The following is a 57,671-nucleotide window of genomic DNA, read 5'->3' as shown; positions in this document are numbered from 1 at the left end:
TCTACTGCAAATTTATGTGGTTTGGCAGCTGCTAGATATCGTATATTAGAAAGACAAAACTGGAATATCAATAAAAAAGGATTACAAAATTCTCCAAAAATTAGAATAGTAATAGGTAAGCACGCACATTCCACCGTTTTAAAAGCTATAGGCATACTTGGTTTGGGGCAAGAAAATATAGAGTGGGTTGATGTAGATAATCAAGGCAGAATGGTGCCTGAGTTAATTCCTGAATTAGATGACAGTACCATTTTAATCCTACAAGCAGGTAATGTAAATAGTGGTGCTTTTGATGATTTTAAGACTATTTGCAATAAAGCTAAAAAAGCAAATACCTGGGTGCATATTGATGGAGCTTTTGGTCTATGGGCACAAGCTGTTAATGATTTAAAACATTTAACCAAAGGAATAGAAAATGCTTCTTCTTGGGCTGTTGACGGGCATAAAACGCTCAATACGCCCTATGATTGTGGCATTATAATGTGTGCTGATAAAGAGGCAATGATTGCTGCACTTCATATGTCTGGTAGTTATATTATAGAAAGTAAAGAAAGAGATGGTATGTTTTATACACCAGAAATGTCACGAAGAGCACGCGTTATAGAACTATGGGCTATTATGAAATATTTAGGGAAGAGTGGTATTGATGAAATGATTTTAACCATGCATTTAAGAGCCCAACAATTTGCCAATGAAATAAAAAAAATTGAAGGATTTTATGTAGAAAATGAGGTTGTGTTTAATCAGGTGGTTGTACGATGTGATACAGATACTATAACTGAAGAAGTATTACGTACAATTCAAAATTTGAGAGAATGCTGGTTAGGAGGATCTGTATGGTTTAACAAAAAAGTGATGCGAGTTAGTATCTGTTCTTGGGCTACAACTGAAAAAGATATATCACGTTCAGTAAAGTCGTTTGTAAAAGCTTTAACCATGGTTAAGACTAATAATGTGCTATGAAAAAGATTGGATTAATTGGAGGAATGACTTGGGAATCTACTTTGGTTTATTATAAACTAATTAATAAAGGAGTTAAAGAATCTTTAGGTGGCTTACATTCTTCCAAATGTATTTTAGAATCTGTTAATTTTGCTGAAATACAAGAATTACTGGACTTAGAAGATTATAAAAAGTTGAATAAACTAATGACTAAATATGCTGAAAATTTAGAGAAATCTGGAGCAGAAGCTATTATTCTTTGTTGTAATACCATGCACATCTGTGCAGAGAGTATCATAAAAAACAGTAATATTCCTTTTCTTCACATAGCTGAAGTTACGGGTAAAGAAATTAAAAGAAGTAATATTAGAAAAGTTTTACTTTTAGGAACAAAGTCTACAATGGAAAAAGACTTTTATAAAAATATTTTAAAAGAAAAATTTAAAATCGAAGTTGTCATACCCTCTAAAAATGATAGAGAAGCTATTCACAATGTAATTTATAAAGAATTAGTTTATGGAATAACAACATCAGAATCAAAAAATAAATTTATAGAAATTATAAAGAAATCTATTAATGAAGGAGTTGAAGGTGTTATTTTAGGTTGTACAGAAATCTCTCTATTAATAAAGGAAAATGATATTGACATTCCAATGTTTGATACTACTAAAATTCATGCAGAAAGTGCTATAGAATTTGCAATTAATTAAAGGAAATCTTATACAACAACAAGGTTATTAAATAAAAACGCATAATTCATTCTTAAAAGAAAGAGAATTAATTTAAGAAAAATTAACTATCATGAAGCAACTATTATCATTCCTAAATAAACTAGAAAAGAAAAATATCCATTACAGCTTACATCATTTTAGAGAAGAGTATATAATGGTTTTAGTTTCCATACCAGGAGAAAGATGGGAGGTTGAATTTTCTAAAACTGGAGTAGTTGAAATTGAAATCTTCAAAAATTCTGAAGGTGTTTTGTCTGATAAAAATTTGTTAGAAGAAATTTTTACCATACATGATGGTGTTGGTTTTAATCTTAAAATAGTTTTAAAACCATCAATTAATGAAGAAAACTTTATTGATGATTTTGTTAGAAATGTTGTTGAAAAATTAAAGCTTGCCATTGGTGGAAATCCGTTAAATACTGATGGAGCTTTTCTAACCATGTATCAAAGAGGGCATGTACAAGAAAAAACAATTGAAGAGTTAGAAAAATTCTTAAAAACGGATAAAAGAATAAATTCTTATAAAATAGGAAGTTTAAGACATTAATCTAAAAAAATCCTCGAAATTCTAGCTCTAGACTTCCTCTTAAATTTTTATTTCTGTAAAAGTTTAATTTATTTTTCTGATGTAAAAAGAAAATTGTATCGAGAACTTTAAATCCAGATTGCTTTATTACATTCGCAAACATGAAGTTTTAAATATCAATTTTGAAAACCTACAACCAAACCAACTTTTTTAAACATACTTTTTGTGAATTCCAACAAGTTGATAATTTTCATTTTCCAGAAAACACCAACTATAAAAGTAAATCAGAAAGTGTTTATTTTTATACTGAAGAAGGAGTTTATAGAAAATCGAATCATTGGGGAAGAGTTGCCAATTGTAGATGGAAATTAATTTCAGGTGAGAATTACAAGAATCAAAAGGTAGTTATTGGTTTTGCAAAATGGAGTGGCTTCTACCCTATCTATTCAAATGAAAAACTATTTTTTATTGAAGTGAATTTTGAAGCAAAAACAACAAAACTTCAACCAAAAAAAAAAACCACAAAAGCGCATTTATTTACATTTTCTGAAGCTCAAAAAAGAATCAAACAAATAAATAATTTATGTAAAGATGATAAATGGACAAGGTATTTTAATTTAGAAATCAACCAATTAAAGTTTAAAATTATATCAGAATTTATCAATACAAACAAAACTTTACAAGAGATTAAATTGGGCTATAAATAAAGAATTTACTTATTTATTTTGTAAATTTGTAATAGATTTAAACTCATAAAATCTACATGAACATTCCACAAACTAGTTTTCCAAGAGTTGTAATTATTGGTGGCGGATTTGCAGGTTTAGCAGCTGCAAAAGGTTTAGAAAAACAAGAACTACAAGTTGTTTTAATAGACAAACACAATTATCATACTTTCCAACCTTTATTATATCAAGTAGCAACTGGTGGATTAGAGCCAGATTCTATTGCTTTTCCATTAAGAAAACGTTTTAATGATGTAGATAATTTCTATTTTAGGTTGGCAGAAGTCTCTAAAATTAATCCAGAAAAAAACACTGTAGAAACTTCTATTGGAAATTTAGAATATGACGAATTAATCATTGCAACTGGTTCTACAACCAACTTTTTTGGAAATACCAATATTCAGAAATATGCAATGGAAATGAAATCTGTTCCACAATCTTTGAATATCAGAAGCTTAATTTTAGAGAATTTTGAAGAAGCTTTATTAACTTCTAATATTGAGGAAAGAAATGCATTAATGAATTTTGTAATTGTGGGTGGTGGTCCTACAGGAGTAGAATTGGCTGGAGCTTTAGCAGAAATGAAAAAAGGAATTTTGCCTAAAGATTATCCAGATTTAGATATCCGTCAAATGCAAATAAATTTGATACAAAGTTCTGGAGAAATCTTAAAAGGGATGAGTGCAAAAGCATCAGAAAAAGCAGAAGATTTTTTAATAAAACTTGGCGTAAATGTTTGGAAAAACTTGCGGGTTTTAGATTATGATGGCAAAATAGTTACCACAAATGGTTTAGATCATTTTAAAGCTGCAACAGTTATTTGGGCTGCAGGTGTAAAAGGACAAACAATTGATGGTTTAAAAGTAGAATGTGTTATAGAAAGAGCTGCCAGAATTAAAGTAGACGCATATAACAAAGTTTTAAACTACAAAAATATTTACGCAATTGGTGATGTAGCCTGTATGACATCCAAAGAAAATCCTTATGGACATCCAATGATGGCACAACCTGCCATACAACAAGGAAGATTAGTTGCAAAAAATATACTAGCAAAACTATTTCATAAAAAACAAAAGGCTTTTGTGTATAATGACAAAGGATCTATGGCTACAATAGGAAGAAATAAAGCTGTTGTAGATTTACCTAAATGGAAATTTCAAGGAGTTTTTGCTTGGTTTGTTTGGATGTTTGTACATCTTTTTTCATTAATTGGCTTTAGAAATAGAGCAATCGTTTTTTTAAACTGGGTATATAATTACATTCGTTTTGATAGAGAAACACGTTTAATTATTAGACCTTATAAAAAGAAAAACAAGCAAATAAACTTTTAATGGAAAACAGAACAATTAAATGTACAAATTGCGGGATTTTCAATAAAAATAGAGATTATTGTAAAGTTTGTAACACCTTAATTTCTCATCAAAAGAAAAGGGAAATAAAAATAGCTGCAGAAAAACAAAAGCAAATTGAAGCAGCTATTTACGAAAAAGAAAACCCCAATTTTGCAGAAAGATTAAAAAAACATCCTTTTTTTCTATATAGATTTTTCGGTTGGGTTTTATACTCAGTAATTGCTGTAGTTAGTGCAATTGGTGCTGGTTTAGCTTGGTTTATTGCAATGGTTGCAGCTGGTTAACATGAAAAAATTACTTTTATATTTTTTCTACTGCTGTTTAATTATAGGCACAACTGTATACTTTTTACAATATTTTTCTGTTTCACTTCCCAATTTTATCAACAATTATTTAAATGATTTTTTAATCATTCCTATTGTTCTTTTTATTTGTTTACAAGTTTTAAAATGGTCTAGAAATAACCCAAATTATAAAATACCTTTTCCAATAATTTTATATGTCTGTTTTTTATACAGTTTGCTTTTTGAATTTGTTTTCCCCCAATATTTAGCAAGATATACCAAAGACTATATAGATATTCTTTTATATTTTGCAGGCGGAATCGTATTCTACCAACTTCAAAAAAAAGAAAATTGAAAACTAATAAAATTGCAGAAGAAAATATTGCTCGTTTAAATACTGCTATTCAATTTATAGAAGAGAATTTAGAGGCAAAACTTACTTTAGATATTATTGCAGAAAAAGCGCATTTTTCTCCTTTTCATTTTCATCGTTTATTTTCTATGGTTGTTAAAGAAACTCCAAATAATTTTATCATCAGAAAAAGAATTGAAAGTGCTGCTTCTTCTTTACTAAACCAAAAAGAAAAAACAATTACAGCAATAGCAGAAGCTGTTGGTTTTAGTAACTTATCTTCATTTTCCAAAGCTTTTAAAAAATTTTATGGCATTTCTCCTAATCAATTTAAAGAAAAAAGTCCAGAAAAATATAGCAAGATTTGCAAAACAGAAAGCAAAAATGGACAAGTAAAAGTTACTTTCGAGCAATATATTTGTAATGTTAATAATGCTTTAAACTGGTTACAAATGAATGCAAAAACAACAATTAAAACTATTCCAAGATTAGATTTAGGCTACATTTCTTACAAAGGAAAAATGGAAGGAATTGGAAGTGTTTACAATAGATTAGTAAAATGGGCAACTCCTAAAGGATTGATGAATGAGCAAACAAGAATGCTTACCATTTATCATGATAGCCCTAAAATTACAGACCCTAACAATTTAAGAATGAGTGCTTGCATTGTTTTAAATAATCCTGTAGAAATTGATGGAGAAGTGAGTTTAAAAGTTTTATCTCCTACCAAATGTATTGTTTCTCGTTTCGAAATTACGCCTTTACAATTTCAACAAGCTTGGGAAGCTTCATTTGCTTTTATGTTAGAAAATGGCTATAAAAAATCAGAAGTGGCTCCCTTTGAAATTTATTACAATAATGCTGAAGAACATCCAGAAAATAAGTTTACAGTAGATTTATGTATTCCTATTTTGTAGACTTACAACTCATCATTCAAAAATTACAACTCGGTATTTCTTTTTATTTATCAACAACAAACTATTTCATCTTTGTATCATCAAAAAAACCAAAACGATGAAACGTATTTTATTTTTACTATGTACAATTTGCCAATTTTCTTTAATTGCACAAACTACCATTTCAGGAAAAGTTACAGATTCTAAAAACAAACCAATTTTAGGAGCAAGTGTTTATTTAGATGGCACTTACGATGGTTCTTCAACAAACGAAAAAGGAGAATTTTCTTTTAAAACCGAAGAAAAAGGAGCACAAACCTTAGTCATTTCGTACGTTTCTTATGAAACCTATATAAAAACTGCAGATGTTTCATCATTCAAAAATTTAAAAATAAAATTAAGAGATGATGTCAATTCTTTAGACGCAGTTGTTATTAATGCAGGTACTTTTGAAGCTGGAGACAATGCAAAAGTAACTGCTTTAAAACCTTTAGATGTTGTAACAACAGCAAGTGCTTTGGGCGATTTTGTGGGTGCTTTACAAACCTTACCTGGAACTGCAACTGTAGCAGAAGATGGTAGATTATTTGTAAGAGGTGGAGAAGCAGAAGAAACACAGATTTTTATAGATGGAGCAAGAGTTTTCACGCCTTTTACACCAACTACAAACAACATTCCTACAAGAGGAAGATATTCGCCATTTTTATTTAAAGGAATTACCTTTTCTACAGGTGGTTATTCTGCAGAATATGGGCAAGCTTTGTCTAGTGTTTTATTATTAAATACTATTGATGAACCTGATCAAGAAAAAACAGACATTGCTTTAATGACAGTTGGTTTGGGAGTTGGAAATACTCAAAAATGGAAAAATAGTTCTTTTAGCATAAATACTTCTTACATTAATTTAGCTCCTTATTTAGCCATTTTTAAAGATAGAAATACGTGGAAAAAACCTTTTCAGTCTGCAAATGGAGAAATGGTTTTTAGGCAAAAATTTAAAGACGATTCTATGCTAAAGCTATATAGTGCATATAGTTATTCAGATTTTGATGTTATTCAAGATGATATTAATTTTAATGACGGTTTACGATTTGGATTACAAAACAGAAACTTATATTTTAATGCTTCTTACAAAAATAAATTTGGTAATAATTGGAAATATGAAACTGCATTAAGCTATACAAACGATAACACGAATATTAAATTTATAGAAGATTTAATTAATAGTAATGACAATTCTTATCATTTTAAAGCAAAGTTAAAAAAACGTTTTTCAAGCAGGTTTCGCTTAAATTTTGGTGCAGAATACTTTATCACAAATTATGATGAAAATTATACTCCAAAAAATAGTAGTAAGTTTAATTATGGTTTTGATAATAACATTTTTGCATCCTTTGTAGAAACAGATATTTTCTTCTCTAAAAATTTAGCTGCTAAAATTGGTGTTCGCGCAGAAAATTCAGAATTATTAAATCAATTTACAATTTCACCTAGAACTTCTATTTCATATAAATCAAGTAAAAATACACAGTTTTCTTTGGCTTATGGGCAATTTTATCAAAACCCAAATAGCGAGTATTTAAAGTTTTCTCAAAATTTAAAAGCTCAAAACACTTCTCATTTAATTGCCAATTTTCAATCGGTAAAACAGGGTCAAATTTTTAGAGTAGAAGCATATTATAAAGATTATAATAGTTTGGTAAAATTTAATAATAACAATGCCAATTTTAATGACAATCAGCCTAACTTTAACTCAACATTTAACAACAATGGTTTTGGTTTTGCCAAAGGTTTTGATGTTTTTTGGAGACAAAATGGTAAAATAAAAAATACAGATTACTGGGTATCCTATTCATATTTAGACACAGAAAGAGATTTTAGAAATTACCCAACTGCAGCAACACCAAGTTTTGCTTCTAAGCACAATTTATCTGTAGTTACTAAACACTGGATAGAAGATTGGCAGAGTCAAATTGGTTTTAGTTACCAGTTTGCATCTGGTAGAAATTACACCAATCCAAACGAAGCTGGTTTTTTAAACAGCCAAACTAAAAACTTTAACAATTTAAGTTTTAATTGGGCGTATTTAATAGACCAACAAAAGATTTTATATTTCTCTGCCAACAATATTTTAGGTACTAAAAACATTTTTGGCTACAACTATAAAAACACACCAGATATGAATGGAAATTTTGAAAGACAAGCACGAGTACCAAATGCAGACAGCTTCTTTTTTGTAGGTTTCTTTTGGACCATTAGCGATGATAAAAAATCAAACCAGTTAGATAATTTATAAATTTATTAGAAGCTATTTCCAGCTTGGAATTTATGTTGAGCGAAGTCGAAAGGCTATATATTTTTATGCTGAATTTATTTCAGCATCTTGCCATCAAAACAACTGATTTTATTTTTTATTTCAGATTCAAAATCAAGTTTAGCATAAAAAGGATATTGTTTCAATACTGGGATAAACTTGTTTGCTAACAAATTGCTATCATCAAAAATAGATTGTCATTTAGAATGAAACGCAGTGGAATTGAGAAATCTCAAACATAATTTTAATATTTCTCCATAAAGTCGAAATAGCATTCAAAAGAAAGAACCTTGAAAACATTAAAAAATAACAATTCAGCAACAAAAAATTACAATTCGGTATGTTTGTTGTTTTAAAATTCAAAAAACAAACGATATTTACATCATCAAACAAATAGAATTAACAATTATGAAAAAAATCCTTTTAACAATAGCAATCATTTTTAGTGGAATTTTAGCCACAAATGCTCAAGAAGAAACTTTCGATTTAACTATAGAAATTACAGGAATGGATACAGACAAAGGAAAAGTTTTTATTGCATTGTATAATAGCAAAAAGAATTTTTTAAAATCAAGTAAAGACAACAAAGGAACCAATGCTGTTGTAAAAAATAAAAAGGCAATTGCTTATTTTAAAGGTTTAAAAAAAGGAGAATATGCAGTTTCATTATTTCATGATGAAAATGATAATAAAAAAATGGACACTAAAATTTTTGGTATTCCAAAAGAACCTTATGGTTTTTCTAATGACGCAACTGGTTTTATGGGACCACCAAAATATAAAGATGCAAAGTTTACCTTAGATTCAAATAAAACAATAAAGATTTCTGTAGATTAATGGTTCTTAAAAAAATACCATATTATATTTTAGCCATTAGCTGTGTTGCAATAGGTTTATATCCAATCATCTACTTTGTAATTGATAGAAAGTTTGGTTTATTAGCAAGTAAATCAGATGTTCTTTTAGCAAATGTTCTTTGGAATAGCATGTTTTATACACATATTATTTTAGGCGGAATTGCACTTTTAATCGGTTGGATTCAGTTTCATAAAAAATTTAGAATTAAAAATATAGAATTGCATAAAAAGATTGGAAAGATATATGTAAGCTGTTGCTTACTTAGTGGCATTGCAGGTTTTTACATAGCTCTTCATGCAACAGGAGGTCTAAGCCCCAAATTAGGATTTACAGCAATGGCAATCTTCTGGTTTTTATCTACATTGTTTGCTTTTACAGCTATAAAAAAAGGAGACGTAATAAAACATCAAAAACTAATGATTTATAGTTATGCAGCTTGTTTCTCTGCTGTAACTTTAAGAATTTGGCTACCAATATTAACCATTAATTTAGGCGGTTTTTTACCAGCTTACAGAATAGTTGCTTGGTTATCTTGGGTACCTAACATTATAGTTGCCTACATTATTATTAAATATCAATTTAAAACAACAAATTAAACACTAACATCATGAAAAAACTTACAATTATGATCGCAATTTTTATTGCGACTGGAATTTCTGCGCAAACAAAATACCAAAAAGGAATGCAAAAAGCATTTGGTTTATGGGAAAAAGGAGAAATGACAAAAGCTTCTCAATTATTCGAAAGAGTTTCTAAAGCAGAACCAAAAAAATGGTTACCAGCTTATTATGCTGCAACTGTAGAAATTTTAGGAAGCTTTGGTTTAAAAGACGAAGCAGCATTAACAGCAAAATTAAAAAAAGCACAAGAGTTTTTAGATGTTGCAAAATCTAATTCAGAAAATAATCCTGAAATTTTAATCACTCAAGCGTTATTAAATACTGCTTATATTGCTTTTGATGGACAAAAATACGGAATGACGTTATCTGGAAAAAATGCACAATTATATGCTAAAGCATTGGCAATTGCACCTAATAACCCAAGAGTTGTATTAGGAAATGCAGAATGGAATATGGGAGCTGCTCGCTTTTTTGGAAAATCTACAAAACCTTATTGTGATGAAATTAAACGTGCCATAAAACTAGGAAAAGAAGAAAAAATTGAGGAAGAATTTTATCCGAAGTTTATGATGAAAAGAGCAGAGCAGGTTTTAAAGCAGTGTGAAAAGTAGAATTAGTTTCCAGTTTTCAATAGGCAGTATTCAGTCTTCAGTTGGCAGTATTCAGTGAGAGTGCTGACTGCTAACTGAAAACTTTGGCAGTATCCAAAAAAACTGTCATTTCTAGCGAAACGCAGTGTAGTTAAGAAATCTCTTTTTTACATTCTAAGATTTCTCCACAAGGTCAAAAATGACATTTATACTTTTAGAATCTTATTTATAAGATTTTGTTTCGCTTTTTCATCATCACCAAACAACCATTGCAAGACGTTATCTTCCCAGATTTCGTCTTTTTCGGTTTCTGTAATAATATTTTTTTCAATGGCTAAATCTAAAATTTTTCCAGGATATGAAGATTGTTTATCACTTTCCATTTCTCCTAATGGATAAGGGTCATCTAAGCCCATTAAAACTTGTTTGGTTCCTTGTCTTTTAAACATTAATTGCAAAGAATCTGTATCGTGCACTAACGTATCGAAAAAGATATTTTTATGTCCAATTGCTTTTCTTGGGTGTGTTTTTCCTTCAAACAAATCTGGTCTTCCATCAAAACCTTGTATTCTTCTTCCTAAATTCATTTGTGCTAATTGACCTCCGTGAGCAAAACAGGTTCTAATGTTTTTAAAACGCTCTTGCATTCCGTTTAAGGTGTAAAAATGATAGGCATCTCCACATTGTGCCAACATCCAAATTAAGTGAAAACGCCAATTGGTGTTTTCTAATTTTATCATTTTATCTCCATCATAAGGATGGATTTCAATGGCTAATTTATATTTATCTGCCAATTCAAAAATTCGATCGTTTTCTTCATCAAAAACACATCTCCATTGCCCAATAGAATCCATAAAATGAGTTGGTAAACACAAAACTTTTAGTCCTAACTCTTCTACACAACGTTCCATTTCGTACAAAGCACCATAAATAAAACCAGGATGCACTACAAAGCCACAAGTAAATTTATCTGGATGATTGTGTTGCACTTTTGCATTAAAATCGTTCTGAAAACGCAATGCTTTTTTCATTTCTTCCAAACGCAAACCATTTCCATACAATTGAGATAGATTTAAAACTACTGCATGATCTAGTTTGTTTTTTTCCATCCACAATAATTTCTCATCCAAGAAAAAACTAGAATCTGTTACTGGACGTTTCCAACCTTTTTGTAACATGTGTTTGCGCTCATTATCTACCCAAAAAATTTCTTTTTCCTTCATAAATTGAGGAATTTGCTCTGGATATGGTAATAAGTGTGAGTGTCCGTTTATACGTAGTTTTCTAGCCTCCTTTCCTCCAAAGGAGGGAACACTGTTATTTTCTAATGGATTTGACATTACTTTTTTTGAGTTTTTAATTTGGCTTTTTTAATGAGTATAAATTCCTTTCCTTTGGGAAGGCTAGGATGGGATTTTATTGGGTGATTGCATCACAGTTCCACAATTATTACAAGTACATTTTTTTGTGTCTGAATAATATTTATCAAAAATAATTGGCATATCTGTTTCTATATTATCTAATGCGAATTCTTCTCTGTATAATGGGTTTCCACAATTTTCACAATACCACTCCAAAGCATCTAACATTCCTTCTGAACGTGGATATTCTATGACCAAACCAACTGTATTTTCTTTTCTTTGTGGAGAATGTGGTACTTTTCCTGGCAATAAATAAATGTCTCCTTCATTAATTTCTACATCAATTTGTTCTCCTTTATCGTCTATGATTTTTAAGATCATATCTCCTTCTACTTGATAGAAAAATTCTGGAGTTTCGTTATAATGATAATCTTTTCTGTTATTTGGCCCACCAACAACCATAACTATATATTCACCATTATCCCAAACTTGTTTGTTACCAACTGGTGGTTTTAGTAAATGACGATGTTCATCAATCCACTTTTTAAAATTTAAAGGTTGTACTAAATTCATATTAAAAGCCCATCCTAACCTTCCCAAAGGGAAGGGACTCCAATCTGGGTAAAAATTGAAGTCTTTCATTAATAATTTGTTATAATTTTCTGTTTACTAATATAGTAATTATTCGCATTTTTATTCCCTTCCCTTTGGGAAGGGTTAGGGATGGGGTTTACAAACTTTTCGTTCTTCCACCATCTACAGGAACATTAATTCCGTTGATAAAACTCGCATTTTCACTTGCTAAAAACACAATAGCATTGGCAATTTCTTCTGGTTTTGCAAAACGTTTTGCTGGTGATGCATTTTTCATTGCTGTTGCAACCTCATCAAAAGATTTTCCTGTTTTGTTAGATTTATTATTGATAATTTCATTCAATCTTTCTGTTCCTGTTGCTCCTGGCAAAACATTGTTTACTGTAATTCCGAATTCACCCAACTCATTTGCCAAAGTTTTAGACCAATTAGCAACTGCTCCACGAATGGTATTTGAAACGCCTAAACCATCTAAAGGTTGTTTTACGGATGTAGAAATTACGTTAATAATTCGTCCAAAACATTGTGTTTTCATAAACGGAACTAAACTTTGCACCAAAATATGATTGCATTTTAAATGTTGTGTAAAAGCGCTTTCAAATTCATCTATCTTTGCCTTGAAAATTGGACCTCCAGCAGGCCCTCCAGTATTATTTACCAGAATATGGAATTGCAATTCTGAGCTTTCTAAAACTTGTTTTAACTCATTTGGTTTTGAAAAATCTGCCATTAAATAGGTATGATTTTGGTTTCCATTATTTGCCAATTCTTTTAAAACTGATTGTAACTTTTCTTCATTTCTGGCAAGTAAGGTTACATTAGCTCCTTCTTCTGCCAATAATAATGCTGTCGCTTTTCCTATACCTTGTGTGCTACCACAAACTAATGCGTTTTTGTTGTTTAGTTGTAAATTCATATCGTATTTTCTATGTCTGGTCGAGCGCAGTCGAGACCTAATTAATTATCTGGATTATATTTATGATGCGTTGCATTTCTACATTCTGATAAAATTTCTAACATATCAAAATTATCATTAGCCAAAGCTAACTTCTTTTTACTACTCCATTTTTTTATTTTCTTTTCAAAATAAATTGCTTGCTCTATATCATTAAAAACTTGATGAAATATTAATTCTAATGGTCTTCTTTTATAGGTGAAACAACTTTTATTTAATCCTCTTTGATGTTCTTCAAATCGTCTTTCAATATTATTTGTTACTCCAACATAGAGTAAATTATCTGAACATTTTAAAATATAAACAAAATACGTTTTCATAATTAACCTCTCGACTGCGCTCGAGGAGACATTTAATCTGATTTATACTTTTTTATCCTATCGACTGCGCTCGAAGATACTTTTAGTTTTAATTATTACTTTCAATCATGTTTTTAATCTTCATTGCTTTTTCAAAATGATCTAATTGATGGGTTTCAATCCACCAAGTGGCAACTTCCATTAACAACTTTGGGTTATCATTTTTATTTTTGAAAAATGCATAGAATGATAAACCTACATTTTCTCCTTTTTTTGCAATTTTCTCGTCACAAATTCCAATGATTTTTTCTCTGATTTCTTTATTCATATTGAATGCAAATATTCTTTGGTTCTGTAAAGAAGCGTAATGCTTCAAAACCTCCTTCTCTACCTACTCCACTGTCTTTTGCACCACCAAAAGGAGTTCTTAAATCACGTAACATCCACGTATTTACCCAAACAATTCCAGTTTGTAATTGTTTAGAAAATTGCATGGTTCTGTTTAAATTATTCGTCCATAAAGTGGCTGATAATCCGTATTTTACATCGTTTGCTAATTGCAATGCTTCTTCATCTGTTTTAAATGACATAATGGTTACCACTGGTCCAAAGATTTCCTCTTGATTTAGTCTGCAATTATTGTCTGAAACTTCTATAATTGTGGGTTGTAAATAATAGCCATTTTCACTTCCCTTTACTGTTACTCTTTTTCCACCAAAGAGGATTTTTCCATTTTCTTGTTCAGCAATATCTATATAACTTTTTACTTTTTCTAAATGTGCTGCAGAAACTAATGCTCCTATCTTAGTACTCTCTTCTGATGGATTTCCTACTTTTAATTCGGATACTCTTTTTATGAAATCTTTCTTGAATTTCTCGAAGATTGTTTCTTCTACCAAAATTCTGCTTCCACACAAACAAATCTGACCTTGATTTGCAAATGAAGAACGAAGGGTGGTTGCTAACATTTTGTCATAATCGCAATCTGCAAAAATGATGTTTGGATTTTTTCCTCCTAATTCTAAAGATAATTTTTTAAACATGGGTGCTGCAACTCTGGCAATATGTGCTCCTGTTTTTGTACCTCCAGTAAAACTGATGGCTTTGATATTTGGATGCTCTACAATGGCTTGCCCTGTTGAAGTTCCTAAACCATGTACAATATTTAATACGCCTTTTGGGAGACCAGCTTCTGTGAAAATTTCGCCTAATAAATATGCTGTCATTGGTGTTATTTCACTCGGTTTTGCAATAACACAATTTCCTGAAGCAATTGCTGGAGCAATTTTCCACGTAAACAAATAGAGAGGCAAATTCCAAGGAGATATACAACCTACAACTCCTAAAGGTTGACGTAAAGTAAAATTAACAGCATTCAGCCCTACACTTTCATGACTTTCTGATGAGAACTGCGTAATTGCATTTGCAAAAAACTGAAAGTTACTTGCTGCTCTTGGAATATCAACTGCTTTTGCTAAACTGATTGGTTTTCCATTGTCCTTTGATTCTGCCTCAGCAAAAAAATCTAATTTTTCTAAAATTAAATTGGCAATTTTTGATAGTATTTTACTTCTTTCATCTAAAGTAGTATTGCTCCAAGCTGGAAAAGCATCTGCTGCAGCTTGGTATGCTTTTTCTACATCTTCTTTGGAAGAATTTGGAATTTGTCCGTAGATTTCTCCTATTGATGGGTTGTAGTTATCAATCCAATTATCTTGAATTGGATTTACGAACTCGCCTTTTATATAGTTTTTTATCTGCACTATTTTATCTGATAAATTGAATCTAATTGCTTTAAAGATTTTGTGTAATTTTCGTTTAATCCTTTTTCATAATAATAAAGATCATTCATTGTTATTTGAATTTTTCCAAAAGCTCTTCTTAAACTATTTCCGTCTGTAAAATCAGTATTGAAAAATATTTGTGTAGATTGAGAAGTAAAGTCATTATAACTTTTTTGCTGTGCATAAAGGCTATTCAAAGTTTTTAAAAGCATAGGATTAATTTCTTTAGTAATTCCAGATTGAATACTTGATTGAAAAGCAGCATCTTGAAGTGTTGGTGTTCTCATACCTCTCCAAAAACCTAATTTTTCATTAGTACTTTTTAAATCTGTACTAAGATTAGTCTTTCTTAATGTGTCTCTTACCATAATGTGATAATCTTTCACTATATCAATATTATTTTTATTAGTAATCATTTCGTCTTTAATCATATTTATAGAAGTCTTAATAGCTTCTCTAATCTTTTTCTCTTCATTTCTATTTTGAAGATATAATGCTAAAAGGATACCAATTACAATAAGTAGAATTTCACCTAAGGCATATAAAATGTAATTAAAAAATCTATTCTTTTTTAACATATTTGCTCTTATTTTTCTAAAATAATTAATCATCTATTTTTTCTTATAAGCCGTTACTTTAATCTCTACCACCAAATCTGGATGTGGTAATTGATGTACAGCCACTGTTGTTCTTGTTGGTCCTGTTTTTGTATCGAAAAATTCTGCGTAAGCTTTGTTGTAACCTGCAAAATCATTCATATTTACCAAGAATGTAGAAACATCTACCACATCTTTTAAACTTGCACCAACTGTTTTTAAATTCTTATCGATATTTTTTAAAACTTCTCTAGTTTGCGTTTCAATATTTAAATGTTTTGTTCCCATTTCATCAATAATATCTACTCCAGCTATAGAATTATCTGCTCTTCTGGAACTGGTTCCTGAAACAAAAATAAAATTGCCCACAACTTTTACGTGTGGATATGCGCCTCTTGGTGTTACTTTTTTTTCTGACATATCTCTTGTCTGGTCGAGCGCAGTCGAGACCTAATTTATTATTCCTTACTTTTAATGACCTCTCGACTGCGCTCGAGGAGACATTTCATTATAATTTTGACAAGTCAAACAACTTTTTTACTGTTCTTAAATTTCTTGTGGTTGCAATTACATTCAATTTTTTCTCGATGTTATTGTTCGTCAGTTTTGATTTTCCAAAACCAGATGGACAATATAAATACACCACATCATCAACTATTTTGTATTGGTCTTCTCCTATATTTTTGACTTCAATTACACTTTCTTTTGAAGCTTTATTTAAAAACGCAAATGCAACTATTTTTTCATTTTCCATTGAAAAAGGATAATTTTCAATCGTCTTTTTCCATTCTTGAATTGTTCTTGCTAAAACTGAAACATCAAATCCAAATTTGTATTGAATTCCGTTTTTTATTTTATTACAAATTACGGATTTACTTTCACTTGATTCTAAAATGATATTTCCACTTTGAATATAGGTTTGTACATTTTGAAAATCTAAATCATTTAATAATTCACGTAAATCTGCCATCGGAATTTTATTTTTTCCTGATACATTTATTCCACGTAATAAAAGAATGTATTTTTTCATTAATCTTGTTGTCTGTTCGAGCGCAATCGAGAACTATTTACATTTCTTATTATTAATAACCTCTCGACTGCGCTCGAGGTGACATTTTACTTTTACTCTACAATCCTGCAATTTTATCTTCTTGTAAAATTTCGTTTGTTTCTTTAATTACTTTCTCTAAAATGACTTTCAATTCTTCTTTTGTCATGTTTAAATGTGTATGGACTTCATCTCCAGAGATTAAGTTTAACAATGCTTTATCTTGTGCTCTTCCTCTTTTCATTGCTTCATTATACCCAATATTCTCATTAAAAGTCACTAACGAATATTTAGAAAAATATTGATTTGGAAAATGTTTTTCTAAATCCATTTCTATCTTTCTTTTTTCTTTAAAAAGCGGATTTGCAACATGGTCTTTCATCTCATGAAAATTATCTATCGCTAAATCTGCAATTGCATCTGTGTCTTGTTTTCTGGCTTTTTGATAGGCTTTAAAAACGGATTTCCAATCAAAAATTTCTCGACTGCGCTCGAAATGACAAAGGATTTCATCTAACACAAAAACATCTTCAAAAGACGCATTCATTCCTTGTCCGTAAAAAGGCACGATTGCATGTGAAGCGTCGCCAATTAACAGTGTTTTATTTTGATAAAACCAAGGAGAACATTTTACGGTTCCTAAAGCTCCTGTTGGGTTGTTTATAAATTCTTCTTTAATATTCGGAATTAACGTCAAAGCATCAGGAAATTCTTTCTCGAAAAACTCGGTTATTTTTTCTTCGGATGTTAAATTTTCGAAATTAAATTCGCCTTCATCATAACTCAAAAAGAGTGTTACTGTAAAACTTCCATCCATATTTGGTAAAGCAATCAACATAAAATCGCCTCTTGGCCAAATGTGTAAATGACCTTTACTTATTTGGTGTTTTCCATTTTTATCTGCTGGGATTTCCAGCTCTTTATATCCGTGATTTAAATAATTTTGAGAGTAACTAAATAAGAATTTACGTTCAGAAATGTAACTTTTTCTTAAAGAAGAACCAGCACCATCTGCTCCGAAAATAACGTCTGCAATTACTGGAAATTCTTCTTTGGTATTGTAATCTTTAAAATGCGCGATATTTTTTTCAATATCAACTTTTTTACATTTTTTATTAAAATGAATAGTTACGTTTTGATGCTTTTCTGCTTCATCTAATAAAATAGCATTCAAATCTCCTCTGGAAATAGAGTTGATGTATTCATCTTTACGCCCAGAATAATTAGACGAAAATGTATTTCCTTCTCTGTCATGCATTAATCTGCCATACATAGGAATACATATTTCTCTGGCTTTTTCTTCCATACCACATAAACGCAAGGCTTTTAAACCTCTGTCTGATAAGGCTAAATTTATAGAACGTCCTGCAGAAATATCTACTTTACGTAAATCTGGTCTGCTTTCATATACCTCTACTTTATAACCTCTTTGTGCTAAACGTAAAGCTAAAAGAGAACCACAGAGTCCTGCTCCAATGATTAGTATGTTATCTTTTTTATTCATTTATATATTTTGTCAGTTCGAGCGCAGTCGAGAACTAATTAAAGCCTCTCGACTGCGCTCGAGGAGACATTTTTAATTTTACAACAATCCTTTTAAAATTGAAACCATTCTATACACATCTTCAAAAGAATTATACATTGGCACAGGTGCACAACGTATTACATCTGGCTCTCTCCAATCTGTAATTACATAATTCTGCATTAATTTTTGATGTAAACTTTTATCCGCATTTTTTACTTGAATGGATAATTGACAACCTCTTTCTTTTGGATTTTTTGGTGTGATAATTTTAATATCATCAGAATCTATTTCATTGATTAAAAACTCGAAATAACCTGTTAATTTTTCTGACTTTTCTCTTAAAGCTTCCATACCAACCTCATCAAATACATCTAAAGAGGCTTTTATGGCTGCCATCGATAATATTGGCGGATTTGATAATTGCCAACCTTCTGCACCTTCCATCACATCAAAGGGTTGTCTCATATTAAAACGTGTTTCTTTATTATGGTTCCACCAACCTGCAAAACGTGGCAAGTCTTTATTTTTTGCATGTTTTTCGTGCACAAATAATCCTGCCAAACTTCCTGGTCCAGAATTGAGATATTTGTAGGTACACCAAGCTGCAAAATCTACACCAGATTCGTGTAAATTAGGTTGAATATTTCCTGCTCCATGAGCCAAATCTATTCCTACAACACAATCTTTTGAATGTCCTATTTCTGCGATTCTTTTCAAATCTAAAAACTGACCTGTGTAATAATTTACGCCTCCAATTAATAATAAAGCGATTGAATCTCCTTGTTCTGATACAATTTTTTCTAAATCTTCAATATTTAATAATTCCTCTCCTTTTCTTGGTTTCCATTCAATGAGGTCATCTTCTGAAAACCCGTGGAATTTTAATTGCGATTGTACAGCATATCTATCTGAAGGAAATGCATCACTCTCTATTACAATTTTATACTTGGTTTTTGTGGGTCTATAAAATGAAACCATTAACAAATGTAAATTGGTGGTTAGTGTATTCATCACCACAACTTCAATAGGTTTTGCGCCTACTATTTTCGCCATTTTATCAGTTAAATACTCATGATAATGCAACCATGGATTCTTCGCTTCAAAATGACCTTCTACACCTAAATTTGCCCAATCTTCTAACTCCTGATAAATGTATTCTTTTGTTGATTTTGGCTGTAAACCCAAAGAGTTTCCTGTAAAATACAACCATTCTTTTCCTAATTTGTCTTTAGGAATATGAAATCGATTTCGTAAATGAGAAAGTGAATCTTCTTGGTCTTGCTGTTTTGCAAATGCTAAATTATTCTGATATTTCATCAACTAAAAAAATGAGTGTCTTCAAATATAAAACAATCTGTTATCAGAATGAATTTTTTGATTGAATAAATTCTTATCTTTATCTTTTAAAAAATAAAAGACACCCAATGAAGTTTTTAAAAATTCTTTTACTTTTTATAGGTATTCTATGTTTTTCTTGTAACAACAACTCTCTTTTAGTTACTGGTTTAAAAGGTGTAAATGAAAGTATTAAAGAGCAATATGCACCAGACAAAAGAGTTGCTATTTACAATGTAGATATAGATAATTATGATGGGAAAATTATTGCAACTGGAGAAACCGATTCTAAAATTGGCTATCAAAAATTATTAGATAGTCTAAAAAGTTTAGATATTGATTATATAAATCAAATTAGAATTTTACCAGATACAGTTGTTGGAAATAAAATGTACGCTATTGCAAGAAACTCTGTGATTAATATTAGATCTAAACCTAGTCATTCTGCAGAATTAGGCACGCAAGGTTTATTAGGAATGCCACTAAAAGTTTTGGATAAAAAAGGAGATTTTTATAGAGTTCAAACTCCAGACAATTATATTTCTTGGGTTGATAAAGGTGGAATTACTAGAATGAATAAAGGTGAATTTGATGAATGGAACAACCAAAAAAAGATAATTTACACCAAAAATTTTGGTTATGTATATGCTAATAGAAGCGATACTTCTGAGATTGTTTCTGACATTACATTAGGTGGAATTTTAAAATTTAAATCTTTAAAACCTAAGTTTATAGAAGTTGTATACCCTGATAAAAGAACTGGATTTATTAAAAGAGAAGAAGCTGTTTTATATGAATCTTGGGTACATAACTTAGAACCAAACTCTAATGATATAGAAAAAATTGCAAAATCTATGGAAGGGTTTCCTTATTTATGGGGAGGAACTTCTGCCAAAGGAATGGACTGTAGTGGTTTTACAAAAATGGTGTACTTAATGAATGGATTTATTATTCCTAGAGATGCGTCTCAACAAATTAATGCAGGGAAAACTGTAGATAAAAATCTTGATTTTTCTGATTTACAAAAAGGTGATTTGTTATTTTTTGGCACAAAAGCTACTGAAGATAAAAAACAAAGAGTGACTCATGTTGGTATTTGGCTAGGAAATGACAAAATGGAATTTATACATGCTTCTGGAAATGTACATATCAATTCTATGGATTCTTTACAACCAAATTATGATGCGTTTAATAAAAACAGATATTTAGGAAGTAGGCGTTATTTAGGTGTAAAAGATAAAATGATTGTTGATTTGTCAACTAAATTCAAGTCTTAAATAGGTTAAAATCTATTTTTAACATTAAAAAACCCTTCAAGTTTTGAAAAACTGAAGGGTTTGATTTTTAGAAAGAATGTTACTAATATAGCACTCTAAACTTAATAGTACCTTCTACTTTTCTAAGTTTTTCAATAACCTCTTTGTTGTATTCTTTGTCTAAATCTGTAATTACATAACCTACTTTTGGATCTGTAGATAAATATTGACCAGTAATATTCAAATCGTATTTTGCTAAAATCTTATTTATTTTTGCCATAACTCCAGGCACGTTTTTATGAATGTGTAAAAAACGGTGTGCATTGGTTTGTCTTGGCAGACGAATATTTGGAAAGTTTACGGCATCTACTGTATTTCCAGAGTTAATATACGCCATAATTTTACTCGGTACAAAATCTGCAATGTCTCTTTGAGCTTCTTCTGTACTTCCTCCAACATGAGGTGTTAAAATTACATTTGGTAATCCTTTTAATTCTGTATAAAATTCTCCGTTTTTTCTTGGTTCTGAAGGATATACATCTATAGCAGCACCTGCAATTTTACCACTTCTTAAAGCATGTGTTAATGCATTGATATCTACCACAAAACCACGAGAAAGGTTTACCAAATGTGCGCCATCTTTCATTTGTGCAATTTCTTTTTCTCCAAAGAAATTTTTATTGGCAGCATTGTCATCAACATGTAAAGTAACAACATCAGAAATCTTTAGCAATTCTTCTAAAGTGTTCATTTTAGTAGCGTTTCCTAAAGCTAACTTGTCTTCTACATCATAATAACACACATCCATTCCTAAAGCTTCTGCTAAAACTGATAATTGTTTTCCTATGTTTCCATAACCTACAATTCCTAATTTTTTACCACGAACTTCTCTAGAGCCTTCTGCTGTTTTTTGCCATTGACCATTATGTATTTCTGTACTTCTTTGAAAAACAGAACGCATTAACATAATAATTTCTCCAATTGCCAACTCTACTACAGAACGTGTGTTGCTGTAAGGTGCATTAAAAACAACAACTCCGTTTTCTTTACAAGCCTCTAAATCTATTTGTTTAGTACCAATACAAAAGGCACTAACTACCATTAATTTTTCTGCAGCTTCTACAACCTTTTTAGTAACGTTTGTTTTAGAACGGATTCCTAAAACGTGAACATCCTTTATTTTTTTTATAAGTTCTTCTTCTGATAAACTTTTAGATACTGTTTCTACAGAAAAACCATCTGTAGATAACTTTGTAAAAGCATCTGGATGAACGTTTTCTAATAATAAAATTTTAATTCTGTTTTTTGGGTAACTTATATTTCTTGGCAAATCGTTTACGTATAAAAATTCATCTAAATTTGGGGCAATATGGTCTGCGTTTTCTGTTGTTTTGTCTCTAGAGACATTTTCTGTATAAGCAAAAAACTTGTCTGCTACACCAGCTTCACGCGTTACATAATCGCTATAACCATCTCCAATTACTTGTATTTCTCCTTCAAGGTTCATGTCTTTTAAACACTTTATTTTTCCATTGTGCTGAGAAAGTGGATTGGCAGCATCAAAGCTAACAATTTTTCCGTTTGCATCAAATTCAAAAGTATTTGCAAATACTCTTTCTGATGGGATGTTATATTCTGCAACAATTGGGTCTATAAATTCTTTAAATCCGCAAGAAATTACATAAATATCTTCTGCGTAAAGTTCAAAAAATTCTTTATTTCTTTCTATTGATGAAGAAACTTGATTTTTTAGAGATTTAATTAACGCTTCTAAATCTGATTTATTAGCTTCTAAAAGTTTGATTCTTCTTTCTAAAGACTCTGTAAAGGAGATTTCCCCATCAATCCCTAAATTAGTAATGTCTATTATTTCTTGAATAATTTCATCTTTTTTCGGGTTGTTTTTAAGTGTAATTTCGGCTAAAACATCTAGGGCTTCTACACGAGTTAATGTGCTATCAAAATCGAAAATATAATTTCTTTTGGTGGTAATCATCACTTTAAATCTAAGTTGAATTTAAGTGTGTAAATCTACAAATATAGTAGGGAAATAAGAAGCCAATTTACAGTTTTACGATATCTGTTTTATTTGTTATCATAATTAATCGACTTTATAAAAAAAGAGCTTTTAGTAGTTAAAATTTAAGAAATCCTAAAAGAAGTAGCCACCAAACAATTGGTAAAGACTCTACATAAAACGAACTGTAATATTTAGATTGATTGATTTTTGCGCGCATTAAGAAAATAATTACTAAAAAAAAGAACACCATAAATGGTGTTTTAATTCTATAAGGTGAAGCCAATAGGTATTCTAAAACCAATGTGATAATAAGTAACATTAACCCTAATTTTTTTGTTTTTCTTACACCAATTTTCTTTGGGATGGTTTGTAGAGAAATTGCATCATATTTTACATCTCTAATATCAAAAGGTAATATTAAAACGATTACAATTAAAAAACGCTGCAATAGCATTAAAACTACGTTTAATGTAACTTCTTGTGCTGCATCTAATATAGGAATTAGTACTGTAAAACCTGCCCAAACTATAGCAACAACTATAATTTTAAGGTAGCTAACTTCTCTTAAATTTTTATGAAAACCACTTAAAAAAGGAACTGCATACAATACTGTTAATAAGCAAAAAGGAATGGTTAAATACAATGTTTTAAGGGAGATTTGATACAAGTAGTAACAAAATACCAAAAAGCAAAAAAAGGAAAATATTTGAATAATTTTCAAATCTTTTGTTAAGCTTTTATGATGCAATTTTGCGACACCTGCATATTTTACAAAATTATAACCAGTTATGGTTCCAAAAAACATAAAATAATTCAAATTCTCATTATAGGGCAAATTAAAATAAATTTCTGTAATTCTAATCAACGCATATACAGAAAATGCTACGTGAATACTTGCATTTAAATAAAATTCAAAAACTGATTTTAATAACTTCATTCTACAAAAATAGTCTTTCTGTTCATAACATCTCTTTTTAGTTAATAATTAACAATGTTTTACTAAAAGAATTTGCGATTCGTAATTCAATTATTATGTATTTTTGTTTCGCAAAATTTTAGTTGATTAAAAATTAACTAAATCGATTGAAATAAGTATATAAAAACTTTATTTAATGAATACAAATTCGTTTCAACTAAGACATATTGGGCCTAATAAAAAGGAGCAAGAAATTATGTTAGCTGCTATTAAAGCTAACAGTTTAGAGCAGTTAATTGATGAGACTGTTCCAGATAACATTCGTTTAAAAGAAGATTTAGATTTAAATCCTGCAATGAGCGAATACGAATATTTGGCACATATTAAAGAGCTTTCAGAAAAAAATAAAGTATTTAAAAGTTATATTGGTTTAGGATATCATGAAGCAATTGTGCCAAGTGTTATACAACGAAACATTTTAGAAAATCCAGGTTGGTATACTGCTTATACCCCATATCAAGCAGAAATTGCGCAAGGACGTTTAGAGGCCTTGCTAAATTTCCAAACAATGGTTTGCGATTTAACAGGAATGGAATTGGCAAATGCATCTTTATTAGACGAAAGTACTGCAGCTGCAGAAGCCATGGCTTTATTGTTTGATGTTAGAGAAAGAGCTAAGAAAAAAGCTGGCGCTAATAAGTTTTTTGTTTCTGATGAAATTTTGCCACAAACTTTATCATTATTACAAACACGCTCTACACCTATAGGAATAGATTTAGTTGTTGGTAATCATGAAGAGTTTGACTTTGCTGATGATTTTTTTGGCGCAATTTTACAATATCCAGGTAAATTGGGGCAAGTTTTTGATTATGAATCTTTTGTTGCCAAAGCAAACGAAAATGATATTAAAGTAGCAGTTGCAGCAGATATTTTATCACTAGTAAAATTAAAAGCTCCAGGAGAATTTGGTGCATCTGTAGTAGTAGGAACAACACAACGTTTTGGAATTCCTTTAGGATATGGAGGCCCTCATGCAGCTTATTTTGCTACAAAAGAAGCTTACAAAAGAAGTATTCCTGGACGTATTATTGGAGTTACTAAAGATGCTGATGGTGGTTTTGCATTAAGAATGGCTTTACAAACTAGAGAGCAACATATAAAGCGTGAAAGAGCAACATCTAACATTTGTACTGCACAGGTTTTGCTAGCAGTTATGGCTGGAATGTATGCTGTTTATCATGGAAAAGAAGGAATACAATTTATAGCAGACACTGTTCATAACAAAACAAAATTAGTTGCAGATTACTTAAAGAAGGCAGGCTTTAAACAACTAAATTCAAGTTACTTTGATACACTTTTAATAGAAATTGATAGTATAAGATTAAAGCCGATTGCAGAATCTTTTAAAGTAAACTTTAATTATGTTTCAGATAATTTGGTTTCTATTTCTATAAATGAAGCAACCACACAAAAAGATTTAATGACACTGTTTACATTATTTGGTCAACTAAAAAAACGTCCAAATCCTGTAAAAGAAGAAAATTATGATACTTTTTCTCAAATTTTAACTCAAGAGCCTTTTCACTCTGATTTTGAGGTAATTTCTGATAATCTAAAAAGAAACACTCCCTTTTTAGAAAATGATATTTTTAACACATATCAATCAGAAACAGATATGATGCGTTATATAAAGAAATTAGAGCGAAAAGATTTAGCGTTAAATCATTCTATGATTTCTTTGGGTTCTTGTACTATGAAATTAAATGCAGCATCAGAAATGTTGCCTTTAAGTAATCCACAATGGGGTAATATTCATCCTTTTGTGCCAATTAATCAAGCTCAAGGATACCAAGAAGTTCTTAAAAAATTAGAACATCAATTAAATATAATCACAGGTTTTGCTGGTACTTCTTTACAACCAAATTCTGGTGCTCAAGGAGAATTTGCTGGTTTAATGACAATTAGAGCTTACCATCAATCTAGAAACGAAGCACATAGAAATATTTGTATTATTCCTGCTTCTGCTCATGGTACAAACCCTGCTTCTGCTGTTATGGCTGGAATGAAAGTTGTGGTAACTAAAACTGCAGAAAACGGAAATATTGATGTAGAAGACTTACGTGAAAAAGCAAAATTACATAAAGATAATTTAGCTGCTTTAATGGTAACATACCCATCTACTCATGGGGTTTACGAAAAAGAAATTAAAGAAATTACTAAAATTATTCATGACAATGGAGGTCAGGTATATATGGATGGAGCAAATATGAATGCACAGGTTGGGCTAACAAACCCAGCAACCATTGGTGCAGATGTTTGCCATTTAAACCTTCATAAAACGTTTGCAATTCCTCATGGAGGAGGTGGCCCTGGAGTTGGTCCTATTTGTGTTGCTCCTCAATTAGTTCCTTTTTTACCAACAAATCCAATTATAACAACAGGTGGAGAAAAAGCAATTACAGCCATTTCTGGGGCTCCTTGGGGTTCTGCTTTGGCATGTTTAATTTCTTATGGATATATTACAATGTTAGGTTTTAGAGGCTTAACTAACGCTACAAAAAATGCAATTTTAAATGCAAATTATATTAAAGAACGTTTAAATGGACACTATAAAACTTTGTATACAGGTGAAAAAGGACGTGCTGCACACGAAATGATTATAGACTGTCGTGATTTTAAACAAAATGGAATTGAAGTTGTAGATATTGCAAAACGTTTAATGGATTATGGTTTTCATGCGCCAACAGTTTCTTTTCCAGTAGGTGGAACCATGATGATTGAACCTACAGAATCTGAATCTTTAGCTGAATTGGACAGATTTTGTGATGCCATGATTTCTATTAGAGAGGAAATTAAGAATGCTTCTAAAGAAGATGAAAACAACCCTTTAAAAAATGCACCACATACACAAGCTATGTTAACTGCAGACCAATGGGCTTTTCCTTACACTAGAAAACAAGCTGCTTTTCCTTTGGAATATATTGCAGATAATAAATTTTGGCCAACTGTTAGAAGAGTAGATGATGCTTTTGGTGATAGAAATTTAATTTGTTCTTGTAACCCAATTGAAGATTATATGTAAACGCGCAGCGTTTTCAAGTATTTAAAACCGTTTCTTTTTAGGAGCGGTTTTTTTTATTTAAAAACAGGTATTTTTACGGTTGATTTTTTAATAAAAAAAAACGAACTTAGCTAACTTCGAATATAAAACATTGAAACGTTGTATATTCGTGTTAACGTTACCTGCAATTAGAAAAAGAACGAAAATTGAAAATCTGGACATGAATCCTTACTCTCTAAGTGAAAAGATTATTGAAAGCGGAAATATTTCATTCAAGTTATGGCTTGAATTTGAAATATCAACTCCTTGGGATGACATTGAAAATGATTTTGCTATTATCGGAGTAGACACATTAGATGGTAGAAGCTACGGAATAAATGTTTGGACCTTTAAGTTTTTAAACACTGCTCAAAAAGAAGAGCTGAAAGATGAAAACGAAAACTATATAATTCCACCTGACCTATTTGTGAAAGAGCTTACTAGAAATTGCATTGAAAAAACAATTAGTCAGCTATTGAAAAAAGGGAATTTAGAAGATGTTCTAAACAGATCAATTTTCAGATTAAATTTCCTCGAACCATATTGGGACGCAATGGAAATGGAAGAAAAAAGCATTCAAGATTTGATGGACGAACTCAAATTAGAATTATCAGACAATCACATATTGAATAATGAACCTGTCGAATTAATTGCTAAAAAAACCAATAATGACGATATCGTATTGGAATTGGAAGATGGAAGAATTGCAGTTGTTCATTTAACTTGGAACTCAAAAAAAGAGAATGATGGATATCCAATAACAAGAATCTATAGGGATGAAATGGAGTTTTGGAATAAAGAAATGATACAAGAAATTCTTGAATTTAAAGAATAAAACTGCAGGTAACACCGTGTATAATTAATTGGGTACTAAACCACAAAGTGTGTAAGTAAAGTTATTCTGAGATTTTTCTAGAGCAATATTTAAATTGCTCCATGAGGAAAAATTTTGGAAATAACTTTACGATTAAATAATCACTAAATTTATAAACACACTTTTATTATGAAACCAGAAGATTTATTAAACGAAGAATTTTTAAAACAATTTAAAACAGGTTCAGAACTGACTAGTTTTATAGAACAACTGCACAAACGCGGTATTGAAAAGATTTTAGAAGGCGAATTAGATGTCCATTTAGATTATGATAAACATCAAAAAAGTAACAATCCTAATTCACGAAATGGTTATGGATCTAAAACCATAAAGACTCCTTTAGGAGAAACCAAAATTCAAGTTCCTAGAGATCGGGATTCTACATTCAATCCCATGCTAATTAAAAAGCGAGAAAGTACCGCTGATGGGGTTGAAAACCTTATTATTTCTTTGTATGCTAAAGGAATGAGTACTACAGATATTGAAGAACAAATACGAGATTTGTATGATTTTAATATCTCTAGTTCAGCAATCTCTAGAATTACAGATAAAGTTACTTCTGATATTATTGCCTGGAAAAACAGACCTTTAGAAGCTACTTATTTGATAGTTTGGATGGATGGCATCGTTTTTAAGGTTCGTGAAAACTCCAAAGTCATCAATAAAACAATTTACATTGCTGTTGGTCTTAGAGTTGATGGAAAAAAAGAAGTTTTGGGACTTTGGTTAGGGAAAAACGAATTTTCCTCTTTTTGGATGAGCGTTTTAACCGACATAAAAGCTCGTGGAACACAAGATATATTAATTACTGCAACTGATAATTTAAACGGATTTACAGATACTATTAAAACGGTTTTTCCAAATTCAGTAACTCAAATATGTGTAGTGCATCAAATTAGAAATTCTTGTAGATATGTGGTTTGGAAGGATAAAAAAGCCTTTACAAGAGACATGAAGCAAATCTATACAGCTCCAACAAAAGAAGCTGCAAAAGCTACTTTAGAAGACTTTAAAAAAACATGGAACTCTAAATATTCTTATGCTATTAAATCTTGGGAAAATAACTGGGATGAACTTACTGTTTTTTTGATTTTCCTTTAGAAATTAGAACTATTATTTACACGACAAATTTAATAGAAAACTTAAATGGAAAAATCAGAAAATACACCAAAAACAAACTCTCTTATCCAACTGATGATGCAGTAATTAAATCAGTTTTTTTAGCTTTAAGAGAATCAACTAAAAAATGGACGATGCCAATTAGAAACTGGGGAATCATATTAAACCAATTTTTGGCTATATTTGAAAACAGGATTAAACTATGAAAAGTTTAACCCTGTAATTTTTAACTTACACACTTTGTGGGAAAGTGTCATTAATTGCTAGAGTTTCTCTGTGCCAATCGGAAAATTCTCCGAATATTCCTCAGTTCCGTCCCCTTTTGCTATCTTAGTTGCTCACGCAACTAACCATACACAAACACGTTAGCTAAATTGGATAATAAACCTCGCCTAAACTTACAATTTCCTCATCTTTTCTTCGTCTAAATATATGTTTGGCTTCAATCTCAGAAATAGAACTTAAACCCATAGCTCCTGTCATTTCTTTTACAGCTTTTATTGTTTTGGTATGATAATTTTTTACACGTACATTTTTCTTTTCTACTACCAATGCTTTTACCAAATCATCATCTTGTGTGGCAACTCCAACAGGACAAGTGTCTAAATTACATTCTCTAGCCTGTATACAACCTAAACTTAGCATAAAACTTCTAGCCATGCCAACTGCATCTGCTCCTAAAGCTAAATATTTAACAATGTCAAAAGCATCTATGGCTTTACCAGAAGCAATAATTTTAATTTGATCTTTTAACTTATATTTTTTTAGCAATTTATTTACAAAAACCAATCCTTCTATTAAAGGAGTGCCTATGTAATTTGTAAATTCCATAGGTGCTGCTCCTGTACCTCCTTCTCCACCATCTACAGAAATAAAATCTGGATAGTTTTTAGCTTTAGAAAATGCTTTAAACATTGCACTAATCTCCTCATTATTACCCACGCAAAATTTAATTCCTACAGGTTTTCCTTCAGATAAATCTCTAACTTTTTGAATAAAAACAATCATCTCTTCATAATTAGAAAAGGCTGAATGACCTGGAGGAGAATCTACTTGAGTACCTGGTTCTACTGCTCTGATTTTTGCAATTTCTTCTGTATTTTTTTTTGCGGGTAATATACCTCCATGACCAGGTTTTGCTCCTTGAGAAAATTTAATTTCAATCATTTTTACTTCTGGTCTAGTTGCATTTTCTTTAAAAATAGCATCATCAAAAATCCTTTTCCCATAAGAATCTGATTTTCCTGCACCAAAATATCCTGTACCTACTTGAAAAATTAAATCTCCTCCTTGTAAATGGTAGGGAGAAATTCCACCTTCGCCAGTATTGTGTGCAAAATTATCCATTTTTGCACCTTGGTTTAATGCCATAATTGCATTTTTACTTAAAGAGCCAAAAGACATTGCAGAAATATTTATGATAGAACTACTGTATTTTTGAGAACATTTGTCTGAACCAAAAACAATTCTATCTCCAATAACATGATGATGGTCTTTAGGAAATAAAGAATGTTTTACAAACTCATATCCCTTTTTATATACATTGTGTTGCGTACCAAAAGGAATGGTGTCTTTTTCTAATTTTGCTCTTTGATATACAACACTTCTTTTTTCTCTGTTTATTGGTGTTCCGTTTAAATTATCTTCTATAAAATATTGCTGAATTTTATCTCTTTCTTCTTCAAAAAACCAACGTAAACGTGCCACTAATGGAAATGCTCTTAATAAAGAATGCTTGGTTTGCAAACTGTCGTAAATTGCTACTAAAGTTAAAATTCCTGATACTGATAGTAAAATTATAGTTCCTACTTGGGGAATGAAATAAACTAAAACTCCGAATAAAACTGTAAGGATGATGAATATTGAAAGTATTGTATTTTTCATTATTATATTATGATTTAAAAAGTTTAAAAATACACTATTAGTACGAAATTAAACAATGAAGCTTACAAATATGTTGCGTTAAGGATTGAAACGACATCCTTTTTATGTCAGTTCGAGTAAATTTGTGAAGTATGAACAAATTTGTATCGAGAACAAATAAAAAGATATAGTGTAAAGCCTGACCTTTAGGTAACGCCCAACTTCTCGTCTGCGCTCGAAGTGACAGTTTTAAAAAGATTTTTAAAAGAAAAAACTCCAACAAATAAATGTTGGAGTTCTTAATATTTTAAATTCTTGAGAATTACTTCTTGAATTTTTTGTATTTGTTTTTGAACTTGTCAATACGTCCTGCAGCATCAATAAGCTTAGATTTACCAGTGTAAAATGGGTGAGATGTTCTAGAAATCTCTAATTTTACTAAAGGATACTCAACACCATCCACTTCTAAAGTTTCTTTCGTGTCTACAGTAGAACGTGTTAAAAATACATCTTCGTTAGACATGTCTTTAAATGCTACCATTCTATAATTTTCTGGATGAATTCCTTTTTTCATTTTATAATATTTTAATACTTTAATGTTATGTTTGCAATAAGTAAAATTGGTAAGGTTTTACTTAACTCTCTAAATAGTTGTTTTTTACTATTTTGAGGATGCAAATTTAATGATATTTTTTAATTTACAAATAAATAATTGCTTTTATTTAGCTTATTCGTTTCTTAATTTATTTTTAACTTAATTTTTAGCTTTAAAAATGAGTTTTTTATAGCTTTACAAAAATTTAAATACCGAAGAAAACAACCACAATGAAACAGACATCTATTTATATTATCGTTTTAGCTTTTATAATATCTTTTACTGCTTGTACAGAAAGTTATAAGTTTAACCTTAATCACAAAAAGAAAGTTACTTTAAACGAGTCTATTAATATAAGTTTACAAGAAAAAGACAACAAAGCAATAAAAAGTGTAATTTTCTTTGTAAAAGGAAAAGAAATTTCTGCCAACGGAAATTCTGCCACAATTACAACTACAGATTTAGGAGTTGGTAAACATGTAATTTCTGCGCTAATTTCTTACGATGAAAAAACAAAAAAAATAAATAGTTTTTTTGAAGTTTTGGCAAAAAACAAACCAATTGTGTACAATTATAAAATTATAAACGAATATCCTCATGATACAAAAGCATACACGCAAGGTTTAGAGTATTACAATGGTTTCTTATACGAAACTACTGGTCAAAAAGGGAAGTCTACTTTGAGAAAAGTAGCAATTAAAACAGGTGAGGTTTTACAAAAAGTTGCTTTAGATAAAAAATATTTTGGTGAAGGTATGACCATTTTTAATAATAAGATTTACTGGTTAACTTGGCAGGCTAAAAAAGGCTTTGTTTATAATTTAGAAACTTTTAAACAAGAAAAAGAATTTGCTTACAATAAAAGTGCTCAAGGTTGGGGTTTGACTCATAATGGTTCTGAATTAATAAAATCTGATGGTACCCATAAAATTTGGTTTTTAGACCCAGAAACATTAAAAGAAATTAGTTACAAGCAAGCATATACTAATGATAGAGCTGTAGATAATTTAAATGAATTAGAGTTGATAAATGGAAAATTATATGCCAATAAATACCAACAAAACACTATTGTAATTATAAATCCAGAAACTGGTATTGTAGAGGGGTTAGCAGACTTAAGAGGTTTAAAAGCAGAGATGGAAAAAACTCAAAAATTAGTTGCAAACGACGAAGTTTTAAATGGTATCGCTTATGATAAAGAAAACAACAGACTTTTTGTAACAGGAAAACATTGGGGCAAACTTTTTGAAATAGAGTTGATAAAAAAACAATAATCTAAAAAATAAAAAGTTCTATTTTTATACAAAATAATTTTATGAGGTATTTATTAACTTTTATAATTTGTGTTCTTATCATTTCTGTAAGTTCTTGTAGAAAAGATTTTGAAACTATACCTAGTTTTGGGCAGCTTCAATTTTCTAAAGACACTGTTTTTTTAGATACCATTTTTACCAATATTGGTTCTGCTACCTACAATTTAAAAGTCTATAACAGAAGTAACAAAGCCATAACCATTCCAAGAATTCAATTAGAAAATGGAACAACCTCTAACTACAGATTAAATGTTGATGGAATTCCTGGTAAGGATTTTAACAATATAGATATTTTAGCAAACGATAGTTTATTTGTTTTTGTTGAAACTACAATAGATGTAAATGCTATTCCAAACCCACTTTACACAGATAAAATTTTGTTTGACAATGGTAAAAATCAACAAGATGTAGATTTAGTTACTTTAGTAAAGGATGCAAATTTTATTTTTCCTGGCAAAGATGCAATTACTATGAAAATAGACAGTTTAACTTTAGATGGGCAACCTACCACTTTAAAAGGGCGTTTTTTAAAGGATACAGAACTTACTTTTACAAAAGCAAAACCAACTGTTATTTATGGTTTTGCTGCTGTACCAGCCAACAAAACACTAACCATAGAAGCTGGTGCAAACATCCATTTTCATGATAACTCTGGTTTAATTATAGATGATAAAGCTACACTTTTAGTAAACGGAACATTAACAGAAAAAGTAACTTTTGCAGGCGATCGTTTAGAAAATAGATTTAATAATGTTCCTGGTCAATGGGGAACCATTTGGATGCGTGCTGGAAGCAAAAATAATGAAATAAAACATGCCATTATAAAAAATGCCATTATTGGGATTTTGGTAGATAGTATTGGCACTCCAACTTCACCTACTTTAAAATTACAAAATTCAGAAATTTACAACCATTCTAGCTATGGAATTTTAGGTAGAGAAACCAATATAGAAGCTCATAATTTAGTAGTTGGTAGTGCAGGGCAAACCTCTTTAGCTACCACAATTGGTGGCACATATAATTTTACGCATTGTACATTTGCTAATTATTGGAACAATGGTTTACGTCAACTACCAGCTGTTTTAATTAACAACTTTTTTACTTTTAAAAATGAAGCTGGACAAGAAATTGCTGAAACTAGAGATTTAAAAGCTGCTAATTTTACAAATTGTATTTTTGATGGTAACAATAACATAGAATTTGTCTTAGATAAATTGGATGGAGGAGGACAATTTAATTACAATATCAGTAATTCTATGATTAAATTTAATGACACCAATAATTCTTTTAAAGACAATACAGAGTTAGATTTTACCAACTCTTTTTATCAAAATATTATCTTAAATGGAACTTCAGATTTTAGAAACACACAGAAAAATGATTTTATAATTGGTGATAATTCTAATGCTATCAACAAAGCAAAACCAACTTCTTTTGCAACAGATATTTTAGGTGTTGATAGAACTGTAAATCCTGATATTGGTGCTTATCAACATATTACTTTTCAGAAGTAGTGTCTTTTTTTCTTCTATTAAAAAACTGACTTAAATTTGCAATTGCTATTAAAAACCAAATACTTCTGTAAATCCAAGAATTTATTTCAAAGCCTAATAGTTTGGTAGTATCATTTCCTTTTACAATGTTACTAATTAATATTAAAACAGCTATAATACCCCAAATCAAATCCCATTTTTTATTTCTCATCACTTTAAAATTATACAGTAAAACCTATTAAGTATAATTGCTTACCTAAAAAACCACCTAAATTATACATTACTGCTACAAGAGCAATGGCTGTATAAGCAAAAATTAATTTTTTTCTATAATTTGATTTTTTTACTTCTTTAAAAGTTAAATATGCTGATAAAAAGAGTACTATATAAAAAAACATATATTAGATTTTATTTAATAACCAATTAGTAGCTACTAAAACAGAAAAGTTACACTAAAAAAAATTATTTTTTATAAACAACTCCATTTTTCATTACAAAAACAACATTTTCCATTGTAAAAATATTCTTAGTAGGATCATCATCAACAGCAATAATATCTGCAAAGAAACCTTTTTTTACCTGCCCTATTTCATTTTCCATTTTTAAAATTTTTGCATTTGTAATGGTTGCAGATTGGATGGTTTCCATAGCTGGCATTCCTGCTTCTACCATAAATCTAAATTCCTTACCATTATTACCGTGTTTAAAAACACCTGCATCTGTACCAAATGCAATTCCAACTCCTTTTTTATATGCTTTAGCAAAAGTACCTTGTATTTGTGGCCCAACTGCCAATGCTTTTGGCACTACAATTGCTGGGTAAAATCCTTTAATTTTTGCTTTTTCTTCTACTTCTTTTCCAGCAGTTATTGTTGGTACTAAATAAGCATTGTGTTTTTTCATTAGCTCCATAGTTTCATCACTCATATACGTACCATGCTCTATTGTTTTTACTCCACCAATAATAGCTCTTTGCATTCCTTCATCTCCATGTGCATGAGCAGCTACGTGCATTCCATAATCTTTTGCAGTATCGCAAATTGCTTTTACTTCTTCTATGGTAAATTGCGGATTATCACCAGATTTGGCAACACTTAAAACACCTCCTGTAGCAGTAATTTTAATACAATCTGCACCATTTTTATAACGTTGTCTTACTGCTTTTTTTGCATCTTCTACAGAGTTTACAACACCTTCTTTAGGACCAGGATTACCAACTAACTTTCTACTACTTCCATTTGTAGGATCTGCATGACCACCTGTGGTTGCTAAAGATTTACCAGCTGTAAAAACTCTTGGACCAGGAATTTTACCTGCATCAATTGCATTTTTTATAGAAATATTAACTCCTGTACCACCTAAATCTCTTACAGTTGTAAAACCACTTAATAAAGTAGATTTTGCAAAACCAACTGAGTTAAATGCAACATCTGCTTCATTTTGAATATATCTGTTTAATCTAGTTCTGGCATCAAACTCCATTTCTATATGTACATGCATATCTATTAAACCAGGCATTACTACTTTGCTTTTTAAATCAATAGTTTTTGCTGTTTTACTCCTTGTCATTGCATAGCCGTCTAAAACTGAGATAATTTTATTGCCTTGAACAATTATGGTTTTCTTAGATTCAATTTTACCTGTTAATGTGTTTATTAATTTTCCACAGTGAATATACGTTGTTTGCGCTATCGTATTCTGAAAAAAGACAGCAGTAATAAGTAAAAGAATTATTTTTTTCATTTGAATAAGTTTTGTCTTTAAATGTATGAAAAATTGAGTAGATTGCTTCTTTTAAAATAAAAAAATGAAAAACGTTGTTATTACTGGTACAAGTAGAGGAATTGGTTTTGAATTAGCGCAGAAATTTGCTAATAATGGACATAATGTACTTGCTATTTCTAGAAATTGTAAACCTTTAGAAACTATCAACCACAAAAATATTACTACAATTTCTGTAGATTTATCTATACAAGGAGATTTTAAAAAAGTTTCTGATTTTGTAAAATCGGAATGGAACCAAGTAGATATTATAATTAACAATGCTGGTAAACTTGTAAACAAACCTTTTACAGAATTAACAACAAATGATTTTGAAGATGTATACAAAGTGAATGTTTTTGCTGTAGCAGAATTGACTAAAATTTTAATTCCATACTTAAAAAAACAAAGTCACGTTGTAACCATCAGTTCTATGGGTGGCATTCAAGGCAGTGTGAAGTTTCCTGGTTTAGCTGCATATTCATCTGCAAAAGGAGCTGTAATTACATTATCAGAATTACTTGCTGAAGAATATAAAGAACAACAAATTGCTTTTAATGTGTTGGCTTTGGGAGCAGTTCAAACAGAAATGCTAGAAGAAGCTTTTCCTGGATATCAAGCTCCTATTACTGCAAAAGAAATGAGTGATTATATTTATAATTTTGCAATGACTGGTAACCATTTTTACAATGGAAAAGTTTTGCAGGTTTCATCTACAACACCATAAACTATTTTATGATTCTTGCATTAACTTTTATTATTACTTCTGTTTTTCAATTTATACTTTATAAGAAAAATTTTAAAAAAGAAAATAAAGTTAATGATTTTTTAATCACAATAATCACTGTATTAACTTATATATTTATATACTCTCCAATTTTTTATATCTTGTTGGAAGGCTCTAATCATATTAATTTTGCTTTCATCTATCAAGTACTTATTATTGGAGTTACAGGAACAATTTTTGCTTTAATCACCAATGTTTTTTGGTATTTTGAAAAGAAAAAAAATGAACGATACTTTTTTTAAATATATACCCGAAAAAGCAATTCCATTTGTTCAATTTTTAATTAATAAACATTCTTTTGATTTAAAAATAGTCAATCAAAGACAAACAAAACATGGAGATTTTAGAAAATTACCAAATGGTAAGTATCAAATTACTGTTAATAATAATTTGAATAAATATCAGTTTCTTTTAACATTGGTGCATGAAATTGCACATCATGTAACGCATCAAAAATTTGGTAGAGTGCAACCTCATGGAAAAGAATGGAAAGCTGTTTTTCAACATTTAATGCTTCCGTTTTTACATCCAGATATTTATCCAAAAGAAATATTACCCTATTTAGCTAATTATTTAAAAAACGCCAAAGCAAGTACAGATAGTGATGTTAAATTATCTTTAGCTTTAAGAGGCAATGTAGCAGAAACAGGAAAGAAATTTATATTTGCAATTCCTTTTGGTAGTTTTTTTGAATTTAAAGGGATCACCTATAAAAAAGGAAACAAAAGAAGAACAAGATATGAATGTTTAAATATGAACTCTAAAAAAGTTTATTTATTCAACCAAAATGTAGAAGTAAAGTTATATGAAAACAAATAATAAAAATTATTACGCAGTTATTATGGCTGGTGGAGTTGGTTCTCGTTTTTGGCCAATGAGTACGCAAGAAAACCCAAAACAATTTCATGATATGTTAGGTGTTGGGCAAAGTTTAATTCAACGAACTTTTGAACGAATTAATGGACTTGTTCCATCAAAAAACATATTAATAGCTACAAATGCTAGGTATGAAAATTTAGTTTTAGAACAATTACCAAAAGCAACAAAAAACAGCTTATTATTAGAGCCTAGTATGCGAAATACTGCTCCTTGTATTTTATATGCTGCCTTAAAAATATACGAACAGAATCCAGATGCAATTATTTTAGTAGCTCCTTCTGATCATTGGATTGATGATGAAACTGAGTTTTTAAACAATATCGAAACTTCTTTTAACGCTTGTGCCAAGGAAGATATTTTAATGACTCTAGGCATTCAACCAGATGCACCAAATACAGGCTATGGATACATACAATTTGACAAAGAAAAATCATCTATAAAAAAAGTAAAAAGTTTTAGAGAAAAACCAAACTTAGAAACTGCAAAAGAGTTTCTTAAAAGTGGAGACTATCTTTGGAATGCTGGTATTTTTGTATGGTCTGCTAAAAGTATTTTAAAAGCTTTTAAAGAGTTTTTACCAGATATGATAGACCTTTTAGATGATGGAAACAATGTTTACAACTCAGATTTTGAAGATGATTTCATCAAAAATAATTATGGTAAATGTCAAAATATTTCTATAGATTTTGGTATCATGGAACAAGCTAAAAATGTACATGTTCTACCTGTAAATTTTGGTTGGAATGATTTAGGTACTTGGGGTTCTTTGTATAACAAGCTTGAAAAAGATGATGCCAACAATGCAGTTGTAGGTTCACAAACTCTTTTTAGAGACGCTAATGGAAATATGATTAGAACACAATCTGGAAAGAAAGTTGTTATCCAAGGTTTGCAAGATTTTATTGTTGTAGAAAAAGAGGATGTTTTAATGATTTGTCCTAAAAAAGATGAACAAGATATCAAACAAATAGTTGCAGAAGTTAAAAATACTTTTGGCGATGATTTTGCTTAATTAGATTACAGTTTTAATAAAAGAAAACCCTTTTAACTTAGCAGTTAAAAGGGTTTTCTTTTATTTTTCTCTCTTTAAAAACAGTGTATCTAATTCCATTTCTTTTTGAAGCCAAGTTCTTAGTTCTCTTTCTTTTGGACTTATAATACTGTCAGGTAATTTAACATTCCATTTTATAGTTGCTAGAGGAATAGTATCAATCTTAATAAAATCTTTAGAAGACAACACACTTGCAAAACTAATTTCTACAATATCTACATATCTAATTTTTGCATCTTTAGCAATTCTGCTAAAAGCAACTACTTTCTTGTTTTTATTTAAAGCATCTTGCTCAATTCTGTTATTTAATGAAGAAATTGTTTCTTGTAGCTCAGAAATTTGTTTTTGTAAACCTGCAATAATATTTTTACTTTCTTGCAACTCCTCTCTTTTTTCTTTGTATGCTGTTGTAATTAATTCAAAACTTTTGGTGTCACTACCTTTAATTTTTAAACTAAAATCACTTAAATTAGGATATGTACCAACATCAGATAATTCATTATTCAAATCATTTTCTGTAGCCTCAGTAATTTCATTAAAAAAATTCAAATAAATTTCCTTTTTATTAATGTCTTTATCCCAATCAATTAACTGTAAAGATTTATTTTTCTTAATCTCATTATTAATAAAATTATTTATTTGAGTGCTCATTTGGTTTTCCTTAAACACCGTCAAAAAAGTAAAAATTGCAGGAATCATAACAGCTACACCCACAATAGTTGCAATTGTAGAATACCTTTTACGTTTTGCTGCATTTGCATATTTATGCATTGGAAAACGTAAAAACTTTAAAATAATAAAAGTAGCAAGTGCTATAAAGATTGTATTTATAGTAAATAAATACATTGCTTGAAAAAAGTAAATCCAATTTCCTTTTGCTAAACCATAACCAGCTGTACATAATGGAGGCATTAAAGCAGTAGCAATAGCAACTCCAAAAATTACTGAAGCAATTGTACCTTTTTTGGTTCTAGCCACCATTAATGCCAAACCACCAAAAAATGCAATTAAAACATCTCTAATATCTGGTCTTACTCTCCCTAATAACTCTGAAGTATCTTCACTTAAGGGAAAAAAATAAAAAAACATAAATGAAGCAAACAAACTCAAACCAATCATCACCCCTAAGTTTATGAGCGATTTTTTTAAAGTGTCTATATCATTTAAAGCAAAAGAAGCTCCTAAACCTAAAATTGGCCCCATTAAAGGAGATATTAACATGGCTCCAATAACTACAGCAGTAGAATTCGCATTTAAACCAATAGAAGCTACAAAAACAGCAAAAATTAAAATCCAAGCAGTTGCCCCTTTAAAAGGAATATCTGCTTTTATGGCCTCTAAAGTTGCTTGGTGGTCGGTATCATCTCTAAAGTCAAAAAGTTCTACTGTAAACTTTTTAATATTCTCTAATAAGCCTTTAGCGTCTTTTTTAATAGTCTGCTCAGCATTTTCTTCAGGCGGATGTGGTTTTACATTCTTTTCTATATCTTCTTCCATTAACTAAATAAATATTTTTTGTTGATGGAAAGATACAAAAAAAGAAGACTGAATTAATATTATAAAAATTATTCAAAATAAATTTTATCAAGTTCCAGTAAAAAGCTTTCTTCTTTTTTGTTACCAATTAAAAAAGCTATTTCTTCTATAAATTTAGATGATAAATTTGGCATATATAAATCTCTTCCTCTAAAAGCAGGATACATTTCAGATAAGTTTATTTCTATGGTTTCCCATTTTTTTGATGTTTTAAAACTAGAAATGTAAGAATGATAATCATTTTTACTTTTTTTAATTCTAAATTGATACTTTTTACCATCGCCTTTTAATCGAATTTTTACTTTTGCAAATTTTTCAATATCAATTTTAGAAAAACGGTATCTAAGAGAAGAGAAACCTCCATTATTGTCTAATGATATTTTTCCAAAAAAAACACCATTTCCTTCTTTATTCAAAGAAAAATCTCCATTAGATTTTCCACCCATAACCACATCGTCAACAATTCTCCAATTAGAAATATCACATTTAGGAGTAAAATTGAAAATAATCATATTCGTTTGGTTAAAAAAAACAAAAATTAGTATAAAAGTGAGCAGTTTATTCATTGATTTATCATGGTCAATAAACAAATTTACTGATTTTAAAATTGAGAAAAAAAATTAGAAATTAATATAAAAAAGAAAAACTCTGTACAAAGTACAGAGTTTTTGTGACCGGGCTGGGGCTCGAACCCAGGACCCTCTCCTTAAAAGGGAGATGCTCTACCAACTGAGCTACCAGGTCATCCTTTTTCGCTTAGCGGCTGCAAATATATATCTTATTTTGTAAAAAACAAATCTATTTATTATTTTGTTTCCTTTAAATATGCTTCTCTCACTTTTTTAAATAAATTAGAAGAATACACAAAATCTACAACTGCTTCATTATCAGTTTTAAAAATATCTTCACTACTACCTTCCCATTCTTTTTTACCATTTCTTAAAAAAATTATTTTTTCTCCAATTTCCATTACAGAATTCATATCATGCGTATTTATGACTGTCGTAATTTTATATTCATCTGTAATTTCTTGAATAAGATTATCAATTACAATAGCAGTTTGGGGGTCTAAACCAGAATTAGGCTCATCACAAAATAAATACTTTGGTTTCATTACAATTGCTCTAGCAATTGCAACTCTTTTTTGCATTCCTCCAGATAATTCTGCAGGTAATTTTTTATTAGAATTTTCTAAATTTACTCTGTTTAAAACAAAATTAACACGTTCTAACATTTGTTTATATGACTGGTTTGTAAACATTTTAAGAGGAAACATAACATTTTCTTCAACAGTTTGAGAGTCAAATAAGGCACTGCCTTGAAAAACCATACCTATTTCTTGTCTCCATTGTTGTTTTTGGTTTTCTGTAAATTCGGTATTTACTCTTCCATCAAAAGAAATAGTACCACCTTCTGGAATATGAAGACCAATTAAAGACTTTAAAAAAACGGTTTTACCAGAACCACTTTGACCAATTATTAAGTTGGTCTTACCTGGATGAAAAGTAGCAGATATGCCTTTTAAAACTTTTACATCACCAAAACCTTTATGTAAATTTTTAACTTCTATCATTTTTTAAGTTAACAGCATTTGAGTTAAGAAATAGTTAGCAATTACAATTAAAATAGTTGTCCAAACAACAGATTGTGTACTTGCTCTACCCACAGCAATAGAACCTCCTTTAACATAGTAACCATGATAAGATGGCACTGTTGCTATTAAAAAAGCAAAAACCAATGTTTTAACAATTGCGTAAAACAACAAGAATGGATTAAAGTCTGATTGTATACCTTCTATATAGTCTAATCCTGAGAATAAACCAGACAAAACTCCAGCTATCCAACCTCCTAAAATCCCTAAAAACATACCAATTGCTATTAAAAAAGGATAAAAAAAGATAGCTGCCAAAATTTTGGGTAAAACTAAATGATTTAATGAATTTATACCCATTACTTCTAATGCATCTATTTGTTCTGTAACACGCATTGTACCAATACTAGAAGTAATATAAGACCCTACTTTACCTGCTAAAATAATAGAACAAAAAGTTGGTGCAAACTCCAGTATAATAGATCTTTTTGCAGCAAAACCAATCAATGATTTTGGTATAAATGGATTGTTTAAATTTAAAGCTGTTTGCAATGCAATTACTCCTCCAATAAAAAAAGAGATAAACATTATTATTCCTAAAGACTTCAAGCCTAAGTCTTCAATTTCTTTAAAAAGAGTTTGATAAAAAACTTTAGAACGTTGTGGCCTTTTAAAAACACGACCTAACATTCTAAAATATTTACCAACATGCTCTACATAATTCATAGAATTAAATTTTATGCTAATGTATTAAAATATCATTAATAGGATGTTAAATTAGACTCATCAAAATAAAAAATAATTACTTTTGATACTTTAAACACTAAATATGCTATCCATGAAAATAAAACTATTTTTTAGTTTTTTGCTAATATTCCTTTTTCTTGCTTGTAAACAAACAGAAAAAACTTCTAAGCCTAAACTGGTAGTTGGTATTGTTATAGACCAAATGAGGTATGATTATTTAACAAAATTTGCAGATAGATATGGTAAAGATGGATTTAATAGAATTTTAAAAAATGGATTTTCTTTAGAAAACGCACATTATAATTATATACCAACTTATACTGCAGTTGGACATACTTCAATTTACTCTGGAACAACGCCAAGTGAACATGGTATTATATCTAACAATTGGTATGACAAATTTTTGAAAAAATCTATTTATTGTGTAGATGATAGTACATATAACACCATTGGTAACAACAGTAATAATGGTAAAAAATCTCCAAAAAGATTATACACAACCACCATAACAGACCAATTGCACTTGGCTCAAAATATGAGAGGTAAAACGATAGGTGTTTCTATAAAAGATAGATCTGCAATTTTACCTGCAGGACATTCTGCAAATGCTGCATATTGGTATGATGGTGGTAATTTTAATACTTGGATTACCAGTTCTTACTACATGAATGAGCTTCCTAAATGGGTAAAGGAATTTAATGCTAATAATAAAGCAGACGACTACTTAAATCAAACATGGGAAACACTTTACGATATTAATACATACTCAAATAAAAACGATAACACTATTTTTGAAGGTAAATTTACTGGACAGGATGCCCCTACATTTCCTAAAAACCTAAAAGCATTACGAACTCAAAATGGGAATTTTAATTTATTAAAATCTATTCCAGCTGGAAATACTTTTACTACAGATTTTGCCAAAGCTACTATTATTGGTGAAAATTTAGGTAAAAGTGATGTTACAGATTTTTTAGCTTTAAGTTACTCTTCGACTGATTATGTAGGGCACAAATATGGAGTTTCTGCTATAGAAACAGAAGATACTTATTTAAGATTAGATAAAGATTTGGCAGATTTATTTCAATTTCTAGACAGACAAGTTGGTAAAAATAATTATACGTTGTTTTTAACAGCAGATCATGCAGCAGTTCATGTACCTGCTTATTTACAATCTTTAAAAATCCCTGCATACTATTTAAATACCAAAGCTTTTAGAGACTTTGTCCTAACAATTACAAAAAAGTATTTTAACTCAACAGAGTTGATAGAGAATGTATCTAACTATCAAATATTTTTGGATAAAGAAAAAATTGAAGCTTTAAAATTAGATGTAAATGTTGTTGCTCAGAAGTTAGCAGATGAAGTTATCAATTTTAAAGGTATTTATAAAGCAGTAACAGCAAGAACTTTACAAACCACAAACTTTACATCTGGAATTTTAAATTCGCTACAAAATGGATACAATCAAAAATTATCTGGTGATATTTTAATGATACCAAATCCTGCAACTTTAATAAGAGGTAGAACTGGTACTAGTCATGGTTCTGGTTATTCTTATGATACACATGTTCCTGTAATTTTTTATGGTAATGGAATTAAAAAAGGCACATCAACTAAAAGATATAATATTACAGATATTGCACCAACTATTGCTAATTTACTAAAAATTGAGGCACCAAATGCAACTAACGGAATTGTGATTGATGAAGTCTTGAAATAAAATATTAAAGTTTGTTAAAAAATCTTAAATATTTTATAAATTTATTTTAGCATATTTTATTGTGATTATATTTGTTGAAATATAAATAAATATATTATGAAAAATTTTAAAATTTTAATTATTTTATTATTATCAATGACAATTTTTTCTTGTAGTAATGAGAATGAAATGTTAGAATCCCAAGCAGAATCTAATATTCAATTAAATTTAGATGATCAATTAGAACCAGACATCATCTATGACAACTTATTTAAAACTTCTTCTTACGAAGAGGAAGAACCCCCATTTGATGATAATGGCTCAGGATCTAATTCTATTCAAAATTCAATATCAGGTAATTGTGCATCTGGTAGTTTTGCTTTTTACAATGTTATAGATAATTATAGTACTGGAGATAAAACTGTTAAAATTTATGCATCTTATAGTATTATTAATGGAATACCAACAATACAAATTATTAACACTTACTCAACTGAGCCTGTAACTATAACCTACAAAGGTTCTAGGTATATAAATTCAATGGCAGTTATAGAAGTTACAGTAAGTTATTCAGTTACTTTCGATGATTTTAAATGGGATCCTATAAAAAAAGAAATGGTACGTTTTACGAATTCCTCAAATCATAGTGTAACATTTTTAATTAACCCATGCAATCAAACTATAAATTAGTTTTTGTCTATTTAAATAAATTTTTTAACCAGTAAATTAAGTTTACTGGTTTTTTTTTAACGTCAATTAAATTTTAAAGTATTAATTTTACTGTTGACTTTAATCGTTTAAAAAAAATATCAATAACTAAAAGTAGTCATAGCAAAACAGAATATATCATTAATGAAGTCTTGAAATAAAATTATGAGAAATAAATTCCTAATTTTATTATTATTCTCTAGCTATTTCTTTGCTCAAAGTCAAGTAGGTCATTTTATAGAAAAATTTGACCTGCCAACAGAAGTAAAAGAAACTTCTGGCTTACTATTTTTAAACGGAAAAATAATTACTCATAATGACAGTGGAGATGCTGCTAATTTGTATGAAATAGATAGTTTATCTGGTAATTTATTAAGAACCATACAAATTAAAAATGCCACAAACATAGATTGGGAAGATATTACTGAAGATAAAAATTATATTTACATTGGTGATATTGGTAACAATAATGGCAATCGAAAAAATCTTAAGATTTATAAAATATTAAAAACAGATTTTCTAAATAATAATGCTATTTCTGCAGACATTATCTCTTTTTCCTATGAAGAACAAACTGATTTTACCAACAAGCCAAATAATAATAATTTTGATGCAGAAGCTATTGTGGTTTATCAAAACTCGATATTTATCTTTACTAAGAATTGGGTAGATTTAAAAACCAATGTCTACAAAGTACCATTAAATGTTGGAAATCATACAGCTTTAAAAGTAAGCTCTGCAAATACAGAAGGGCTCATAACTGGGGCTGTTTGCAATGATGATAGGTTCTTTTTAACGGGTTATAATACCTCTTTATCACCTTTTTTAATTTATATTGGTTTTAATAGAAAACCTGGTGATGATGTTTTCTTTTCTGGATTTAAAAAAATTTCTTTAGAAGATAAAATAGGACAAGGAAGCCAAATTGAAGGGATTACAAATATTGGTATCACAGGAAAATACTATATTTCTAGAGAATTTTTCACAACCAACCAAGGTGGAAATCAATTTACTTTTAAGCAAAAACTGTATGAATTTTATGATGAAACTTCTCCACTTTTATCAACAGATAATATTGTAATTGATGAGTTTATTATCAGCCCAAACCCAGTAATTGATAAAATTAATTTTAAGTCAAAATTATCTATTCTTAAAATTGAAATTTACTCTATTTTAGGAAAAAAGGTGTTTGAAGTTGAACCCAATCAACAAAAAGAAATTGATATTTCTAATCTAAAAAAAGGGTTGTATTTCTTAAAAGTAGAAACGTCTACCTCAAAAAATATCATAAAAAAATTCATCAAACTTTAAAAACAGAGTTATTTTGATGTTTTTTAATTGCTTTTTTAGAAAGTACAATACCTACAATTAAAGATATAAAAGCTCCAATAGAAATACCAGGTATGAAGTTTATAAACAGAAAAAAATCATAGGCTCCATGAAAAAGTGTAGCTAATAAAAGACCTAATAAATTTAATTGTACTCTGTTTTTAGAAAACTTTGCTTTTCCCATAAAATAACCCATTAGAACACCAAATGTAGCATGAGCAGGAACTGCAGTAAAAGCTCTTGTAACTCCTGTTGCAAATCCATATTGAAAAACATATAACACATTTTCTAAAGCTGCAAATCCCATAGAAATGAATACTGCATAAACAATACCGTCAAAGAGCTCATTAAACTCTTTATTTCTTTGAGCATAATATCTAACTATTACATATTTAGAAAATTCTTCTACCAAAGCAACAACTATAAATGCTTGTAAAAATTGTTGTATAATATTTTTAGCATCAGTCAAGGGAATTAGTTTACCTGCAATTGTACCTAAAATTGTTGTTATTAGAATACTTGCTGTAGCACCTAACAAAAAAGCTTTAAATAATAAACCAATAGGTTCTTTTTCGAACTTATCTTTAAAGTATATGTAGATTATAATTATAGTTACTGGAGCAATTGCTAAAAGCAGTAAATTCATATTTTAAATTTATCAAACAAAAAATTGATTGTAATTTAATTATTTTTTAGGTAAAAAAACCTCTGCCATCATACAACGTGCACTTCCTCCTCCACAAGTTTCAATAGTTTCTAAAGAACTCGAAATTATTTTACAATGGTTATTAATTTGTGCTTTTTGAGATTGTGTTAAGCTATCAAATGCAGCTTGACTCATAATTAAATAACGCTCATTATCTTTACCACGAACTTGTAGCATATTTCCTGCGAAATTGTTTACTTGCTCTTCTGTAATATCAATTACTTTTTTACCATCTTCTTTTAAATGTTTTAAAAGATTTTTTCGTTCCTTTTTATCATCTATAGAAGATAAGCAAACAATTACAAAAGTCTCTGCAATACACATCATAACATTGGTATGATAAATGGCTTCTCTTTTACCATTTACGGTTTGATTTGCGGTAAAAATTACAGGAGTATACTCAAAATCCTCACAAAATTCTATGAATAATTCTTCATCTGCTCTTGGAGACAAAGCACAATATGCTTTTCTATTCTCACGATCTAAAATCATGCTTCCTGTGCCTTCTAAAAAGATATGATCTTCTTCTGCTGCAGTATAATCTACAATATTTTCTATTAAAAAACCTTTGTTTTCTAACTGTTCTAAGACATCTTCTCGTCTTTCTAAACGTCTATTCTCTGCAAACATTGGGTATAAAGCAACTGTACCATCAGCATGAAAAGAAATCCAGTTATTAGGAAAAATAGAATCTGGGGTATCAAATTCTTCAGTATCAGAAATAACAATTACGTTAATACCAAAACTCTCTAATTTAGCTACATAAGTATCAAATTCTTGCTGAGCGTTTGCATTTATTTGCGCGTTTTTTAAATTGATATCTTCCTGATAATAGTTATTAACGGCAGTTTGCTCATTCATCCTAAAATTTATAGGACGAACCATTAAAATAGTATTTGTAGTTTGATGCATTATTTTTTAATTATTTCGCAAAATTATACATTTTTTAGTTGATTATTTTATGCTTTTAATAAATAATTTCGTTTGTTTTAAGGTTGAAAAATATAAATTGGCTAATTACTAGTATTAAGTCATAAAATGAAGTTATATTAGTGTTCAAGCTGTATTTAAGTAACCAAACCGAATGAAAAAAAGCCTTTTTTTAATAATAGCATTAATACTTATTAACTGTAGTAACTTGAGTCCAAATGAATTTCAAGTAAAGTCTATAAGGGAAAATATTGAATGTTACAAGCAACTAATTAAGGAAATTAATTCTAGTGAAAATTTAAGAAATAAAATAACTGAAATTAAAAACTCTAAAATTCGCGGAAAGTTTGACCCAATTTGGGTTAATCATAATTATAGGTTAATAAACCTAAATGAACTTGAAAATATTTTATCAACTGAATGGAGAAAAAATTGCTTGAATAAATTGGTCGAAAATCGAGATTTTAGAGGTTTAAGATTTATTAATAAAGATTCAATAGTAATCGAAATTGACAAATTTGATAGAAAAACACTTTCAGAAAAATACTCAAAACATGGGACAATTGAATTACATAGAATTATCATAGCAAAAAAAGAAATTAAAAATCAATCATATAAATTTGGGAATGAAAAAAGGAAATTCATTGAAATTCTCGAAAATGGTTGGGTTTACGAAATAACACAAATGGCGAAATAATTAATCCTAAAAAAGCCTGTATATAACTCCTTACAAAATTAATTGCTTGCTTTATATTTAGCTTACAAAAATACTCAAGGATTTTTTTTATCAGTAATTATTTAATAAACTAGTTGTTTAAAATACTAAACAAACCACATACAAACACATTAGCTAATTTCCCAAAAATAATCCTTTTTCAAAAACATAACATCAAAATTATACCACCATTTAAACTACCTTTGTAAAAAAACATAAATGCAGTTTTCTAAAATTTCTTTACATACCTCTATTTTAAAAGCAGTTGCTGAAGAACGTTTTCATAGACCAACTTTGGTACAAGAAAAAGTTATTCCGTTAATTTTAGATAAAAAAAATGTGTTAGTGTCTGCACAAACAGGAACAGGAAAAACAGCTGCATTTGCATTGCCTATTTTACACCTTTTGTTGCCTAACCAAGATGCAGAAAAAGGAACTAAAAAGATAAAATCTTTAGTCATAACTCCAACTCGTGAATTAGCGATTCAGATTTTAGAAAACTTTAAAAGCTTTAGCAAATACACAAATTTAAGAGCAACTGCCGTTTTTGGTGGTGTATCTTTAGAGCCTCAAAAAGAGCTTTTATCTAAAGGTGTAGATGTTTTAATAGCAACTCCTGGAAGATTAATCGATTTGTATTTACAAGGACATATTAACCTAGACAATTTAGAAATTTTTGTATTAGATGAAGCCGATTTAATGTTGGATATGGGTTTTATAAATGATGTTAAAAAGATAGAAAGCTTCTGTCCTAAAAAGAAACAAACCTTACTTTTTTCTGCTACAATACCCAATACTATAAATGATTTAGCAAAAAAAATTATTAGCAATCCTGTTAAAGTTGAAATAAATCCAGAAGAAACTACCGCAAAAAATATTGGTCAATTATTGTATTATCTTCCTAAAAAAAACAAAACAGATTTGTGTTTGCATTTACTAAGAAATACCATTAATGGTAAAATTATCATTTTTAGACGTACAAAATTTGGAGTAGATAAATTAGAACAAACTTTACTTAAAAATGGCTATAAAGTAACCAGTATTCATGGAGATAAAAGTCAGCAAATTAGAAATAAAGCCATTGAAGATTTTAAAGAGAAAAAAGCACATATTTTAATAGCAACAGATGTTGCTGCAAGAGGTATAGATATTACCAATGTAGATGCTATTATAAATTTTGATATTCCAAACATACCAGAAACTTATGTACATAGAATTGGTAGAACTGGTAGAGCAGGAAAATCTGGAATCGCATTTTCTTTCTGTTCTCCAGACGAAAACAACTACATAAAAACAATAGAAGCTTTAATTGAAAAACCAATTAAGGTTATTGAAGAGCATCCTTATCCTGTAGTAAAACCAAAGCATAAAAAGAAGCAACCAAACACTATTAGTAAACACAAAAAAGGAAGAAAATCTGAAGCGTCTAAAAAGAAAAAGAAACGTTGGTATTAGTTAGGTTTACGATTTATTAAAAACGATTATCGCCATCTAACAAATCTCCTATTCCACCCAAAACACTACCTTCTCCTCTACTACCCTTACCAGTTCTTGGAGCCATAGCTAAAACTCTTCCTGCTAATCTGCTAAATGGTAGTGATTGTACATAAACAGTTCCTGGGCCTTTTAAAGTAGCAAAAAATAAACCTTCACCTCCAAAAACGGTATTTTTAATTCCTCCTACAAACTCAATATCATAATCTACAGTTTGAGTAAAACCGACAATACAACCTGTATCTACTTTTAAAACTTCTCCTGACTTTAAAACTTTTTTTGCCATTGTTCCTCCAGCATGAATAAAACCTAAACCATCACCTTCCATTTTTTGCATGATAAAACCTTCGCCACCAAACAAACCTCTTCCTAATTTTTTAGAAAATTCAATTCCGATAGAAACCCCTTTTGCAGCACATAAAAATGCATCTTTTTGGCAGATAAATTTGCCACCAAACTCAGCCAAATCTATAGGAATAATTTTTCCAGGATAAGGAGATGCAAAAGAAATTTGCTTTTTTCCTATTCCATCATTAGTAAAAACGGTCATAAACAAACTTTCTCCTGTTAAAATTCTTTTTCCAGCAGAAAAGATTTTTCCTAAAATTCCTTTTTCTTGGTTAGAACCATCACCTAAAATTGTATTCATTTTAATTTGGTCATCCATCATCATAAAAGTACCAGCTTCTGCAACAACACCTTCTTGTGGATCTAACTCAATTTCTACAAATTGCATTTCTTCTCCAAAAATTTTATAATCAATTTCGTGAGCGTTTGTTGTTCTGTTTGTTTTTTGCGGGATTCTATCTTGATACATAATTTATTTTTTATACTAATTAGAAGGATTAAAATTAATTTTGTTACAAACTAAATGTATAAATTATTAATATTTTAACTTATACTACTTTTAAAAGTTTTTATTTTTGAATTTAAAATTTATATAAAAATATTGATTGTGAAATATTTAACTCCAGAGATAGAAGCGTTTTCCAAACCATTTCAAGTTACTAAATCTTTAGCAAGAACAACTGTATCTTGTGGTATTTTTCAAGATTGTGACTATAATGAGAAAAGACCAAAACCTTATATTTATAAAAAGTAAGTATTATTTTACTTTTAAACTCCATTCAAACTGAAACCTAGAAACTACAATTCCTTCTTCGTTTTTTCCTTCAGAAGTGAGCGTAATTACTTGCCCTTCTTTTGTTTCTATAGATTTTTGAATTGCTGCTGCAATTTCATTTCCTCCATTACAAGTAAATAAAATCGTTCCTGTTGCTTTTTTAAAAAAGTTTGCATTTTGATGCGTAACTAACATAGATACTTTTTTTTGAGATGCTTCAATTGCTTTCATAACCAAAACACCTGTACTCATTTCTGCAGCCATACCTTGAGCCGCCCAAAACATACTTTTAAATGGATTTTGATTCATCCATTTATGCCTAATTTTTACTAAAGCACTCGTTTCTGTAAGCTGCTTTACTCTCATTCCAGACCACCAACCTAAAGGTAGTTTAAAAAACATAAACGTATTAATTTTAGATGCAGTAATCTTCATAAGTATTGAATTTACTGGCAATTTACCATTTTTTTGCATACAAATAAAAAAAAATAAAATGTTAATAAAATGTTAATTATAGTACTATGTATTGCATAATACCTTTTTTAAGACATATATTTGCATAAGAAAGTATTATATACAATTAAAACCATGAAAAAAAATAACGAAGAAACCAATGCATTTTTATTACATATATCTGCTTTTGCAGGTTTTGTATTTCCATTTGGCCATATAGTAGCACCATTAATTGCATGGCAAACTTTAAAAGACAGAAGTGCTTTTTTAGACGAGCAAGGTAAAGAAGCTGTTAATTTTAATTTAAGTTATACTTTATATGTATTTCTTTTAACAATTGCATTTATACCTTTTGCTTTTGGCTCTATTTTTAGAAATTGGGACAATTTTAATCATCATATTAATATTGATTTAGATTTTCATAACATTTTTGGTTTTATCGGTTTTGGTTCTATTGCAGGAATCGTTTATCTTATAGGTATTGCATTGGTTATTATTGCTTCTTTAAAAGCAAAAGAAGGAGAAAATTATAAATACCCTTTTACAATAAAATTTGTAAAATAAAAATTATTCAAAACACCGTAAAAAATACATATACATTGAAAACAAAAAATTAAAAACAACACAATTAAAACCTTTTCTATCCTTGTAATAAGAAGATTAGGTCGAATTATAAAACACAATAAATGAAGATAGAAAACACAAAAGCACAAATGCGAAAAGGTGTTTTAGAATATTGCATATTATCTATTTTAAAAAAAGGAGATGCATATACTTCTGAAATTCTTTTAACTTTAAAAAGTGCAGAAATGATTGTGGTAGAAGGCACCATATATCCGTTATTAACCCGCCTTAAAAATGCAGGATTATTAACCTACAGATGGGAAGAATCTACTTCTGGACCACCAAGAAAATATTACGTTTTAACCGAAAACGGAGGCATGTTTTTGAAAGAATTAGACAAAACATGGAGTAATTTAGTAAAAGCAGTAAACCAAGTAACTAGTAAAAAATCAACTACAAATGAATAAGACAATAAATATAAATTTAGGCGGATTTTTCTTCCATATAGATGAGGTTGCCTATCAAAAATTAAAACGATACTTAGAGTCCATTTCTAGGTCTTTAAGTGATGATCCCCAAGGAAAAAACGAAATTATTGCAGATATAGAAGCCAGAATTAGTGAGCTTTTATCAGAAAAAATAACAGATGCAAGACAAGTTGTAAATGAAGGTGATATAGATGATATTATTGTAATAATGGGACAACCAGAAGATTATGCAGAAGCAGAAGAATCTTACAACGACTCTAGCTACTCTTATAAAAGAAACAGCGCTTCTGGAAAAAAACTATTTAGAGACCCAGATGATAAATTTGTAGGTGGTGTTGCCTCTGGAATTGCACATTATTTTGATGTAGATCCAATCTGGATTCGTCTAGGATTATTAGCATTATTCTTTGGTGCAGGTTTTGGAATTCTTTTGTATATCATTCTTTGGATTTTACTACCAGAAGCTAAAACTACTGCAGAGAAGTTGCAAATGGAGGGAGAACCTGTAAACATAGATAATATTGAAAGAAAAATTAGAAACGAGTTTAACAATGTTTCTGAAAATGTTAGAAATGTGGCAAACCAAGCATCAGAAAAGTTAAAAGATGGTGCTAATGAGTTTTCAGAAAAAATGAGTAAAACTTTTTCGGGAAAGACAAAAAAAAATAACGGACTACAAGATTTTTTAAACACTTTAGGTAAAATTATTTTAGTATTTTTTAAAGTAATTGGAAAGTTTATTGGCGCAATTTTAGTTTTTGTAGCTGCTGCTGTTATTTTATCTCTAATTATTGGAGGGTTTTCTGTAGGAAGTTTAGAATTCTTAGATTTTGATGGAGAAATTTTACAATATCCACCATTTTTCTATGATGCAACATTACCAAGTTGGTTATTAACATTGGCTGCATTTTTATTAGTAGGCATCCCTTTTGTAGTTTTATTTGTACTAGGTTTAAGAATATTATCTAGTAGCGTAAAACAAATAAGTAAACCTACTTCTTTAACCTTATTAGGTATATGGATTGTAGCTTTATTAGCCATCATTTTTACTGGTTTAGAGTTTGGTACTTCTCATGCAAATTATGGAGAAAGTACTAAGAAAAAACCTTTAAATATAGTTGCTAACGATACTTTGATTTTAAAAATGTACAATGATGATGATATTCACTATCAACCTAATTTAAGAAGAACTTCTCGTAAGTATGAAGTTGAAGTGAATGACGAGAAAATGATATACACCAATAACATTAAAGTAGATGTTAAAAAGAGTAATTCTGAAGATGCTTACTATGTAGTTCAGAAAGAATCTCGTGGAAAAAGTAGGTTTAATGCAGAAAAAAATGCTGAGAAAATAAAACACAATATTAACGTTGATGGAAAAACAATAACTGTTGATGCTTTCTTCTTGTCTCAATTTAAAAATATTTGGAAAGATGAAGAAATACAAATAACATTTTACTTACCAGAAAACACAGCTGTTTATTTTGACAACTCTACAAAGAACTTCTTATATAGAGTTGATAATGAAAGCGATATATATGATAAAGATATGGCAAACCATTATTTTATAATGACAGAAGATGTTTTAAAATGTACAGATTGTATTGAAGAAGAAGAAGACGAAATTCTCAAAGAAGAAGCAATTTAATACAATTTAGTTATAAAAATCAACAATTGAGTAACCTAACTTTGATTTTAAGCGTCTATTAAGAGACATTTACAATCTAAAAACAACCAAAAACTCATGAAAAATTTAGTCACAAAAACAATTGCAATCTTATTTATTACAACCCTTTTTACTTCTTGTGGAGTAGATATGTTTAATAGAATAAATGGAGATAGAAACGTTATTACCAAACAAAGAAAAGCGAATGAAGATTTTACTGGCATAAAAGTAAGTACTGGAATAGACCTTTATATAAGCCAAGGTAACAGCCCTGAAATTACTGTAGAAGCAGACGAAAATCTACATGATATTATTATCACAGAAGTAGAAGATGGAATTTTAAAAGTATATTCAGAAAAAAATATATGGAGAGCAAAAGCTAGAAAAGTTTATGTTACTGTAACACAACTAAACTCTTTAAAAGCCACAAGTGGAAGTGACGTTTACGGAGAAGATACCATAAAAACAGACGAAATCTCGATTTCTGCAACAAGTGGTGCAGATATTAGGATTTCTGTAAATGCAACAAGTGTAGAAACAAGTTCTACTAGTGGGTCTGATATTAAAATATCTGGTACAACCACCAATCATGCTTCTAGTGCTACAAGTGGTGCTTCTATAGAGGCTTATAATTTAAAAAGCCAAAACGTAATTGCAAAAGCAACAAGTGGTGCAGATATTAATATTTATGCATCAGAAAAGTTAGATGCAAAAGCAACAAGTGGTGGAGATATCGACTTTAAAGGAAACCCAACAAAAGTGAATAAAAAATCTTCTTCTGGAGGAGATGTCTCTAAAAAATAAACACTACATCAATCAACCAAAACCTGAATTCTTGAGGTTGGTAACAGCCTCAAGATTTCTAAAAACAACCAACCTAATTACTATGAATTCATTTTTAGAACCTGTAAAACAGTCTTTTCTATTTAAAGTGCTACTTTTTATTGCAATGCTTTTGTTTACCTTATTCACAAATGCGCAAGTAAGTAAAAATTCAGATTTGTTTAAAACCTTAAAAGCAAAAGACAGTGTTATTTTTGAAAGAACTTTTAACTTATGTGAAGTTGAAAAATTAGAGCCTATAATAGCAAAAGATTTTGAATTTTATCATGATATTGCTGGGATACAAAATAGAGAAGGTTTTTTAAAAGCTGTTAAAAACAATGTTTGCTCTAAGCCTGGCTACAACAAAAGAAACTTAGTTAATAATTCTTTAGAAGTTTTTCCTTTAAAAAATAATGGACAACTTTATGGTGCTATTCAAAAAGGAAAACACACGTTTCAACAAAAAATAAATGGGGTTTTTAAAACTCAAGGAATTGCAGATTTTACACATCTTTGGATTTTAGAAAATAACAAATGGAAACTAAAAAGGGTATTGAGTTTTAATCATAAACCCTATTCAGAATAAAAAGTTATCAGAAAGCTAACTTCTGATATAGATACTAATACTTGGTTTTATTAGTTTACTTGGTAAGTCGTCGTTTTGTAAAAAACGGCGCTTACTTTTTATAAAAACATTACTTTATCCATAAAAAAAAGAGGCTGTCTAAAAAGTTAATTTAGCTGTCATTTTGAGCCTTTCGTCTTCGCTCAAGACAGGCTTTGTCGAAAAATCTATATAATTGATTTTTAACAAATAAGATTTCTCCATTACAGTCGAAATGACAATTTTAATACTTTTAAGACAGCCTCTTTTTAATCTATTTATTAGCTAATTACAATTAAAAATCTTGATTTACATCCCAAGATTCTAAAATTTCTTTTAAGGTTTTAATAAACATACCACCTAAAGCACCATTTACTACTCTATGATCGTAAGAATGAGAAACAAACATTTTTTGTCTAATTCCTATAAAATCTCCTTCTGGAGTTTCAATTACTGCAGGAACTTTTCTAATAGCTCCTAATGCTAAAATTGCTACTTGTGGTTGGTTTATAATTGGAGTTCCCATAACAGAACCAAAACTACCAACATTAGTCACAGTATAGGTTCCTCCTTGTATTTCATCTGGTTTTAGAGCATTGTTTCTTGCTCTGTTTGCCAAATCATTTACAGCAGTTGTCATACCCACTAAATTTAATTGATCTGCATTTTTAATTACAGGTACAATTAAATTTCCATCTGGTAAAGCAGCTGCCATTCCTAAATTAATATTTTTCTTTTTAATAATAGAATCTCCATCAACAGCAATATTGATTAAAGGATATTTTTTTATTGTTGTTGCAATGGCTTGCATTAAAATTGGCGTAAAAGTCAACTTCTCTCCTTCTCTTTTTAAGAAAGCATCTTTTACTTTATTTCTCCATTTTACAATATTGGTAACATCTATTTCTATAAAAGATTGTACGTGTGCAGAAGTCTGGACAGAATCTACCATGTGCTTGGCAATTAATTTACCCATTCTGCTCATTTCTACAATTTCGTCACCACCATTAACAGATACTGGTGCTGCTTTTGCAACTGGTTTTTCTGTTTTTTTAGTATGTGTTTTCTCTACAGGTTCAGATTTTTGAACTTCGCTAGGACTAACAGTAGAATTGCCCCTGTTTTCAATATAAGAAAGAATATCTTCTTTGGTTACTCTGTTGTCTTTACCAGAACCAGCAATACTCTCTAATTCTTGCATAGAAACACCTTCTGTTTGCGCAATATTTCTTACCAAAGGGGAATAAAATTTGCCAGATTCTGATGTCTTAGCAATAGGAGTAGCTACAATTTCTGCAGCTTTTTCAACCTGATTTTCTAAAGATTTTTCTACTTCACTAGCAATGACATTGTTTTTAGAAATGACTTCTTTATTATTGTTAGAATTTGTTTCCTCTCCTTCAGTTTCTATAACAGCTATGGTTTCTCCAACAGCAACTACATCATCCTTTTCAAATAAAACCTCTACTAGAGTGCCTTCTACTTCAGAAGGTACTTCAGAATCTACTTTATCTGTAGCAATTTCTACAACAGCTTCATCTAATTCAATGGTATCACCAACTTCTTTTAACCAAGAAGTTATTGTTGCTTCTGCAACACTTTCTCCCATTTTTGGTAACTTTAATTCAAATCTTGCCATTTTTATCTGATTTTTCAGATTGCAAAAATACTAAAATTGGTTGATTTTTCATCAATTTTTATCTTGAAAAATCATTGAAAAAAAATAACATTTTTAAATTATTCTTAAAAATAAAAGCTAAAAATGAATTTTTGTGA

The 57,671-nt window shown here is 29.6% G+C and carries 57 protein-coding genes, 1 tRNA gene and 1 pseudogene (1 of these 59 cut by a window edge); 31 read left to right on the top strand and 28 right to left on the bottom strand.

Annotation, left to right across the window (positions count from 1 at the left end):
* From ACY2RW_RS05560 to ACY2RW_RS05510, 11 genes are all read left to right on the top strand, one after another.
* Positions 1–963, top strand: partial view of a pyridoxal phosphate-dependent decarboxylase family protein gene (locus ACY2RW_RS05560; protein WP_490121708.1) — the 3' portion only. 450 nt of this gene lie to the left of the window's left edge; the window shows 963 of its 1,413 coding nt (coding positions 451–1,413); the start codon falls outside the window, past its left edge; its stop codon occupies positions 961–963.
* Entirely contained in the window at positions 960–1,652 is a 693-nt protein-coding gene (locus tag ACY2RW_RS05555; protein WP_490121707.1) for an aspartate/glutamate racemase family protein, read from the top strand. The genes ACY2RW_RS05560 and ACY2RW_RS05555 overlap by 4 nt, the downstream gene beginning before the upstream one ends.
* 91 nt (positions 1,653–1,743) lie before the next feature.
* Positions 1,744–2,220 carry a 50S ribosome-binding protein YggL gene (locus ACY2RW_RS05550; RefSeq protein WP_490121706.1) on the top strand — a complete coding sequence of 159 codons (477 nt, stop codon included), beginning with the start codon at positions 1,744–1,746 and terminating at the stop codon, positions 2,218–2,220.
* A gap of 161 nt (positions 2,221–2,381) precedes the next feature.
* Positions 2,382–2,906 carry a hypothetical protein gene (locus tag ACY2RW_RS05545; RefSeq protein ID WP_490121705.1) on the top strand — a complete coding sequence of 175 codons (525 nt, stop codon included), beginning with the start codon at positions 2,382–2,384 and terminating at the stop codon, positions 2,904–2,906.
* Between the two features lie 56 nt (positions 2,907–2,962).
* Complete coding sequence (locus ACY2RW_RS05540) at positions 2,963–4,255, top strand: NAD(P)/FAD-dependent oxidoreductase (RefSeq protein WP_490121704.1); 1,293 nt, start codon at positions 2,963–2,965, stop codon at positions 4,253–4,255.
* The gene (locus ACY2RW_RS05535; RefSeq protein WP_490121703.1) at positions 4,255–4,560 is read left to right on the top strand and encodes a hypothetical protein; all 306 of its coding nucleotides are present in this window, start codon (positions 4,255–4,257) and stop codon (positions 4,558–4,560) included. Before ACY2RW_RS05540 ends, ACY2RW_RS05535 begins: the two co-directional genes overlap by 1 nt.
* Before the next feature lie 351 nt (positions 4,561–4,911).
* A complete protein-coding gene (locus tag ACY2RW_RS05530) occupies positions 4,912–5,829 on the top strand; it encodes an AraC family transcriptional regulator (protein WP_490121702.1) in 918 nt (305 codons plus the stop codon).
* 97 nt (positions 5,830–5,926) lie between these two features.
* Entirely contained in the window at positions 5,927–8,104 is a 2,178-nt protein-coding gene (locus ACY2RW_RS05525; protein WP_490121701.1) for a TonB-dependent receptor, read from the top strand.
* Between the two features lie 426 nt (positions 8,105–8,530).
* Entirely contained in the window at positions 8,531–8,959 is a 429-nt protein-coding gene (locus ACY2RW_RS05520; protein ID WP_490121700.1) for a DUF2141 domain-containing protein, read from the top strand.
* Positions 8,959–9,576, top strand: a complete 618-nt coding sequence (locus ACY2RW_RS05515) for a DUF2306 domain-containing protein (RefSeq protein ID WP_490121699.1) — start codon at positions 8,959–8,961, stop codon at positions 9,574–9,576. Before ACY2RW_RS05520 ends, ACY2RW_RS05515 begins: the two co-directional genes overlap by 1 nt.
* A gap of 11 nt (positions 9,577–9,587) precedes the next feature.
* Complete coding sequence (locus ACY2RW_RS05510; RefSeq protein WP_490121698.1) at positions 9,588–10,211, top strand: hypothetical protein; 624 nt, start codon at positions 9,588–9,590, stop codon at positions 10,209–10,211.
* Between the two features lie 185 nt (positions 10,212–10,396).
* On the opposite strand, the gene ACY2RW_RS05505 is transcribed toward ACY2RW_RS05510, so the two are convergent.
* The 11 genes from ACY2RW_RS05505 to kynU form a co-directional block, all read right to left on the bottom strand.
* Positions 10,397–11,530 (bottom strand): amidohydrolase family protein, encoded by a 1,134-nt coding sequence (locus tag ACY2RW_RS05505; RefSeq protein ID WP_490121697.1) that lies wholly within the window; start codon positions 11,528–11,530, stop codon positions 10,397–10,399.
* A 63-nt stretch (positions 11,531–11,593) separates the two neighbouring features.
* Positions 11,594–12,124 carry a 3-hydroxyanthranilate 3,4-dioxygenase gene (locus ACY2RW_RS05500; protein WP_490121729.1) on the bottom strand — a complete coding sequence of 177 codons (531 nt, stop codon included), beginning with the start codon at positions 12,122–12,124 and terminating at the stop codon, positions 11,594–11,596.
* A gap of 157 nt (positions 12,125–12,281) precedes the next feature.
* Complete coding sequence (locus ACY2RW_RS05495) at positions 12,282–13,061, bottom strand: SDR family oxidoreductase (protein WP_490121696.1); 780 nt, start codon at positions 13,059–13,061, stop codon at positions 12,282–12,284.
* A gap of 41 nt (positions 13,062–13,102) precedes the next feature.
* On the bottom strand, positions 13,103–13,420 hold the full coding sequence (locus ACY2RW_RS05490) for a GIY-YIG nuclease family protein (protein ID WP_490121695.1): 318 nt from the start codon (positions 13,418–13,420) through the stop codon (positions 13,103–13,105).
* A gap of 88 nt (positions 13,421–13,508) precedes the next feature.
* Positions 13,509–13,727 carry a DUF6500 family protein gene (locus tag ACY2RW_RS05485; protein ID WP_490121694.1) on the bottom strand — a complete coding sequence of 73 codons (219 nt, stop codon included), beginning with the start codon at positions 13,725–13,727 and terminating at the stop codon, positions 13,509–13,511.
* Complete coding sequence (locus ACY2RW_RS05480) at positions 13,720–15,162, bottom strand: aldehyde dehydrogenase (RefSeq protein ID WP_490121693.1); 1,443 nt, start codon at positions 15,160–15,162, stop codon at positions 13,720–13,722. Before ACY2RW_RS05480 ends, ACY2RW_RS05485 begins: the two co-directional genes overlap by 8 nt.
* On the bottom strand, positions 15,162–15,794 hold the full coding sequence (locus ACY2RW_RS05475) for a hypothetical protein (protein WP_490121692.1): 633 nt from the start codon (positions 15,792–15,794) through the stop codon (positions 15,162–15,164). The genes ACY2RW_RS05480 and ACY2RW_RS05475 overlap by 1 nt, the downstream gene beginning before the upstream one ends.
* Positions 15,795–16,199: a RidA family protein gene (locus ACY2RW_RS05470; protein WP_490121691.1), complete on the bottom strand. Its 405-nt coding sequence runs from the start codon at positions 16,197–16,199 to the stop codon at positions 15,795–15,797.
* A gap of 88 nt (positions 16,200–16,287) precedes the next feature.
* Positions 16,288–16,809, bottom strand: a complete 522-nt coding sequence (locus ACY2RW_RS05465) for a DUF1697 domain-containing protein (protein WP_490121690.1) — start codon at positions 16,807–16,809, stop codon at positions 16,288–16,290.
* Positions 16,810–16,906: 97 nt separating this feature from the next.
* A complete protein-coding gene (locus ACY2RW_RS05460) occupies positions 16,907–18,331 on the bottom strand; it encodes an FAD-dependent oxidoreductase (protein ID WP_490121689.1) in 1,425 nt (474 codons plus the stop codon).
* 78 nt (positions 18,332–18,409) lie between these two features.
* Positions 18,410–19,669, bottom strand: a complete 1,260-nt coding sequence (kynU, locus tag ACY2RW_RS05455; protein WP_490121688.1) for a kynureninase — start codon at positions 19,667–19,669, stop codon at positions 18,410–18,412.
* Between the two features lie 107 nt (positions 19,670–19,776).
* Between kynU and ACY2RW_RS05450 the strand changes: the two genes are divergently transcribed.
* Positions 19,777–20,964, top strand: coding sequence for a C40 family peptidase (locus ACY2RW_RS05450; protein ID WP_490121687.1), 1,188 nt, complete (start codon positions 19,777–19,779; stop codon positions 20,962–20,964).
* A gap of 82 nt (positions 20,965–21,046) precedes the next feature.
* Here ACY2RW_RS05450 and serA read toward each other — a convergent pair whose 3' ends face one another.
* Positions 21,047–22,939 carry a phosphoglycerate dehydrogenase gene (gene serA / locus ACY2RW_RS05445; protein WP_490121686.1) on the bottom strand — a complete coding sequence of 631 codons (1,893 nt, stop codon included), beginning with the start codon at positions 22,937–22,939 and terminating at the stop codon, positions 21,047–21,049.
* A gap of 139 nt (positions 22,940–23,078) precedes the next feature.
* A complete protein-coding gene (locus ACY2RW_RS05440; RefSeq protein WP_490121685.1) occupies positions 23,079–23,900 on the bottom strand; it encodes a UbiA family prenyltransferase in 822 nt (273 codons plus the stop codon).
* 175 nt (positions 23,901–24,075) lie between these two features.
* Between ACY2RW_RS05440 and gcvP the strand changes: the two genes are divergently transcribed.
* The 3 genes and pseudogenes from gcvP (at position 24,076) to ACY2RW_RS05425 (ending at position 29,178) form a co-directional block, all read left to right on the top strand.
* Positions 24,076–26,961, top strand: a complete 2,886-nt coding sequence (gene gcvP, locus ACY2RW_RS05435; RefSeq protein ID WP_490121684.1) for an aminomethyl-transferring glycine dehydrogenase — start codon at positions 24,076–24,078, stop codon at positions 26,959–26,961.
* 148 nt (positions 26,962–27,109) lie between these two features.
* Positions 27,110–27,814, top strand: a complete 705-nt coding sequence (locus tag ACY2RW_RS05430) for a hypothetical protein (protein ID WP_490121683.1) — start codon at positions 27,110–27,112, stop codon at positions 27,812–27,814.
* Between the two features lie 168 nt (positions 27,815–27,982).
* Positions 27,983–29,178 (top strand): annotated as a pseudogene (locus tag ACY2RW_RS05425) (IS256 family transposase).
* Positions 29,179–29,341: 163 nt separating this feature from the next.
* Here the strand turns inward: ACY2RW_RS05425 and ACY2RW_RS05420 are convergent.
* The gene (locus tag ACY2RW_RS05420; protein WP_490121682.1) at positions 29,342–30,856 is read right to left on the bottom strand and encodes an FMN-binding glutamate synthase family protein; all 1,515 of its coding nucleotides are present in this window, start codon (positions 30,854–30,856) and stop codon (positions 29,342–29,344) included.
* 301 nt (positions 30,857–31,157) lie between these two features.
* Positions 31,158–31,409 carry a type B 50S ribosomal protein L31 gene (locus ACY2RW_RS05415; RefSeq protein WP_015482265.1) on the bottom strand — a complete coding sequence of 84 codons (252 nt, stop codon included), beginning with the start codon at positions 31,407–31,409 and terminating at the stop codon, positions 31,158–31,160.
* Between the two features lie 251 nt (positions 31,410–31,660).
* Here ACY2RW_RS05415 and ACY2RW_RS05410 point away from each other — a divergent pair, with 251 nt between their 5' ends.
* Positions 31,661–32,704, top strand: coding sequence for a glutaminyl-peptide cyclotransferase (locus tag ACY2RW_RS05410; protein WP_490121681.1), 1,044 nt, complete (start codon positions 31,661–31,663; stop codon positions 32,702–32,704).
* Between the two features lie 41 nt (positions 32,705–32,745).
* Positions 32,746–34,257 (top strand): hypothetical protein, encoded by a 1,512-nt coding sequence (locus ACY2RW_RS05405; protein ID WP_490121680.1) that lies wholly within the window; start codon positions 32,746–32,748, stop codon positions 34,255–34,257.
* Here ACY2RW_RS05405 and ACY2RW_RS05400 read toward each other — a convergent pair.
* From ACY2RW_RS05400 to ACY2RW_RS05390, 3 genes are all read right to left on the bottom strand, one after another.
* A complete protein-coding gene (locus tag ACY2RW_RS05400) occupies positions 34,241–34,447 on the bottom strand; it encodes a hypothetical protein (RefSeq protein ID WP_490121679.1) in 207 nt (68 codons plus the stop codon). The two genes, ACY2RW_RS05405 and ACY2RW_RS05400, sit on opposite strands and share 17 nt — an antisense overlap.
* A gap of 10 nt (positions 34,448–34,457) precedes the next feature.
* Positions 34,458–34,634, bottom strand: coding sequence for a hypothetical protein (locus ACY2RW_RS05395; RefSeq protein WP_490121678.1), 177 nt, complete (start codon positions 34,632–34,634; stop codon positions 34,458–34,460).
* Between the two features lie 64 nt (positions 34,635–34,698).
* Positions 34,699–35,979: a metal-dependent hydrolase family protein gene (locus tag ACY2RW_RS05390; protein WP_490121677.1), complete on the bottom strand. Its 1,281-nt coding sequence runs from the start codon at positions 35,977–35,979 to the stop codon at positions 34,699–34,701.
* Between the two features lie 64 nt (positions 35,980–36,043).
* Here ACY2RW_RS05390 and ACY2RW_RS05385 point away from each other — a divergent pair, with 64 nt between their 5' ends.
* The 3 genes from ACY2RW_RS05385 (at position 36,044) to ACY2RW_RS05375 (ending at position 38,675) form a co-directional block, all read left to right on the top strand.
* The gene (locus ACY2RW_RS05385) at positions 36,044–36,724 is read left to right on the top strand and encodes an SDR family NAD(P)-dependent oxidoreductase (RefSeq protein ID WP_490121676.1); all 681 of its coding nucleotides are present in this window, start codon (positions 36,044–36,046) and stop codon (positions 36,722–36,724) included.
* Between the two features lie 282 nt (positions 36,725–37,006).
* On the top strand, positions 37,007–37,603 hold the full coding sequence (locus tag ACY2RW_RS05380; RefSeq protein WP_490121728.1) for a SprT-like domain-containing protein: 597 nt from the start codon (positions 37,007–37,009) through the stop codon (positions 37,601–37,603).
* A complete protein-coding gene (locus tag ACY2RW_RS05375; protein WP_490121675.1) occupies positions 37,590–38,675 on the top strand; it encodes a mannose-1-phosphate guanylyltransferase in 1,086 nt (361 codons plus the stop codon). The genes ACY2RW_RS05380 and ACY2RW_RS05375 overlap by 14 nt, the downstream gene beginning before the upstream one ends.
* Before the next feature lie 60 nt (positions 38,676–38,735).
* Here the strand turns inward: ACY2RW_RS05375 and ACY2RW_RS05370 are convergent, their stop codons facing one another.
* The 5 genes from ACY2RW_RS05370 to ACY2RW_RS05350 form a co-directional block, all read right to left on the bottom strand.
* Complete coding sequence (locus ACY2RW_RS05370; protein ID WP_490121674.1) at positions 38,736–40,211, bottom strand: DUF389 domain-containing protein; 1,476 nt, start codon at positions 40,209–40,211, stop codon at positions 38,736–38,738.
* Positions 40,212–40,279: 68 nt separating this feature from the next.
* Entirely contained in the window at positions 40,280–40,762 is a 483-nt protein-coding gene (locus ACY2RW_RS05365; protein WP_490121673.1) for a CIA30 family protein, read from the bottom strand.
* A gap of 159 nt (positions 40,763–40,921) precedes the next feature.
* A tRNA-Lys gene (locus tag ACY2RW_RS05360) sits at positions 40,922–40,994 on the bottom strand.
* A gap of 61 nt (positions 40,995–41,055) precedes the next feature.
* A complete protein-coding gene (locus tag ACY2RW_RS05355; RefSeq protein ID WP_490121672.1) occupies positions 41,056–41,823 on the bottom strand; it encodes an ABC transporter ATP-binding protein in 768 nt (255 codons plus the stop codon).
* A 3-nt stretch (positions 41,824–41,826) separates the two neighbouring features.
* A complete protein-coding gene (locus ACY2RW_RS05350; protein WP_490121671.1) occupies positions 41,827–42,567 on the bottom strand; it encodes an MlaE family ABC transporter permease in 741 nt (246 codons plus the stop codon).
* A gap of 112 nt (positions 42,568–42,679) precedes the next feature.
* Between ACY2RW_RS05350 and pafA the strand changes: the two genes are divergently transcribed.
* The 3 genes from pafA (at position 42,680) to ACY2RW_RS05335 (ending at position 46,309) form a co-directional block, all read left to right on the top strand.
* On the top strand, positions 42,680–44,311 hold the full coding sequence (gene pafA, locus ACY2RW_RS05345; protein WP_490121670.1) for an alkaline phosphatase PafA: 1,632 nt from the start codon (positions 42,680–42,682) through the stop codon (positions 44,309–44,311).
* Between the two features lie 96 nt (positions 44,312–44,407).
* Complete coding sequence (locus ACY2RW_RS05340; RefSeq protein WP_490121669.1) at positions 44,408–44,980, top strand: hypothetical protein; 573 nt, start codon at positions 44,408–44,410, stop codon at positions 44,978–44,980.
* Positions 44,981–45,163: 183 nt separating this feature from the next.
* Positions 45,164–46,309, top strand: coding sequence for a T9SS type A sorting domain-containing protein (locus tag ACY2RW_RS05335; RefSeq protein ID WP_490121668.1), 1,146 nt, complete (start codon positions 45,164–45,166; stop codon positions 46,307–46,309).
* Here ACY2RW_RS05335 and ACY2RW_RS05330 read toward each other — a convergent pair.
* Positions 46,299–46,973: a PrsW family intramembrane metalloprotease gene (locus ACY2RW_RS05330; RefSeq protein ID WP_490121667.1), complete on the bottom strand. Its 675-nt coding sequence runs from the start codon at positions 46,971–46,973 to the stop codon at positions 46,299–46,301. The two genes, ACY2RW_RS05335 and ACY2RW_RS05330, sit on opposite strands and share 11 nt — an antisense overlap.
* A 39-nt stretch (positions 46,974–47,012) precedes the next feature.
* A complete protein-coding gene (gene ctlX, locus ACY2RW_RS05325) occupies positions 47,013–47,945 on the bottom strand; it encodes a citrulline utilization hydrolase CtlX (protein WP_490121666.1) in 933 nt (310 codons plus the stop codon).
* A 172-nt stretch (positions 47,946–48,117) separates the two neighbouring features.
* Between ctlX and ACY2RW_RS05320 the strand changes: the two genes are divergently transcribed.
* On the top strand, positions 48,118–48,660 hold the full coding sequence (locus tag ACY2RW_RS05320) for a hypothetical protein (protein ID WP_490121665.1): 543 nt from the start codon (positions 48,118–48,120) through the stop codon (positions 48,658–48,660).
* A 237-nt stretch (positions 48,661–48,897) separates the two neighbouring features.
* Positions 48,898–50,133, top strand: a complete 1,236-nt coding sequence (locus ACY2RW_RS05315; protein WP_490121664.1) for a DEAD/DEAH box helicase — start codon at positions 48,898–48,900, stop codon at positions 50,131–50,133.
* 16 nt (positions 50,134–50,149) lie between these two features.
* Here the strand turns inward: ACY2RW_RS05315 and ACY2RW_RS05310 are convergent, their stop codons facing one another.
* Positions 50,150–50,989 (bottom strand): TIGR00266 family protein, encoded by an 840-nt coding sequence (locus ACY2RW_RS05310; protein ID WP_490121663.1) that lies wholly within the window; start codon positions 50,987–50,989, stop codon positions 50,150–50,152.
* Positions 50,990–51,127: 138 nt separating this feature from the next.
* Between ACY2RW_RS05310 and ACY2RW_RS05305 the strand changes: the two genes are divergently transcribed.
* A complete protein-coding gene (locus ACY2RW_RS05305; RefSeq protein WP_490121662.1) occupies positions 51,128–51,274 on the top strand; it encodes a hypothetical protein in 147 nt (48 codons plus the stop codon).
* A gap of 3 nt (positions 51,275–51,277) precedes the next feature.
* Here ACY2RW_RS05305 and ACY2RW_RS05300 read toward each other — a convergent pair whose 3' ends face one another.
* Entirely contained in the window at positions 51,278–51,730 is a 453-nt protein-coding gene (locus tag ACY2RW_RS05300) for a DUF4442 domain-containing protein (RefSeq protein ID WP_490121661.1), read from the bottom strand.
* A gap of 153 nt (positions 51,731–51,883) precedes the next feature.
* Here ACY2RW_RS05300 and ACY2RW_RS05295 point away from each other — a divergent pair, with 153 nt between their 5' ends.
* The 5 genes from ACY2RW_RS05295 to ACY2RW_RS05275 all read left to right on the top strand — a co-directional run bounded on the left by ACY2RW_RS05295 (position 51,884) and on the right by ACY2RW_RS05275 (position 55,877).
* Positions 51,884–52,312 carry a DUF4870 domain-containing protein gene (locus tag ACY2RW_RS05295; protein WP_490121660.1) on the top strand — a complete coding sequence of 143 codons (429 nt, stop codon included), beginning with the start codon at positions 51,884–51,886 and terminating at the stop codon, positions 52,310–52,312.
* A 122-nt stretch (positions 52,313–52,434) separates the two neighbouring features.
* Positions 52,435–52,779, top strand: coding sequence for a PadR family transcriptional regulator (locus ACY2RW_RS05290; protein WP_490121659.1), 345 nt, complete (start codon positions 52,435–52,437; stop codon positions 52,777–52,779).
* On the top strand, positions 52,772–54,448 hold the full coding sequence (locus ACY2RW_RS05285) for a PspC domain-containing protein (RefSeq protein ID WP_490121658.1): 1,677 nt from the start codon (positions 52,772–52,774) through the stop codon (positions 54,446–54,448). Before ACY2RW_RS05290 ends, ACY2RW_RS05285 begins: the two co-directional genes overlap by 8 nt.
* A 96-nt stretch (positions 54,449–54,544) precedes the next feature.
* Complete coding sequence (locus tag ACY2RW_RS05280) at positions 54,545–55,270, top strand: head GIN domain-containing protein (RefSeq protein ID WP_490121657.1); 726 nt, start codon at positions 54,545–54,547, stop codon at positions 55,268–55,270.
* A gap of 82 nt (positions 55,271–55,352) precedes the next feature.
* Positions 55,353–55,877, top strand: a complete 525-nt coding sequence (locus ACY2RW_RS05275; RefSeq protein ID WP_490121656.1) for a nuclear transport factor 2 family protein — start codon at positions 55,353–55,355, stop codon at positions 55,875–55,877.
* A 313-nt stretch (positions 55,878–56,190) separates the two neighbouring features.
* On the opposite strand, the gene ACY2RW_RS05270 is transcribed toward ACY2RW_RS05275, so the two are convergent.
* Positions 56,191–57,534, bottom strand: coding sequence for a dihydrolipoamide acetyltransferase family protein (locus ACY2RW_RS05270; protein ID WP_490121655.1), 1,344 nt, complete (start codon positions 57,532–57,534; stop codon positions 56,191–56,193).
* Positions 57,535–57,671: the final 137 nt, after the last annotated feature.

This window comes from Polaribacter sp. 2305UL8-11 (genome assembly GCF_058147165.1).
Note: the sequence above shows the minus strand (reverse complement) of the source record. Positions and strands in the feature narration are given on the sequence as shown.

What these genes read in the sequence shown, in the direction of transcription:
- ACY2RW_RS05390 (WP_490121677.1), bottom strand. Translation starts at nt 35,979, where the DNA reads ATGAAAAAAATAATTCTTTTACTTATTACTGCTGTCTTTTTTCAGAAT.
- ACY2RW_RS05440 (WP_490121685.1), bottom strand. Translation starts at nt 23,900, where the DNA reads ATGAAGTTATTAAAATCAGTTTTTGAATTTTATTTAAATGCAAGTATT.
- ACY2RW_RS05295 (WP_490121660.1), top strand. Translation starts at nt 51,884, where the DNA reads ATGAAAAAAAATAACGAAGAAACCAATGCATTTTTATTACATATATCT.
- ACY2RW_RS05270 (WP_490121655.1), bottom strand. Translation starts at nt 57,534, where the DNA reads ATGGCAAGATTTGAATTAAAGTTACCAAAAATGGGAGAAAGTGTTGCA.
- ACY2RW_RS05290 (WP_490121659.1), top strand. Translation starts at nt 52,435, where the DNA reads ATGAAGATAGAAAACACAAAAGCACAAATGCGAAAAGGTGTTTTAGAA.
- ACY2RW_RS05375 (WP_490121675.1), top strand. Translation starts at nt 37,590, where the DNA reads ATGAAAACAAATAATAAAAATTATTACGCAGTTATTATGGCTGGTGGA.
- ACY2RW_RS05465 (WP_490121690.1), bottom strand. Translation starts at nt 16,809, where the DNA reads ATGAAAAAATACATTCTTTTATTACGTGGAATAAATGTATCAGGAAAA.
- ctlX (WP_490121666.1), bottom strand. Translation starts at nt 47,945, where the DNA reads ATGCATCAAACTACAAATACTATTTTAATGGTTCGTCCTATAAATTTT.
- ACY2RW_RS05505 (WP_490121697.1), bottom strand. Translation starts at nt 11,530, where the DNA reads ATGTCAAATCCATTAGAAAATAACAGTGTTCCCTCCTTTGGAGGAAAG.
- ACY2RW_RS05280 (WP_490121657.1), top strand. Translation starts at nt 54,545, where the DNA reads ATGAAAAATTTAGTCACAAAAACAATTGCAATCTTATTTATTACAACC.
- ACY2RW_RS05415 (WP_015482265.1), bottom strand. Translation starts at nt 31,409, where the DNA reads ATGAAAAAAGGAATTCATCCAGAAAATTATAGAATGGTAGCATTTAAA.
- ACY2RW_RS05370 (WP_490121674.1), bottom strand. Translation starts at nt 40,211, where the DNA reads ATGGAAGAAGATATAGAAAAGAATGTAAAACCACATCCGCCTGAAGAA.
- ACY2RW_RS05470 (WP_490121691.1), bottom strand. Translation starts at nt 16,199, where the DNA reads ATGTCAGAAAAAAAAGTAACACCAAGAGGCGCATATCCACACGTAAAA.
- gcvP (WP_490121684.1), top strand. Translation starts at nt 24,076, where the DNA reads ATGAATACAAATTCGTTTCAACTAAGACATATTGGGCCTAATAAAAAG.
- pafA (WP_490121670.1), top strand. Translation starts at nt 42,680, where the DNA reads ATGAAAATAAAACTATTTTTTAGTTTTTTGCTAATATTCCTTTTTCTT.
- ACY2RW_RS05300 (WP_490121661.1), bottom strand. Translation starts at nt 51,730, where the DNA reads ATGAAGATTACTGCATCTAAAATTAATACGTTTATGTTTTTTAAACTA.
- ACY2RW_RS05515 (WP_490121699.1), top strand. Translation starts at nt 8,959, where the DNA reads ATGGTTCTTAAAAAAATACCATATTATATTTTAGCCATTAGCTGTGTT.
- ACY2RW_RS05275 (WP_490121656.1), top strand. Translation starts at nt 55,353, where the DNA reads ATGAATTCATTTTTAGAACCTGTAAAACAGTCTTTTCTATTTAAAGTG.
- ACY2RW_RS05340 (WP_490121669.1), top strand. Translation starts at nt 44,408, where the DNA reads ATGAAAAATTTTAAAATTTTAATTATTTTATTATTATCAATGACAATT.
- ACY2RW_RS05495 (WP_490121696.1), bottom strand. Translation starts at nt 13,061, where the DNA reads ATGAATTTACAACTAAACAACAAAAACGCATTAGTTTGTGGTAGCACA.
- ACY2RW_RS05385 (WP_490121676.1), top strand. Translation starts at nt 36,044, where the DNA reads ATGAAAAACGTTGTTATTACTGGTACAAGTAGAGGAATTGGTTTTGAA.
- ACY2RW_RS05315 (WP_490121664.1), top strand. Translation starts at nt 48,898, where the DNA reads ATGCAGTTTTCTAAAATTTCTTTACATACCTCTATTTTAAAAGCAGTT.
- ACY2RW_RS05500 (WP_490121729.1), bottom strand. Translation starts at nt 12,124, where the DNA reads ATGAATTTAGTACAACCTTTAAATTTTAAAAAGTGGATTGATGAACAT.
- ACY2RW_RS05520 (WP_490121700.1), top strand. Translation starts at nt 8,531, where the DNA reads ATGAAAAAAATCCTTTTAACAATAGCAATCATTTTTAGTGGAATTTTA.
- ACY2RW_RS05475 (WP_490121692.1), bottom strand. Translation starts at nt 15,794, where the DNA reads ATGATTAATTATTTTAGAAAAATAAGAGCAAATATGTTAAAAAAGAAT.
- ACY2RW_RS05320 (WP_490121665.1), top strand. Translation starts at nt 48,118, where the DNA reads ATGAAAAAAAGCCTTTTTTTAATAATAGCATTAATACTTATTAACTGT.
- ACY2RW_RS05535 (WP_490121703.1), top strand. Translation starts at nt 4,255, where the DNA reads ATGGAAAACAGAACAATTAAATGTACAAATTGCGGGATTTTCAATAAA.
- ACY2RW_RS05410 (WP_490121681.1), top strand. Translation starts at nt 31,661, where the DNA reads ATGAAACAGACATCTATTTATATTATCGTTTTAGCTTTTATAATATCT.
- ACY2RW_RS05510 (WP_490121698.1), top strand. Translation starts at nt 9,588, where the DNA reads ATGAAAAAACTTACAATTATGATCGCAATTTTTATTGCGACTGGAATT.
- kynU (WP_490121688.1), bottom strand. Translation starts at nt 19,669, where the DNA reads ATGAAATATCAGAATAATTTAGCATTTGCAAAACAGCAAGACCAAGAA.
- ACY2RW_RS05485 (WP_490121694.1), bottom strand. Translation starts at nt 13,727, where the DNA reads ATGAATAAAGAAATCAGAGAAAAAATCATTGGAATTTGTGACGAGAAA.
- ACY2RW_RS05555 (WP_490121707.1), top strand. Translation starts at nt 960, where the DNA reads ATGAAAAAGATTGGATTAATTGGAGGAATGACTTGGGAATCTACTTTG.
- ACY2RW_RS05525 (WP_490121701.1), top strand. Translation starts at nt 5,927, where the DNA reads ATGAAACGTATTTTATTTTTACTATGTACAATTTGCCAATTTTCTTTA.
- ACY2RW_RS05540 (WP_490121704.1), top strand. Translation starts at nt 2,963, where the DNA reads ATGAACATTCCACAAACTAGTTTTCCAAGAGTTGTAATTATTGGTGGC.
- ACY2RW_RS05310 (WP_490121663.1), bottom strand. Translation starts at nt 50,989, where the DNA reads ATGTATCAAGATAGAATCCCGCAAAAAACAAACAGAACAACAAACGCT.
- ACY2RW_RS05335 (WP_490121668.1), top strand. Translation starts at nt 45,164, where the DNA reads ATGAGAAATAAATTCCTAATTTTATTATTATTCTCTAGCTATTTCTTT.
- ACY2RW_RS05330 (WP_490121667.1), bottom strand. Translation starts at nt 46,973, where the DNA reads ATGAATTTACTGCTTTTAGCAATTGCTCCAGTAACTATAATTATAATC.
- ACY2RW_RS05450 (WP_490121687.1), top strand. Translation starts at nt 19,777, where the DNA reads ATGAAGTTTTTAAAAATTCTTTTACTTTTTATAGGTATTCTATGTTTT.
- ACY2RW_RS05405 (WP_490121680.1), top strand. Translation starts at nt 32,746, where the DNA reads ATGAGGTATTTATTAACTTTTATAATTTGTGTTCTTATCATTTCTGTA.
- ACY2RW_RS05420 (WP_490121682.1), bottom strand. Translation starts at nt 30,856, where the DNA reads ATGAAAAATACAATACTTTCAATATTCATCATCCTTACAGTTTTATTC.
- serA (WP_490121686.1), bottom strand. Translation starts at nt 22,939, where the DNA reads ATGATTACCACCAAAAGAAATTATATTTTCGATTTTGATAGCACATTA.
- ACY2RW_RS05395 (WP_490121678.1), bottom strand. Translation starts at nt 34,634, where the DNA reads ATGTTTTTTTATATAGTACTCTTTTTATCAGCATATTTAACTTTTAAA.
- ACY2RW_RS05365 (WP_490121673.1), bottom strand. Translation starts at nt 40,762, where the DNA reads ATGATTATTTTCAATTTTACTCCTAAATGTGATATTTCTAATTGGAGA.
- ACY2RW_RS05460 (WP_490121689.1), bottom strand. Translation starts at nt 18,331, where the DNA reads ATGAATAAAAAAGATAACATACTAATCATTGGAGCAGGACTCTGTGGT.
- ACY2RW_RS05400 (WP_490121679.1), bottom strand. Translation starts at nt 34,447, where the DNA reads ATGAGAAATAAAAAATGGGATTTGATTTGGGGTATTATAGCTGTTTTA.
- ACY2RW_RS05350 (WP_490121671.1), bottom strand. Translation starts at nt 42,567, where the DNA reads ATGAATTATGTAGAGCATGTTGGTAAATATTTTAGAATGTTAGGTCGT.
- ACY2RW_RS05355 (WP_490121672.1), bottom strand. Translation starts at nt 41,823, where the DNA reads ATGATAGAAGTTAAAAATTTACATAAAGGTTTTGGTGATGTAAAAGTT.
- ACY2RW_RS05550 (WP_490121706.1), top strand. Translation starts at nt 1,744, where the DNA reads ATGAAGCAACTATTATCATTCCTAAATAAACTAGAAAAGAAAAATATC.
- ACY2RW_RS05490 (WP_490121695.1), bottom strand. Translation starts at nt 13,420, where the DNA reads ATGAAAACGTATTTTGTTTATATTTTAAAATGTTCAGATAATTTACTC.
- ACY2RW_RS05380 (WP_490121728.1), top strand. Translation starts at nt 37,007, where the DNA reads ATGAACGATACTTTTTTTAAATATATACCCGAAAAAGCAATTCCATTT.
- ACY2RW_RS05285 (WP_490121658.1), top strand. Translation starts at nt 52,772, where the DNA reads ATGAATAAGACAATAAATATAAATTTAGGCGGATTTTTCTTCCATATA.